Below are 57,671 nucleotides of genomic sequence, written 5' to 3' on the forward strand. Positions count from 1 at the left end.
GGTGTTTGAACAACAAACCCTGTTTCAGCCGTATGCAGAAACCAGCATGACCCGGCAACACCATGGCAGTGTGGAGCAGGTGGTATCAAAACGGCTACTCTCGACCAGCTTTATTGCAGCCATGCCGGCATCCCGGCAAGCACAGCTCAAACAACAGTTTGAACAGATTATCTGGGACTATACAGCCAAAGGTATAGAGGAAATGATTTATTTTCCTTATATTACCCATATATACGTATTTAAAAAAACTAATTAAAAACAGGAGTCAATCATGCATAAAATATCAGGAATGACACGCACTGCCCTGTTTGCAGCAGTCATGCTGCTCATGGCATGTGACCAGAAAACATCGGAAAGTACCGAACCGGCTGCAGACAGTACGGCTTCAGATCAGGTGATGCAGGAACTGAAAACCGAGCCGCTGAAAGACTTTCCCAAAACCACTGATGATCCACATGATATTGCAGTACTGACCGATTATGAGCAACGTTTTCAGGAAATGAGTGCGGAGCTGGAAAAAGAATTAAACAGCATGCGTGATGAAGATAGCTTGAGTCCGGAGTTTATTCAGCAACGCCAGCGCGATCATGTACAGTCAGCCCTGAATATGCTGAAGGATTTAGAACTGAAAACCGAACAGGGCCGTTATATTCAGGGCATGATGTATCAATATTGGCAACATCAGGACAAATTGGTAAATAGTCCTGAGACTCAAACCAAAACAGTGAATGAGGCCAGTGAAAGTGTCAAAGGTTTAGGGAAATATCTGCATGCGCAAGAGCAACTAGAACGCTGGCGTTCGCAATATCCGGATCTGAATGCCAACACAGCACCTGCCCGCCCAGCCAGTTAATTCCATGGAGCTCATTGCTTGCACCCAGCTTGACTAAAATACACAGCGAATATCTAAGCTCAATGGGTGCATACAGGCACCTTGAATAAGCATGATACTGTCCAGGCTTGGTCTGCATTTCAGAATAAGGGCTTTTTCTCCCTCAGCATAAAATGACTTAGCTGGCCTTTAGGAACTGATGCACCCCTTGACCTGCCGCCCGGCCTGTAGCAAAACAGGCTGTCAGCAGATAACCTCCAGTCGGTGCATCCCAGTCCAGCATTTCCCCACAAAGAAATACATACGGATTGGATTTAAGTTGGAGCTGTTCCGACAGCACTTCACGCTTGACCCCACCTGCACAGCTAATCGCTTCTTCAATCGGACGAAAGCCTGTAAGTGGAATGGTCAAATGTTTTATCTGCTTGGCTAATTCAGCAGCATCTTGCCACCAAGTCTTGGCCACCAGTTCACGCACCAAAGCCGCTTTGGCACCATCCAATCCGGCTTTACGCCAAACATTGCTTAAAGACTGCTTCTTAGTCGGCTGTAATTTTTTCGCCAATTGCCCCACACTTTGGTCAGGAAATAAATCCAGACTCAGTTGCATTTGCTGACCTTGTTTTAGCTGTTCGCGTAAACCTCTTCCCTGCTTATAAATCAAACCACTTTCAAGCCCATAATGACTGATCACAATGTCACCCGTGGTTTTTTCACCTTGCCCGACCCAGGCTTCTACACGTTTTAAAGGCTGACCAAAGACTGGCTGCATGAACTTGGACCATGGATATTCCACCCCGGCATTACTGGCCTGAAAAGCCTCAATCTCATCGGGTTTTAACCAGGCTTGCCATGCGCCGTCACTGCCCAGTTCTGACCAGGATATTGCGCCACAGGCCAAAATAATTGCATCAAATTTTTCAGTGCGAAGTTCATTATTTTTTAGATCGTGCAGCTCAAGCTGTTGCTGATGCAGGCGGCTGACTTTATGCCGGTAATGAAACTGGATGCCATGACTGGCCAAGCGCTTGAGCCAGGCACGCAGCAAGGGAGCAGCTTTCATCTCTGTGGGAAATACCCGACCGGATGAACCAATATAAGGCTCAATGCCTAGTTCCTGCATCCAGTTTTGAATCCAGACAGCATCCCACTGTTTGACCCATGGCGACAACCAGTCCACCTGATCATAACGCTGCACAAATTGCTCAACCGGTTCCGCATGAGAGATATTCAGGCCGGTTTTGCCTGCCATCAAAAATTTACGTGCAGCAGACGGTTTTTGCTCATAGACGTGCAGCTCATAATCAAACTGACTAAGGACTTCTGCGGCCATTAACCCGGCAGGGCCAGCGCCAACAATGGCAATACGTTTGCTCATCTGATTATTCCGCGATGCTAGCATTCTGCCCTTGCAAAGGCTGGAAATCATCAAACCGTGTCACATAAGCTTCAGGTTTAGTAATAATAAGTTGCTGACACAATTCCCCACGTTCCAGATATTTAATTTCAAAATGAGTGCGTGCTGAATCCTGGGCAATGACTTCTTTAATAAAAGGTAATTTCCACAGTTGTTCCGCCTGCTGTTCTGCTTCTTCGATATAAGCAGGAATATTACTGGCCAGTGTAATGGTTCCACCCGTCTTTAAACGGGAAAGTAAAAACTCAAAAAATGGCATATTGACCCAGCGCTGCGCCGGATTATGCGGTTCCGGATTTGGATACAAAATAAAGAATTGTTCTACCTGCTCTGGATACAATGCATGCACGATCCACGGCAAAGCATCGGCATGAACGGTCTGTAAATTGGCCTGACCTTCAATCCCGTGCTGTTTTTGCATGGCCAGGAATTTTTCGCGGGTACGTTCAATCGCAATCAGTTGAGTATCGGGGTGGGTCTTGGTAAATAACAAAGCATGTTTGCCTTTACCCGCCCCGACTTCGATGCAGACCGCTTCAGGACTGATGCTTTGAAAATCACGGGGTGCATGCATACGCTGTGCTTGAAATTGACGAATCGGCATAATCAGATCAAACTAATAAAAACCGCATAAGTCTACCAAGTGCGGCTATATTTGCCTAATCGAAGCTTTATTTTTTCTTTGGAGTTGCCTTATGCCCACTACTTTAAACTGTCCGCGCTGTGGCAAACTGACCACCTGGGAAGAAAATGATTTCCGTCCTTTCTGCTCAGAACGCTGCAAGATGATTGATTTAGGGGCATGGGCCAATGAAGAATATAGCTTGCCCACTCAAGATGCACCACAGGCGGACACTTCTGAGGATTAGAATATCTTCAGGTTAAATATTGCTTCTTCTAAAACTGGAATTATGTAAAAAGTTAGCTAAAAATTCACATGAAGTCCATAAAATTACCAAGAAAAGGCAACATGAAGTAACACCATTGTGCATGCCTGAGTATTATTGTTCTACTCTAAATTTTCACATTATTTTTAGAGCAATAATATGGGTTATATTATTTTAAAAGTCATATTAGTTGGAGTGGGTCTGCTGGCTCTTCTGTCTCTAGGGGTCGGTATTTTCCAACAAGATAGCTTATTTATCGTATTGAGTGTGCTTCTTGCCTTTATGGCCTGGCTGATTCACATGCAAACCCGTCAATTTGGCAGTGATCCATTTTCAAAATAAAAGACCAGGACTGCCTGGCCTTTTATTTCCTTGCATATTTAACCAGCTTTACCTGCAACAAAGGGATTATGCTGCTTTTCAAAACCAATCGTGCTAATTGGCCCATGTCCTGAAATGAATTGGGTTTCATCCGGCAGGCTGAAACATTCACGCTGAATCGAATCCAAGAGCTGCTGATGATCGCCACGCGGGAAATCCGTACGGCCAATCGAGCCTTTAAACAGCACATCGCCCGTCCATAACAGGGCATGATTGCTATTATAAAACATCACATGGCCCGGGGTATGCCCTGGCGCGAAACGCACCTCAAATTCTTCATTACCGAGCTTCAGTATTTCCCCCCCTTCCAGCCATTGTGTCACTTCAACTTTTTCTGGAATAGGAAAACCATAACGCGCTGAAACCTCCTGAATCATGTCCAGCCAGAAAGCATCTTCCTTATGTGGACCAATAACCGGTACATTCCAGGCCTGTTTCAAGGCCCCTACCGCACCGGCATGATCCAGATGGCCATGCGTCAACCATAAAGCTTTCACGGTTAAGCCCAAAGCCTCAACCTCTGCTTTGAGTTTCTCAGCTTCGCCGCCCGCATCAATCAAAATGGCTTCTTTGGTGTCCGCATCCCAAACGATCGAACAGTTTTGCTGAAATGCAGTAACCGGAACAATTTTGACTTGTAACATAGGGCAAAACACCTTAGTGAAAAATTAATGAGCAAGCGTTTGTGTCAATGCATCCAGATTAGCCTGTAGCAGACTGTTGAGCAATTGCAAATGGTCATCGCGGCTATTTAAAGCCGGTATATAACTGTAACTGCCGCCCCCCAGGGATTTAAAAGTCTCGGCATTTTCTATGGCAAGTTCCTCAAGCGTTTCCAGACAGTCAGCCGAGAATGCCGGGCTCATCACCTGCACGGATTTCACCCCCTGTTTGGCCCAGTCTTCCAGCAAAACATCGGTATAGGGCTTAATCCATTCCTGTTTGCCAAAGCGTGACTGAAAGCTAATCGCATATTGCTCTGCACTCAGCCCTAACGCCTGTGCAACCAGTTGTCCGGTAATACGACAACGATCGGCATAAGGATCGCCTTTGTCGGCATAAGGCTGCGGAATACCATGAAAAGACATTAACAGTTTTTCCGGCTGACCATGCACTGCCTGATAGTCACGCACGCTTTGCGCCAGAGCCTGAATAAATAAAGGATGTTGATAATAATCCCGAATGATGCTCAAACCAGGCAAATTGCGTTGCTTCACCACCCATTTTGCCAGGGCATCATAGAGAGGTGCAGTCGAAGTAGCAGAATATTGGGGAAATAGTGGAAATAAGATCACATGGTCCTGCGGCTGTTCAGACACTCTGGCCAAAACCTGCTGAATATTCGGATTGCCATAAGTCATTGCTGGCACCACATTCAACTCAAACTGCGGATAGAGCTGGGTCAAATGGGTTTTGACTGTATTGACCTGCTGCAACAGGATTTCACGCATCGGTGAATCCTCTCCCCAGACCTGTGCATAGGCCTGTGAAACCCGCTTAGGCCGAAATGGCAAAATGAATAAACGCAGGATTATTTGCCAAATGGGTTTCGGAATTTCAATCACCCGCTGATCAGACAAAAACTGCTTCAGGAAACGGCGTACTGCTGGAATCGTGGGCGCATCTGGCGTACCCAAGTTGGCCAATATAATCGTCACTTTAGCTTTAGCAGGAGAAGACATTCAGTTTATCCGTCATGGTATCAACCCCTGTACTTTAACAGTTTTTGATTGATTCTCTATATGGATTAATACACTGACTTAGATTGAAAAGTACGATCTAAATCCAGCAAACTGCTGTCCAGTAATTTTTGAGCTTTCGGCGTAATCTGCCAGAGCATGCGCTGGCGGTCATCCCGACCTGATGGCACAATCCAGTCATTCTGGCGCATCTGAATTTTCAGACTATGCAAGGCACGAATATTCATCTGGGCACGAGCCACGGCATGTGCACGTGGCATTTCTGCCCGTGCATCTTCCAGACCGTTTTCATTTAAATATTCATTCATCCGCTTGGAGAAAAACTCTTCCGGTGTCGGATTGACAAAGGTAGAACCCAGCAGGGCCAATAATTGCGCCCAAGTGAGTTTTTTCTGAACTTTAATTTCCTTAAAGTTTCCATCCTGATAAGCCTGCATCCGGTATTCAAAAGAAAAAACTTCATGCATGGATACTTTAGGCAGGCTCAGGAACGGATCTATTTTCGCCGTTCCACCATCACGCTCCAGTTGGCTCACTTTAGCCTTGAGCTGATCAATCTCGTCATGCAACGCCTGGGTATTTTGCGGACGCACCCATCCGGTCACCGGATAACGCTCCAGCATTTGCGGCATATTAAAACGTACTGCCATTTCCAGATCGCGCAAGCTGCGATAAGTAAAGACCTGGTCTACTTCCTGCTGCAATAATTGACGGAATTCCTTAAACTTTTCCCGTAATTCCGGCTTGGTATCATGTAATGAGCTTTCACGTGATGCCGGATCGTCATGCATAAACACAATAATCGGTTTTTGCTTGGTCACTGCATAGATGTATTCGAGGTGCATATAACCGACACCCGAGACAGACTGTTCCCCATACTGACTGCCTAGCAAAATCACTACATAGTCACAATCATCAATCTGGCGGCGTGAAAAAGCAGTATTCAGCGGCGTACGCTGTTCCAGTCCCCAAGAGAAGAACCCCATACCCACTAATGTTTGAGACAAAATGATACGTTCCGGCTGCATTTCTGCCCCAGAGGTTGAGATGAACACTTGGTATCGTTTATCCAGCATGGGCTATCCTCTTCTCCTGTACATTTGCATAAAAAATGCATGAATTCATGCATTTTGACACAATATGACCACCCCAAAATGAAAAAATATCGTTCTTTTAAAATTATAAAAATGAGTTTTAAACTGCACTCATATTACTGATCTGCCATTTTAAACCGGCAGGAATCAGGTGCTGCAAAACCGGCCGGAGCTGTTCAGCATTCTGCCCACTCACCACCAATTCAATTTTCATGCTTTCTTTACACTCATGCTCAAATAATAACTCATTTTTAATTAAAATTCGGGCCGTTTGTCTCGCAACTGCGAATCCTGAGTCAATTAATGTCAGCTTTTGACCAAAAATATACTGAATTGACGCTTTTAGGAAGGGGTAATGCGTACATCCCAGCACTAAATAATCAGCGCCTTGATCCACAACCGGTTGTAAAATCTCTATTAATGTCTGTAAACAGGCTTCACTCATCTGCTCTCCAGCCTCAACAAAAGGTACCAGTTCCAGACTGGTCACAGGCAGGACTTTAACCTGAGCCGGTTCGGCAAAACGGGAGATCACATCTTTAATCAGCTGCCCGCGAAAAGTGGCCGGTGTTGCCAAGACCGCAACTGTTTTCGACCGGGTATTCAAGACTGCAGGTTTAAGTGCTGGCACCAAACCGATAATTGGAAAGTTCTCGCCATAATAGTCACGCAAATAATCCAGACTAAAGGCAGAAGCCGTATTACAAGCCACGACTGCCACTTTACAGCCCTGACGATACAGCCATTCAATCGCCTGAGCAGTCAGGCTACGGATTTCCTGATCATCTCTCGGGCCATAAGGCACATGTGCAGTATCGGCATAATAGACAAAGCGTTCATTCGGCAGATGGCGGGCAATTTCCAGAGCCACCGATAAGCCGCCTACGCCCGAGTCAAAAATACCAATCGGCGCATCTGCTGTTGCGTTGGGCATCGGGTCTAATAGCGGGGAAATGGGTTGAATGGCGCTCATAACGGTCTGAATTGCGGTGTCAAAAACTCTAGCGACCAAGCTTAAACCTCAGGTGCTCAAATGCAAGTCTAAATCGCCACTTTTCAAACTTAAAACGGCTTCACCTGCCGGATTTTCATCAAGCTCTCCCATCTCGACCAGATGCAAAAATGCGGCACGCTGGATCAGGGCATTGATTCCAAAACGTACATGCACATAAGGTCGCAACTCATCTTTATATTCACGCATAAAGATCGGATGTTCAGCATCCACAATAATCAGGTCTTGGGTTGTGGTGCCCAGTTGTAAATAACTCAGTCCATTAATCTCGACCTGATCGACCTGATTGACCAATAAAGGTTCATCTTCCACTTCAATTTCAATCATTTCTACCGGTGTTTTTAGGTAGAATTTTCCCTGCTCTTTCCAAAGGACGGTTGCAAACAGGTCAATCATGGCTTGGCGTTTGATCAATTGACCTTCGTGCCACCATTCTCCATTGGCCAAAACCTTCAGATCCATTGTGCCACAATGCTTTGGCTGCCATTGCTCCAAAGGGGGAATTGACCTTTTGTGACCGCCCTGTGCATCTTTTAAGTATTGCGCGATATCCATTAAATTTTTATCATCAGGAGAAGTTACTTTTTTCGTCAGATGTTTGCTGGGTACTGGCTTATCCATAAAAGAAGACCTTAATGACGGAAAAATAATATGTTTCAGCCAATTGGCTAAAACTCGGTTTAAAACTATACTAGCCCAGATTATCAAAGACACCAGTATTTTTGTGTCTAGGAACCAAGAACACTTATGGCAGCACCCAATCATCCGATTATGGTTGCCACCGAATAGTAATATGAGGAGTCCTACATGGAACACATCGAACGTGAATCGATGGAGTTTGACGTCGTCATCGTCGGCGCAGGCCCTGCGGGTCTATCTGCTGCGATCAAAATCCGTCAACTTGCAATTGAAAACAACTTAAATGATTTGTCCGTTTGTGTCGTAGAAAAAGGCTCCGAAGTTGGCGCACATATTCTGTCTGGTGCTGTGCTAGAACCGCGTGCCATCAATGAATTGTTCCCGGACTGGAAAGAACAAGGTGCGCCGCTCAATGTGCCGGTGACTGAAGATAAAACCTTCTTCCTGCTTTCAGATGAAAAATCACAAGAAGCACCACACTGGATGGTGCCAAAAACCATGCACAATGATGGCAACTACGTCATCTCGCTCGGCAATGTGGTGCGCTGGTTAGGCCAAAAAGCAGAAGAACTGGAAGTTTCAATCTTCCCGGGCTTTGCCGCCTCAGACATTCTGTATCATGCAGATGGTACGGTAAAAGGCATCCAGACCGGTGACATGGGCATTGGTAAAGATGGCGAACCGACGCATAACTTTACTCCGGGTTATGAACTGCATGCCAAATATACGATTTTTGCTGAAGGCTGTCGTGGTCACCTCGGTAAACGTCTGATTGAACAGTTCAATCTGGCCAAAGATGCAGATCCACAGCATTACGGGATCGGCATTAAAGAACTCTGGGAGATTGATCCTGCCAAGCACAAACCAGGTCTGGTGATGCACGGCGCCGGCTGGCCATTGAATGAAACCGGTTCTTCAGGCGGCTGGTGGCTGTATCACGCTGAAAACAATCAGGTGACTTTGGGCATGATCGTGGATCTGTCCTACACCAACCCGCATATGTATCCATTCATGGAAATGCAGCGCTGGAAAACCCATCCTTTAATCAAGCAGTATTTAGAAGGCGGCAAGCGTATTTCTTATGGCGCCCGTGCCGTGACCAAAGGTGGCTTTAACTCGTTACCGAAGTTCACTTTCCCGGGTGGCTCACTCATTGGTGATGATGCCGGCTTCCTGAACTTTGCCAAAATCAAAGGCTCACATACCGCAATGAAATCCGGCATGCTCTGCGGTGAAGCGGTATTTGAAGCGATTGCGGCTGGTGTGGAAAAAGGCGGTGATCTGGCGATTGCACGTGTGGTTGAGGGTGACGATTTCTTTGTTAAGGAACTCACCGCTTATACCGACAAGTTCAACAACAGCTGGCTCAAAGAAGAGTTATACAATTCACGTAACTTTGGCCCGGCGATGCACAAGTTCGGTCAATGGATGGGTGGTGCATTTAACTTTATCGACCAGAACGTGTTCAAAGTACCATTTACCCTGCATGATCTGGTGCAAGACCATGCTGCACTGAAAACCCAAGCCGCTGAAAGCTTCAAGCCAAACTATCCAAAACCGGATGGCAAGCTGACTTTTGACCGTTTATCTTCTGTATTTGTATCGAATACCGTGCATGAAGAAAACCAGCCTGCGCATTTAAAGCTGACCGATGCCTCTATTCCGGTTGAAGTAAACCTGCCTAAATGGGATGAACCGGCGCAGCGTTACTGCCCGGCGGGTGTCTATGAAATCATGGAAAATAATGACGGTTCAAAACGTTTCCAGATCAATGCAGCCAACTGTGTACACTGCAAGACCTGTGACATTAAAGATCCGTCTCAGAACATCACCTGGGTAACACCGGAAGGTGGCGGTGGTCCTAATTACCCTAACATGTAATTCGGATAGTCCTTGCGCGAGCTCATACCCTAACATGTAATGTTAGGGTAATCTTGCGAATGAGGAATATATTCCGCAAGTTCTCATATCCGAATATTTAAGCTCTCATGAGAACAAAATAAACCCGCTCGAAAGCGGGTTTATTTTCTGGAGAATGGCGATAATATTATTTTTAAGATCGAATAGGAACTCTTATCAGATCATAAATTTCAAAAAAAATTCGGCCAATTTAGCCGCCCTTTTTCACCAGATAATGAAATTCTTTATTGCCGTTTTCATCCAGACACTCTTCCTGCAACAGCAATTCATGTCCCAAGTGCATGCAAAATTTTGGAATATCCCAAGAGGTTGAATTATCGGTAGCAAACACCTCAACCACATCACCGGCTTTAGATTTACGAATGGCCTGATGCAACATCATGACTGGCTCAGGACAACGTAAACCTCGGGTATTTAATTGCAGGCTTGGGATAATTTCAGTTGGGGACATCGATAGACTCAAGAGTGGAAGACTGAAAATATTTTAGCATAATCCCGCTCGGGCATTGCGGCTTTGCCAAAGTACACACGACTAAACGCAGCCCTGACTGATACGATCATGCCTGCACATCATATTTACAATAGACAAGCGTATTTTCTGCGGTATGATAAAACCACGTTTTTTTAGATATTAAGAGTCTTCAGGAAAAATCATGCACGAGGAATCAGGCCCGTCGTGGGGTATGCGCGGCTTACGTAAATGGCTGGGAACTGCACCCGAAACTCGCGACGAACTGCTAAAATTAGTACAAGATTCACGTCGATTTTTAGAACCCGATACTGTTGCCATGCTTGAAGGTGTACTTGACCTTCCGGCAACCAAAATTCGCGAAGTCATGACGCCTCGCACGTCGATGATCAGCTTACAGGAAGATGACCAACTGCTGGATATCCTGCATGTGTTGGTCGAATCTGCGCATTCGCGTTTTCCGGTCTTTTCCTCCGATCAAACCGATAATGTGGTCGGCATTCTATTGGCCAAGGATTTATTGCCTTTTCTGACCGAACCAACCTCCAAAGTCGATATTCGCGCACTGATGCGTCAACCCTTATTTGTGCCAGAGAGCGCCCGTTCCGATCAGGTGCTGCGGATGCTGAAAAACACCCAGACCCATATTGCCGTGGTGATTGATGAATACGGCACCACCTCGGGTCTGGTCACGCTGGAAGATATTCTGGAAGAAATTGTTGGTGAAATTGAAGATGAACATGACAATGCCGATGAAGAGGCACAGTTCATTGTTCCGGATAACGATCCAAACACCGCCAATACCTGGATAGTACAAGCTCTGACCCCGATTGAGCATTTCAATAATATGCTGGATGCGAATTTTTCTGACGATGAAGTGGAAACCATGGGCGGCTTGTTATTACAGGAAATTGGTCTGGTGAACGATCTTGAAGGTCAGACCATTGAACTGGAAAACTGGCAATTTACCATTCTTGAAGCAGATTCACGCTCTATTCACCTAATTCGAGCCGTGCGCCAATGAGAGCGTATTTCGACAAGCTGTTGAGTTCTGATCAACAGCAAAAACCGTTGCCGCTGATCTATCCTGTTTTAATTGCCTTATTTGCAGGTGCTATCTTCAGTTTGGCATTGGCTCCCTATCATTACTGGTGGCTGGCCATCCTGTCTCCGGCACTGCTCTATGCCTGCCTGCGTGGACGTAGTGCCAAACAGGCCTTTGGAATTGGCTGGGCCTATGGAATTGGCCTATGGTTTGTGGGCGCATTCTGGCTGTATACCTCCATTCATGTCTATGGCGATACCAGTGCATTTCTCAGTGTTGTAATGATCTTGATCATGGCACTGGTGATGGGCCTGTTTAGCGCCGTTCAAACCTTTGTCTATCGCCGCTTTTTCCCGGAAACCCCTTTGACCTTTGCCCCGCTTTGGGTTCTGTTTGAATGGTCTAAAACCTGGGTCTTTACCGGTTTCCCGTGGTTGTTTGCCGGCTATGCCTTTACCGAACGCTACCTAGATGCCTATGCACCTCTGTTTGGGGTGTTTGGGGTATCTTTTGTCGTGATTATTCTGGCCTGTACACTGGTCGAAATTCTGAACCGACGTCTGTTCTGGGCGGTTCCTGCTGCAATTTTACTATTCGGTGCCTGGGGCGCGGCTCAATTGAGTTTTGTGCAACCAAAGAATGAAAAGCCGCTTACGGTTTCTCTGATTCAGGGCAATATTCCGCAAGATCTGAAATGGCTGACTGAATATCAGGTAAAAACTTTATTGATTTATGCCAATCTGAGCAAGACCGAATGGGGCCGTGACCTGATTGTCTGGCCAGAGTCCTCAATTCCGATGTTCCAGACCGATATTGAAGCTTTTCTCGAAGCGATGAAAGTACAGGCTGAAAAATCGGGTACGGCTTGGGTGACCGGCATTCCGTATTGGGACTTACCAGAATCACAGGCTGCGGGTTATCCGAAATATTACAACAGCATTATGGCCACGGGTGATGAGTCGGAGGGTTTGTATAAAAAGCAGCGCCTGGTGCCCTTTGGTGAATATATTCCGCTGTCAGGCTGGTTAAGCTGGGTATTGCCAGGTTTACAGAATGATCCCTCTATGAGCGGCTTTACCCGTGGTGCGGACAATCAAAAACCATTGAATGTGAAAAACCATCCTTTAGGTTCCGCAATTTGTTATGAGGTTGCTTATCCAAACCTGACACGCCGCAATGCCAGTCAAAGTGACTTTTTAGTTACGGTCTCGAACGATGCCTGGTTTACCGGCACGGCAGGACCTTTGCAGCATCTACAAATGGTACAAATGCGCGCCAAGGAAAATGGCCGCTGGTTTATCCGTGCCACCAATACCGGCGTGACCGCCTTTATTGACCACAATGGCCATATTGTGAAAAAAGCCCCGATGGATCAGGAAGCGGTACTGCGGGGTGAACTTCCAGCCATGCAAGGCGAAACACCTTATATGAAACTGAGTGATTGGCCGGTGATGATCTTCTCGATTCTGCTCTTGCTGGTGGGCTGGCGCTTCCGTCCCCGTAAAGTGGATGTCAGCTTTAAGTCGAGAAGATAATTTCTTCAAGTCCCTCTTTTACAAAAGGGGATTTAGGGGGATTACTAGATATAACATCTTATCAATCTCTCCTAAGCTCCCTTTACGAAAGGGACGGACACTCAAGGCAATAAAAAACCGAGGTCAATGCCTCGGTTTTTTATATTTCAAATTTTAGAACTGAACTGCTAGATAAGAAATCATACTGGCGAGGGATAACATTGGAAGATAGCGGTAAGTTTGCACCATCATATTTTCGAATACAGACATCTGCCGTTGTTTTAATTGCAATACCGAGGCTTTCAATGCCGACCAGAAGCACAATGCAAATAATGAACTCATCAAACTGATGGCAAAAAAACCTACCATAATCTGGCTGCTACCCTCGGTAGTCTGCCATAAATGCAGAATGCCCTGACTAATCGGTAACATGCTTAAAACCAAAAGAACAGATTTCAGCATCGACCAATGAAATTGGTTTATTTCATCCCCTAAGATTAATGCTTTCATATTCTTCTCCGTTGGCTCGTCAAGTGCCGTTCAGATCATTATGAGCCTTTTTGGGTAAATAGAAAGTCTATATTTATTCATATTTTACGATAATTGTAATAGATAAATATGGGAATAATTCTTATTATAACTCGCATATACAAACTATTAATTAATTACAATAAATATCAAAAACTTAGATTATAATTTATAATTAAGAGTTATTATCACTTCACTTAGTATTGAAAACGTCTATTAAGTGAAGTGATATATTCCATCTATTGAGAGTTTATATTGATTCTCAATCAAGGCTGATAATAAATATCAGCATCGGTGCCTTCACCACCCGACTGACCATCTGCACCGAATGAATACAGATCAAAAGTACGACCATTGGTGCCCGGCATCACATATTGCAGATCATTATCCCAACTGTCTTTAGGATAGCCGCCCTTGACATAGCCGCCCGGCAACCAGTTTTTCGCAGTCGCTGGCTGATTCACCAGTGCATCCAGACCACCTTCCTGCATGCTTGGATATTTGCCATTGTCCAGCTTATATTGGTCCAGTGAACCAGCAATACTCTGTAACTTGATCACAGTGGTATCCACTTTGGCCTTTTCACCGCGTCCCATCACGTTCGGTACAATCAGTGCAGCAAGCACACCGAGAATCACAATCACCACCATCACTTCGATTAAGGTAAAGCCCGTCTGTTTATTTAATTGATTCCTTTTCATTCAATCTCTCTCATTCATTTGCATCATTCACAACATTCAATTTAATTTTAATACCACGAGAATTTTAACTTGATTCTGTTTAAATCATATTATTCATATTGACGATTGGCAGCATCACCGCAATCACAATGACCAAAACGATACTGGCCATTAGCACCAGCATTAAAGGTTCCAATAAGGCCAGTAAAGTCGAAATCAGCGTGGTGACTTCCCGATCCTGCATCTGTGATGCACGCTCCAGCATGCGATCCAGTTCGCCCGAGGCTTCGCCACTTTTAATCATTTGTACCATCATCGGTGGAAAATAACCACTGCGCTCCAGCTGGGTTGCCAGGTTGCCGCCTTCGGTGACTTTTTCCGCTGCCAGATTGACCGCATCACGAATCACCCAGTTATTACTGACTGCAGCGCCAATCCGTAGGGCATCGACCAGAGGCACGCCTGACTGGGTCAAAATGGATAAGGTACTGGCAAAACGTGCGGCATTAATCCCGCGTGATAATTTTCCAAATAAAGGCAGTTTCAGGGTTAAACGGTCGAAGGCATAATGCCCGGCTGTGGTTCTTAAGAATCGTATCAGCAGGGAGATGCCCAAGAAACCGCCAACCAAGAGAAATGGCCACGCAATACGAATAAAATCACTGGCTTTCATCAAGGCGACCGTAATCCACGGTAAGGCATCTTTGCTTTGATCAAAAGTCTTGACGATATCTGGCACCACATAAGTCATCAGCCCCATCACGATGGCAAAAGACATCAGCATCAAAATAATTGGATAGACCATCGCGCCTTGAATTTTTTTCTGCATGGCAAAACGGTTTTCGGTATAGTCAGCCAATTGATCCAGAATCAGATCCAGATGCCCGGAACGTTCACCGGCCGCAATGGTGGCAATATACAATTCTGGAAACCGCCCGGACTGTTGCAGACCCTGCGCCAGACTATGCCCCTCCAGAACCTTGGAACGCACCGACATCAGCAGATTTTGTACATGTACTTTTTCGCTTTGCTTGCCGACGGCGCGGATGGCTTCTTCCAGCGGAATCGCGGCGGCGACCAGGACAGATAATTGCCGGGTCATTAAGGCCAGATCATAAGCGGTAATGCTTTTTTCAAACCATTTCCGCCGATCATGTTTGTCTTTTTTCTCGACAGGATCAACAGAGACCGGAATAAGTGCTTTATCCCTTAACTGTTGCCGGATCTGACGTGCAGAATCCCCCTCCAGCACGCCTTTTTGCTGCTTTCCTGAAGCATCAAGCGCAATAAACTGATATGCAGGCATTGTAATGCTCTAATTTTCCAAAATTTTGCTTAACGCTGTTGCGTCAGACCACCGAAATCATTCATATTCTTTGATATAAATTATCTGCTCACTCTACCATAATCGAACTTTAAGCACGACGAAATTTCTTCAGGATATCCAGCACCAGACATGCAAAATTCTCATACCGATTCTAGTCCACTTTGTCGCGTACGCGTTGCTGTACCTGTGCATGTATTCGATTGTTTTGATTACAGTATGAATGCAGAACAATTTGAGCAGGCCCAGGTCGGCGCACGCGTATTGGTATCTTTTGGACGACAGAATCTGGTTGGGGTGATTATCGAAAAGCTCTCCGCAGATACTCCGGTCGACCCACGTTTTAAACTCAAGCCCGTCACTGAATTGCTGGATGAACGTGCCATCATAGACCCTAAAGTTTTAAGTTTGTTGACATGGTCGGCACAGTATTATCAGTTTCCGATGGGTGAAGTGGTGCACAGTGCCCTGCCAACGCTGTTACGCCAAGGTAAGCCTTATAACCTGCTGGCCCGCACCTGGAAACTTCTGAACCCTGATGCTGAAGCTAAAATACGCCGTTCGGAAAAGCAGCAGGAAGCCTACCGGATTTTAAAACTGCATCCGGTTGGCACCACTGAAAATGTATTGAATTTGGCCGGAATTGAAACTGCGACCTTAAAAGCACTGGAGAAAAAAGAGATTTGTACCTGTGTGCTGGAGCCACAAGATTTCAGTCCACAGCCGATGCAATTGGCGCAAATGCCGCTAACCGCTAATCCTGAACAGAAACATGCCATTGATCAGGTATTAAAGTATCGCAATCAATATCAGGCTTTTTTACTGGATGGTCTGACCGGCAGCGGCAAAACCGAAGTCTATCTACAAATCATGCAACAGGTGCTGAAACAGGGCAAGCAGGTTTTGGTGCTGGTGCCGGAAATTGGTCTGACCCCGCAAACCATCAGCCGTTTCCAGTCGCGTTTTCAGTGTCATATCGCGCTATTGCATTCAGGCCTAAACGATACAAAACGTCTGCAAGCCTGGCAGGCAGCAGAGACTGGCAAAGCTTCAATCATCCTCGGCACACGTTCCGCCATCTATACCCCCATACCGAATTTGGGTCTGATCATTCTGGATGAAGAACATGATTTGTCTTTTAAGCAGCAGGAAGGTTTCCGCTATCATGCCCGCGATGTGGCGCTGTACCGCGGCCATTTACAGCAATGTCCAGTGCTGCTGGGATCAGCGACACCAAGTATCGACAGTTATGCGCTGGTTGAACATGGCAAAATGCAGGTGCTGGAGCTGAATCAACGTGCCGGCACAGCCTTAATGCCGAAAATCCATATTCTGGATTTAAAGGTGGCACAGAAAAAGCATGGCATCAGTCTGCAACTGATTCAGGACATCAAAAAGCGTCTGGAGAAAAAAGAACAGGTACTGATCTTTTTAAACCGCCGTGGCTATGCCCCCGTCCTGCTTTGTGGCAGTTGTGGCTGGCAGGCACAATGTCCGCACTGCGATGCCAATTTTACTGTGCATCGCCAGCCTTATCAGCATCTGCATTGCCATCACTGTGGCACCATTCACCGAATGCCGGAGCACTGTCCGCAGTGTCAGCATCAGGAACTGGTCACACTGGGTATGGGCACTGGCAAGGTCGAAGAACATCTGAATGAACTTTTTCCAGATCATGAAGTGATTCGGGTCGATCGCGATTCCACCAGCCGGGTGGGTAGCTGGCAAAAAATCTATGACAAGATTCAAAAAAGTGAACCCGCGATTCTGCTCGGCACCCAGATGCTGGCCAAAGGGCATCATTTTCCTTATGTGACGCTGGTGGCGATTCTGGATATTGATTCCGGTCTGCTCAGTGTGGATTTCCGTGCCACCGAACGTACCGCACAACTGATCGTTCAGGTCGCAGGCCGGGCTGGACGTGGTGAACACAAAGGCGATGTCTATTTGCAGACGCTCAGACCGGATCATGCCCTGCTGAATACCTTGGTCAATGAAAATTATCGTGTGTTTGCCCAGCAGACCTTAAAGGAACGGCAAATTGCCCAGATGCCGCCTTATCGTTATGCCATCCTGATTCGCTGCGAATCCAAGGATCAGGCACAAAATACCGAATTCTTACAGAAACATGCGGCATTCCTCAGGCAATATCCTGATCTGGTGCTGGACATCTGGGGACCAATTCCTGCGCCGATGGAACGTAAGGCTGGGCGCTATCAGTCGCATATGGTGCTCTTGTCAGCAGATCGTCCACGTTTGCATTACTATGTGCGCAGCTGGTGGCAGAATATGCTGCAGGACAAACCTTCAAGCATGAAGCTGACACTGGACATTGACCCCCAAGAACTCAGCTAAGAGAAATTGCATCTGAGTCCATGTCCGGGACATACGCATCAACGTCTGGATCAAGCATAAAATTTAGGACAGGAAAATGTCGATACTGTTACAAATAACACTGGTTTTGGTGGTCGCACTGTTAATAGTGCCACTGAGTAAAAGGCTCAGACTACCAAGCGTACTGGGCTATCTGTTAACAGGACTGATCTTAAGTCCGGGTGTTTTGCATCTGATTCAGACTCCAGACCTGATGAACAGTTTCATGAACGTCAGCCTGCTGGCACTGCTGTTCTGGATCGGGCTGCAACTCAGACCACAACGCATCGCCCAGATCAGTCAATCACTGTGGATGACGGCTGCTTTGCAGGTACTAATGAGTGCCTTGATTTTTAGCCTGCTGGCCTGGATTTTTCTACAACAAAGCCTGCTTGCCAGTATTGTGATTGGACTTGCTGGCAGTCTGTCAGCCATGACCTTGGTGATTCAACAACTCCACAATCAGGAACAGTTTGCCACCAGCTATGGTCAACAGACCTATTCAATCCTGCTGCTGCATGCCCTGCTGGCCATTCCTGTGATTGCCGCCATTCCTTTATTTAGCGGAATTCCCTCGACCGAACACGGAGTGGCTTATTTTGCCGCAATGATCACCACTTTTACCGGCTTGTTCCTGTGTAATCGCTATCTGATGCAGCCACTATATCGCTGGATTGCAAAAAGTGGCAGTCACGAACTGCATGCCATTGTGGCGATTGCGGTAACTTTGGCACTGCTGCTCTTGATGAATACGCTTGGGCTGAATCTGTTTCTTGGCGCTTTATTTGCCGGGATTTTACTGGCAGATTCAGATTTCCGGCCCGCGGTAGAAAGCACCATTCGGCCTTTTCAGGGCTTATTGATGGGCCTAGCCTTTATCAGTCTGGGCATGTCATTACAGCTATCTGATCTGTTGAATTTCCTCTGGATCATTCTCGGTGGCACTTTCACTTTGATCTTGGTCAAGTTTGCAATCAGTTTGGTATTGGCGCGTTATCATCAAAATAGCTGGCGCAACAGTAGCTTGCTGGCAGCCAGCCTGGCACAAGGTGGCGAGTTTGCCTTGCTGGCGCTGGTGATTGCGGTATCCGACCAGATCATCGCAGCCAATCTGCTGTCTCCCTTGCTCTGGATGGTGAGTTTCTCATTATTACTTAGCCCGGCATTTTACTGGTTATTACACAGTCAGGTTTTACCGCGTCTGGATCAAAACAATCATCTGGCTGCGACCTTTGAAACCGATTCCAGTCCTCAAGCCAGCCCCCCTATTTTGCTGATTGGATTTGGCCGCTTTGGACAAATTATTGCCCGGATTTTACTGCAACAACAGCATGTATTTAGTGTCATGGACAGCAATGTGCCAGCCACTGAACTGCTTGCGCAGTATCAAATTCCTTTCTATCAGGCCGATGCGACAGAGCCAGAAACTTTGGCACATGCAGGAATTGCGATGGCCCAGCAAGTGATTATTGCCATTGATGATATTGAAGATTCGATGCTGATCGTGCGGTATATCCGGCTGAATTATCCTGAAACTTGTTTATGGGTACGCGCACGTGATCGTCATCATGTGCATCTGTTACAGGATTTAGGTGTAGAGAAAATCTGGCGTGAAAACTACTTTTCAGCACTGGAAATGAGTGAGGCTTTGTTAAGCCAGTTGAATACTGCTCCGGAAGAAAGTCAGCAACAGATTGAATACTTCCGCGCACATGATGAAAAATTACTCAACAGTCAATACCATCTGGATTCGGATCAACACGCAAGTTATGAACATCACCGCAGTAGCTTGGCAGAACTCGAACATCTGTTTGCGCAGGATCAACGCAACAAAGTTCAAAAAACAGATACACAGCCGCAACAGGATACAAACGGCGCAGGAATTGATGCGTTAAGAGATGATCTGTCATAACTTGTGTTTTACAATAATGACACCATTAAAGCAGGGTTATGGAGAATTTTATGTCTGATTTACGCCAACGCTTTTTTATTGAAGATAGCCCTGTTCGTGGTGAAGTGGTGCATCTTGAAGAAGCTTTACAAACCATTTTAGCGCAACGTGACTATGCACCTGCGGTCAAGATTCTGTTGGGTGAAATGCTCACTGCGACTGCACTGCTTGCCAGCACCTTGAAGATTAAAGGGCGTATCAGCCTGCAAATTCAGGCATCGGGCACATTTAAATGGGCAATGGCTGAATGCAACCACCTGGGTGAAGTTCGCGCTTTGGCGGACTATGAAGAAGATCCGCACTTTCTGGTGGGTGAAGACAGCAGCACCATCTTAAAGTCACTGGTTTCTCCAGTGCTGTTTATCAATATCGAACCAGAATTTGGTGAGCGTTATCAAGGTATTGTGCCGCTGGACAAAGAAAATCTGGCTGGCTGCCTCATGCAGTATTATGACCTGTCTGCACAGATTCCAACGCGCATTGTACTGGCAAGCGACCATCAGCGCGCCGGTGGTTTACTGATTCAGCTATTGCCACGGAATAGTGAAGAAGAACAGCGCCGTGTTGATGAAGATTTATGGCCGCGTCTGACCATGCTCACTGAAACCTTGAAAACTGAAGAACTAATCGGCCTGCAAGCCACTGACATTCTTTACCGTTTATATAATGAGGAAGAGGTGCGCTTACCAGAAACTGAAGCCTTGAAATTTGGCTGTACCTGCTCTAAAGAGCGCTGTGCAGTGGCCTTACAACAGATTGGCGTAGAATCAATACGTGAAACACTGGAATTCCAGAATCCGATCAAAATGGATTGTCAGTTCTGTAATAGCCAATATACCTTTACAGCCGAAGAGGCCTTAGGTCTATGTGGTGAACATCTAAGCTAAACGGTGCTAAGCATGAGTTTAAAAAAGCATTCCTCAGGAGTGCTTTTTTATGTTTTAAAATTTACATGACGAAGCTCAACAGAGCATATTTACCTCCAGTAGAAAACCTGCCTATTCACTGAATCAGATCCTCAGATAAACCCCACCTCAAAATCCCATTTAAATTATAAGACTATTCACATTAACAAAGACCAAATAATCATCGTTTTAAAAAAATTATGAGAATACAATCACATTTTATAGTATTGATTTAATTATGCTTTTAAAATAAATTAGAGTAATAATTCTAAAATGAATACAGTATCAAATTTAACAGGTATGTTATGAAAAAATTATTGAACACTCTAGTGATGGGGATAAGTTTGGCTGCGGTTTCTAGCTTGGCCTTTGCCTATGAAGATCCGTTAGTGGGTAAATGGAAAACCATTGATGATCAATCAGGCTATTCTCGTGCGGATGTAGAAGTTCGTAAGAAAGCGGATGGTAGCTATGAAGGAATAATTGTCGCAACACGTAGCTTGCCTGGCGCAGAGAAAATGGGCATCTGTCATAAATGTCCAGGTCAGCTCAAAGACAAACCGTTTATAGGCCTGCCGTTTATCTGGGATTTTAAAGCAGATCCGAAAAAGCCACGTGAATACCATGACGGCAAAGTGCTTGATCCGATCAGTGGCAAAATTTACAAAGGCAAAGCACGCCTAAGCGCCAATGGCAAACGTCTAACCTTGCGTGGTTATGTCGGTGTCTCAGTAATTGGCCGCAGTGTAACCTGGATAAAACATTAATTTCAGAAAGATTTTCAAAGCCTCTGTATCAGGGGCTTTTTCTTTGTCATGATTTGAAACAATAAGGTACAAATAAAAACTGTTTTGGCGCGGCTAAAGTCATAATAATGGATCGAAGACGGTTATTTTTTATCCATTTATGATGATCAATCTTCAGCCTTGTTCAATTCTGTCATCAGGTCTGCTTTGCCGTCCTCATAGGGCAGCGTATATTCAACACAGGAAAGTGTTTGAACACACTCGGTCAATAAAACATAAAACTATAAAAACAGCGTTCACTTTCACCTTCTCTTATTCGCGCGTTCCTGAGGCATTGAATACCGGAACATATCGATTTTTTTCTCGTGATCATTTGAGTCATCACTCTGAGTCTGCATATCCGAAGAATAGAAAGCGTTTTACTTCAGCACCTTTTCATTCTCTCAATTTTGCACACTTGGCTGTTTAAGGAGTAGAGCCATGACTACAATTCAGTACCAAGAAAGCTTTTCACAGGACTATACCCCGTCAGAAATTATGGACGATCACTCATTTGACCTCATCCACTTCGCAGAAGCATGCGGACAAAGCCCGGAATGGGTCATGCAATTGATTGAACATGGAATTCTGCCCGATCGTTCTCCTATCACGCCAGCCAGCACTTTCCTCGGTGAGGATATTTCACGTGCACAACGCGCCTATCGCCTGCAACGCGATTTTGATGCGTCATTTACCGCAGTCGCGATGATGCTGGACCTCATCGATGAAGTGCAGGAGTTACGCCGCGAGGTCAAACATTTGCATTTTAAGTAAGTCCTTTGATGCTCTGTCTATCTGTATCTTTCGCTGCAGATCAGGGCATATTTATTTTTAATTTGATGATTAGAGTATAAAAAGCGCTATGAAAACCAAAGATTGTAATAAAAAAATGAAATACATGTTTCCCGAATACCGCGACTTGATTGTGCAACTTCGCGAGGAAAATCCATACTTTGCCAAATTATTTGAGGAACATAATGAGCTGGACAGGAAAATTAGTCAGCTTGAACTCGACCCGGTCAATCATATCAACAATGATATTGAAGCGATCAAGCGTAAAAAGCTAAAATTGAAAGATGAAATTTATCGTCTGTTAAAAAGTTCTGAAGCCGATCCCCTGACCTAAGATCAACTGCTTAATACAGACTCAGATCGTTCAATACCATCGTGCGACAATCGTTGACAGCCTGTGGGCCGATTCAAACATTTTGGCCAGATGTGCGGAGATTTTCCGAAGCATAAAAAAAGCCCTGAACAGCCAAAGTAAGCACTTTGATCAAGCTCAGGGCTTTTGATATTTCATTCCCATGAGCTAACTCATGGGAATATTCAGTAGATTAAACTTGTTCGATGTCTTTCATGGTCAATTTGATACGGCCACGGTTGTCAACGTCTGCAACCTGTACCTTCACTTCTTGACCTTCTTTCAATACATCTGCAACGTTCGCAATGCGTTCGTTCGAGATTTGAGAGATATGAAGTAAACCATCAGTACCCGGAAGAATATTCACGAACGCACCGAATTCAACGATACGAATCACTTTACCCACGTAAATTGTACCTGGTTCGATCTCAGCAGTTAATGCTTGAATCTTCGCAACTGCAGCAGCTGCTGCCGCTTTAGTTTCACCGAATACGCGAACTGTACCGTTATCTTCGATATCGATTGCAGCTTTCGTTTCTTCAGTAATCGCACGAATCGTCGCGCCGCCTTTACCGATTACATCACGGATTTTGTCCGGGTTGATGTTGATCACTTGGAATGTTGGTGCATGCATCGAAATTTCAGGACGAGCGCGTGAAATTACTTGGTTCATCTCATTAAGAATGTGCATACGACCGGCATAAGCCTGGTTCAATGCAGACTCCATGATCTCTTCAGTAATCCCTTCGATCTTGATGTCCATTTGCAGTGCAGTAATACCGTTTGCAGAACCTGCGACTTTAAAGTCCATGTCGCCAAGATGATCTTCATCACCCAGGATGTCAGAAAGAACTGCGAAACGCTCGCCTTCTTTTACTAGACCCATTGCAATACCCGCAACTGGTGCTTTAAGTGGAACACCTGCATCCATAAGTGATAGAGAAGCACCACATACAGAAGCCATTGAAGATGAACCGTTCGATTCTGTGATGTCAGATACGATACGGATCACGTACGGGAAGCGGTCAGCTGCAGGAAGAACTGCTTGAACACCACGACGTGCTAGACGACCGTGACCGATTTCACGACGCTTAGGACCAGATTCACGACCCGTTTCGCCTACAGAGTATGCAGGGAAGTTGTAGTGAAGCATGAAGTTGTCAGTTTTAGTACCTGCAAGGGTATCAACCATCAACGCATCACGCGTGTTACCCAAAGTTGTTGTGACCAATGCCTGAGTTTCACCACGTGTGAACAATGCAGAACCGTGTGCACGACCTAATACGCCCACTTGTACATCGATTGCACGAACAGTTTTAGTATCACGACCATCAATACGTGGCTTACCAGACAAGATGTTGTCACGAACCGTGCGGTATTTAAGATCTTCGAAGAGTTCGTTTACTTCGTCAGCAATACCTGTTTCATCTTCTTCAGGAACGAACTGAGCAACCGCTTCTGCGTGAAGTGCATCAAGCGCCGCATAACGGTCTTGTTTCACAGCAATTGTGTAGGCTTCAGAGATTTTCGCTTCGAATGCATCTTTTAATTGACCAAGAAGCGCTTCATTTTTGCTTGGAGCAACCCAAGTTGACTCAACTGCGCCAGCTGCTGCAGCAAATTCTTTGATCGCTTGAATCGCGATTTGCATTTCGTCATGACCGAACAATACAGCGCCCAGCATTTGGTCTTCTGAAAGTTCTTTCGCTTCAGATTCAACCATCAATACTGCAGCTTCAGTACCTGCTACAACCAGATCAAGATCAGACTCTTTTAACTGTTCGTGGTTCGGGTTCAGGATGTATTCACCGTTGATCAAACCAACGCGCGCGCCGCCGATTGGACCACGGAAAGGCGTACCTGCAATCGACAATGCAGCAGAAGTACCCAGCATTGCAGCAATGTCAGCATCCATGGTTTTGTCAGATGAAATTACTGTTGCAGTCACTTGAATTTCGTTGAAGTAACCTTCTGGGAACAATGGACGAATTGGACGGTCGATCAGACGTGAAATTAAAGTTTCAGCTTCAGACTGACGGCCTTCACGCTTACCATAACCACCCGGGATACGGCCTGCAGCATATTGCTTTTCTTGGTAGTTAACAGTCAATGGGAAGAAGTCTTGACCGGCTTTTGCTTTAGGTTGCGCTACAACAGCAACAAGAACCTGTACGCCGCCCATGGTGATCACAACAGTGTTTGCTTGACGTGCAACGCGACCTGTTTCAAGAATCACGTTGTGTTGACCGAATTGGAATTCTTTACGAATAATATTAAACATCGACATGTTTTATTTTTTCCTAGTTCTTGTGAACAATTATTCTAGTGGAGACCCCTAAGGTTTGGCATTCACGACCATACTAGACGAACAAATGACAAAGCTTAGAAGCCGACCTCACCAGATTAAATACTATTTTTAAACACAAAGAAGGAGCGAAACATTCGCCCCTTCCACTGGCCTAGCCAAAAGCTAAACCGACTTTAGTTTTCAGCAATAAAGCACAAAGCATGCAATAACCCGAAAATAAAGTTTAAATCGAATTAACGACGTAAACCTAAAGCACCGATCAATGCTACATAACGACCGTGGTCTTTACCATTTAGGTAGTCAAGCAGCTTACGACGTTGGTTAACCATACGGATTAGACCGCGACGGCTATGGTGGTCGTGTTTGTGCTCTTTGAAGTGACCTTGTAAGTCATTGATTTGAGCAGTCAAAAGAGCTACTTGAACTTCTGGTGAACCAGTGTCGTTTTCAGCGCGTGCGAATTTAGCAATGATCTCTGCGCGATCTGCGTTAGTTAAAGCCATTCGATTTCTCCGAGATGCTTATATATTTTGATAAAAATCAATGTAATGAGAATTCAAAACTTTGACTGCCGTGCATCACTACAGCAAGTTGTATATTTTAAGGGAAAATGCGCCAAATTGCAAAAATAGATCAGCACTTTTAAATGTTTTCAATCGGTGATTTATTTAAAGCGAAGCTGTTGTCCATTGATCCTGAGTTATTCAAGATCTGTACTGTTTTAAGCGAGATCGTCTAGACCACTTAAATAGAGAAATCGACCTAAGCAATTAGAACGCTTTTTCTATTGTTTTAATGTACCGTCGTCTGTCTGAATAAAAAATAGATAAAAAAAAGCCCGAGTTTAGTCGGGCTTTTTGGCGCTGTAGTTCTTTCTCTTATCATTATTATTTATTGTGTTTTTTATAGCGTTTTACGCTTGTTATTATTTTCAAACATCCTGTTGAAAAATCACCTTCCTTGTGTGGTAGATTTTGCCATATTCTACAAAGACAAGTAGAGGCATTTAGCGTATCTTGCTGTAAGCTATTTCGTACAATAACTAGCCTAAAAGTTGCATAATATTACATTAATACCACTTTATTTAACCTAATTCGCTTAAATCCAGCCATTCCACAACAATATCCAACTTTAGAATTAAGGTAAATATCTAGTATTTTGAAATATAAATTAATTAAATATAAAAAAGCCTTGTAGTCTCTCCCAAAACTACAAGGCTTAGCGGCTGTAAGTTTCCTCTTTTTACTTACCTCACTGTAAGTTCGCTGTCTACTGACATTCTTTTTATAATTATACGATTATGCTCAACTTTCCGTGTTGAGTTATTTTGTATGACCAATCTTCTCAAAAACTGATTAAAAGCTCTATGCGGCAATTTCTTGAATCCGTGTAAGCTTTTACCTACAAGATCTGATTATTTTTTGCCAATAAACTAGTAGATTGTTCAAGTATTTTTTGACTTAAACCACTTTTACGTGTGGTTCGTACGCATAAGGCTTGTGTAAAAGCGTCACAATCTACCAATAAACTGACCACTTTTTTAGCACGGGTAATTGCAGTATAAATCAACTCTTTACTTAATAGATTTTGCGCATATTGATCCAGCACCACTGCGGTATGTGCAAATTCTGAACCTTGAGATTTGTGAATGGTCAGTGCAAAAGCGGTTTCTATACTCTTTGGCAAACGGGTGGCTAAGACCCATTTTTCCAGACTCGGAAAATAGACTTCAAACTGGCACTGACCAGACTGCTCACGTAAAAAACAGATGCCAATATCACCATTGGATAAACCCAGTTGATAATCGTTATAGGTCATCATGACCGGCCGCCCGACATACCAGTCACCCTGCTTCAGTTGACCTTGAGCTGCTAAAAAGCGTTGTTCAATCTGTAGATTGATTTTGAATAAGCCCAGATCACCAGAACGAATCGCAGTTAAAATACGGTAATCATCAAATGATCTCACCACCTGTTGTACATATTGCTCGAAATTATCTAAGCCTTGCTTATTTTTGACAACCTGTGTATAGGCCTGATAACCATACATCAACTGGTCATAATATTGATTCAATGTAGTGGCCGTCTGTTCAGCACCAGGCGCTAAATATTGCAACTGGAGCTGGTCAATCTCAACCTGATCCAAGGCGAGGGCTTGTAATTCACTGGCAGTGACAATCTGCTGCTCAAATTTTTGCAGGACACTGGCAGCTTCATGCTGCTGCTGAATAAAATCAGCCATTGCCCCAATCTTGGCCCCTGCTTTAAAACGTCGTGTGGTGATTAAGTTGACCCGATTATCCTGCAAAGTCGCAACCTGTTGCAGATCTGCCAGAACGGTACCGACATCCACAGAAGCCAACTGGTCTGCATCGCCAAGTAAAATCAGACGTGCCTGAGATGGTACAGCAGCCAGCAACATCTGTGACAGACTTAAATCCAGCATCGAGGCTTCATCGACCACAATTACGTCATAGGGCAAAGGCTGTTTGGCATGAAAACGTGGCTGTCCGCGCGTGCCCAATCCCAATAAACGATGCAGGGTCACGGGTTGTAACTGTTGTAGTGCAGCTATTTCAAACTGCTGCAAAACTTCAGTCTGTAAGGCTTTTTGCAGCGCTTCTTTCATCCGCTGTGCAGCCTTTCCGGTCGGCGCGGCCATGGCAATCCGGATATTCGGCAGCGCATCATATAAAACTGCAATAATATGCGCCAGCGTATAAGTTTTACCGGTTCCCGGCCCGCCAGTAATAATACTGAAGGCTTGCTCTGCCACCATTTGCAGGGCTTTTTGCTGCTGTGGATCTGAGAGCAGACTGCGGTCACGTGCTGTTAACTCCAGGGCTGCAATAGACTGGGTCTTGATTCGTGCTATATGCGTTGCCACTGCCTGTTCCAGCTGCCAGTAGCGGTACAGATATAAATGCTGATCTTCAAACACCAAGGGGGCAATACCCGTGCCTTGCTGAGCATGATCACGCACCAGATTATGCAATAATGCCATTTGTTGAGGGAGCGCTTCAATGCAGCTATCGCCGGCCTGCATCGCCTCAAGCAATTGCTGAATCAGTAATTTTGCTGCCGGATCAAATGTAGCCGAGCTAAATGGAGGCTGACATAAATAGTCAATCCAGGCCATCAAACTGGCGTTTTGTTGCGACACGTGATTCTGCTCATTTTCCACACAGTTATCCTCAAAGTTATCCACAGGATAATTTTCTGTTTAATCTCTATATATTTTATCAGGCAGCAAAATTATGCTGTTTTTTTCTGCTCAAAATAGCCCAAAATCTGATCCAGTTTTTCAACGAATTCGATGTCTGGTTGCCAGTGATATACACCTTGTTCCATCTGCCCGTGCATACCGCGTAAATATAAATAGCTTGCGCCGCCCAGATGCTGCTGCATTGAATACGCCTGCATATTTGCGTTCAGATAACGATGCAGGGCCACCAGATACAAGGCTGCCTGCAACCAGTAACTGGACTGGCTCATATTCTGCTGAATCGCCTCAGCGGTATAATGCTGTTGATCTGGGCCGAGAAAGTTACTTTTATAATCGGCAATATGGTAACGCTGGCCATCAAAATACACCAGATCGATGGAACCGGTCAGATAACGTGCCGATTTGGCTTCATTAAAATCGCTCATGACCATGTCATGTTCAACAAAGAGCTGATGAATTTGTCGGATCTGCAAAGGCGCATCGGTCAGTGACAGATAGAACGGGAATTCTGACAGATACTGTTGATCACCCAGTTGTGCCAAAACAAAATCTGCCTGAATCGGAGTGACCAGAATGTCATGCACCCAGTCATGCATCAGATTGAGTAAAATATCTTCCCTAATTTCATCAAGCAATCCATCTAAAGCAGTCTGGAATATGCTTTCGACATTGAGCTGTTCAGGACTTGCAAGGTGTGCAATCTGGGCCATTTCCTGTTCAAAAAACAGGATAAAGCTGTCATCATCCAGCTCGGTGAAATAACGCTCAAACTGGCTTAAAAAAACCACCAAGGCTGATCGGTCTTGCTGTGCCGATTGAAATAACTGTCGCCATTGTTGACGATAAGCTTCGCTCTGATCATGCAGGCGAATGCCGCTCAGCAATTTATAGTTCAGGCTGGACAAAACGCGTTGCATACTCTGTTGCAACTCATCTGCTTTGAAATTTGCCTGCGCTGCGGCTTGAAAAAGGCTACGCAGATTCACCGCTGCGGCCTGATAATGCGGCGCAAAGGTCTGCTCCAGCACAGTACGCAGTTGAAAGGCCTGTTCGAATTTTTCTTTTAGCTCCTGCCAGATTTGCGGTGCAGTATTTTTAAAACGACGGCGAATTTCCAGATTCCAGTAACTGCTGTCCTGAAAATTGATATGTTCAAAAATACTGTGCAAGAAAGTTCCGGCCACCGTACCTTTGGGGAAATTCAGCTTGATCCAGTCCAGCGGTGTGACAGCCGGCTGATCTGCTAAAGCATCCAGATTGATTTCATCCGCTGCACTATCCGGGTGTTCCTGGGCATTGACCAGATCATCCTGCAAAACTGGCGCATGTGACTGATGTTGCGACAATGCGGTAAAACTGGTTTTGGTGCGTGGATAGAACTGTCGCTCTGGCAAAGGTTGCGCCAGCATGTCGATCTTATGATGGTGTGACTGCTCGACCAGACGTGCCGGTTCCTGAGACAGCGGCTGCTCGACCAGAGTTAAAGCATGTTCGAAGATGGCATCGCCCTGCCCACGCCAGAACGCCAAGCCCGAATCGGATTGTGAAGCGTGGTCTTGCAACATGGCATATATCCGATGACTGGCACGGGTCAGCGCCACATACCAAAGCCGGTGATTTTCCGCTGCATTACGCGCTGCATTCTGTAAAATCGCCTGCTCGTGCAAATTCTTATGATTGACCGCAATCACCCGGGATTGTTCTAAAATACTTTCAGACAGTGTGCCACTTAATGAAAAGTTCAAATTGCCTTTATTCACATCAAAAGCAGCATCTGCGCCCAGTAAAAATACCACTTTAAATTCCAGCCCTTTAGAGGCATGGATGGTCATCAGCTGTACCCCATGATCACCAGACAGCTTGCGTTCTTTTTCACTGTCTTTGCCTGAAGGGGACTGTAACTGACGCAAATACCAGTGATAGAATTTTTGGGCACCCTGATAATATTCACTTTGCTGGCTCAGAATTTCGGTCAGATGACGCAGATTCACCACCACCCGTTCATTGTCCAGACTTTGACTGGCCACCAGATGAGTCCAGACCTGAAACAGGTTTAAGGCATAATTCCATGCCGTGAGAAAACCTTTTTCGAACCACATTTCCCGAATTGCATCCAGATCGGCAATATAGCGACTGAGTCCTTCACTCTGCGCCTGTAACTCAATCAGTTTTTTCAGGTTGAAACCCAGCAGGCGGGTCAGTAAGGCACGTTTAACCTTGGCTTCATTAAAAGGATCCATGATCGCAGTCAAGACGGCCGCGACATCCTGCGCAATGGCACTGGCAAAAACACTTTGTTTGGATTCTTTATAACAAGGAATACCCATACGCTGTAGGCGCTGCTTGACCTGTTCCAGGGCAAAATGTCCAAACCCCAGCACTGCAATATCATCGGCTTTCAGGCTTTGAATACTGTTCTGCTGCTGAAAATACAACTGCTGTTGAGCAGACTGATTGAGGAGTGTACGGATTTTCCAGGCCACCTGATCGGCTTCTACATCCGACTCACCCAACTGAATCCAGCGTAAGGGCTGCGGATTGCAGACAGCGCTATCGATGAGATCCGGATGCGGCCGACTCCCGGCCTGAATCAGGGTGTACTGCACCTGTTCACCAAAATCCATCTGGCGTTGAAATAAAGCATCGACCACTTCGACCAGCGCTTTGACCGAACGATGGTTCTGCATCAGGGTATATTCGCGGCCCTGCTTCTGCCGCACGTCAGCATGTGCCTTGTTATAGGTCAGCATGTCGCCACCACGGAAACCATAAATCGCCTGTTTCGGATCGCCGACCATAATCATGCAGCCGGATTGAACCCGGCTAGCATCCCGCCAGATCTTGGCCAGCAGGTCATCCTGATCCTGATTGGTGTCCTGAAATTCATCCACCAGAATCAGCGGATAACGTGCCTGTACAAACTGGGCAAAGCGCTGACCCTGCTGTCCTTGCAGTGCTTCCGCCAGTGTGCGGATTTGCTGGGAAAAAGTCGTTTCACCCTGCTGTTGCAGGGTTTGTGGCAAACGAGTCTGCACACTTTGAATAATATGAAATTCCAAATAGGTCGTGAGCTGCTTCAACTGCTCATCCAGATCCTGTTTGACCTCACACAGTACATCAATTGCCACGATCAGGCTGTGTTGCAAAATCAGCTGCTGCTCCGCTTCCGGACAGCTCTTGTTAAAAACCTGAGTGGTCGGCTGGAAATCAGTTTTTTTACGGCGTAAATGGCACAGATTCAGTAAAATCGGTTGCAATTCTGCATCAAAGAAACTCATGCCACCCTGAGTTTGCAGGGCTGCGCTCCAGGTCATAAAGTTTTCACAAACGTCGGTTAACTTGGTCAAAAAACTCTTGTGAAAATACTTCGGACTTTCCTGACAATAGCGCCGCATGACTTCGAGATCATGCTCATGAATATTCAATAATTGGGTAATACAGGCTTCTAATTTACCTAAATCACATTCAGCCGGCTCGACCTTCTGGAATTGCTGCTTGCTAAAATTCAGGGCATCCCGAACCAGCCCGGTATAATGCTCGACCGGTTTCAGCAGATTCTGCACATACAAATGATTGACCATATATTGGGGCTGCTGCTGAATCCAGTCACGCAGCACATCATGAATCAGTTGCTGGATATATAAATCCTGATCTTCGGTCAGTTCAGCACGTTCAATCTTGCCACTTTCAAAGGCAAATTCACGTAAAAGTTTCTGGCTAAAGCTGTCCAGCGTCCCGACAAACAGTTCATCCAGCTGGGTCAGTACCAGACGCAAACGGCGACGGGCATAGTCCATCCGTGTACCATAATCTTTCAACACCTGCTGAAATAAAGGATCAGTTTCGCTCTGAATCTTCGCTGCAATTTCCACAGAATTGAGCTGCTGATGACGCTGGATATAGGCCAAAGTTTCTTCGACCCGCAGCCGTACCCGGTTTTTCAGTTCGGCCGTTGCCTTGCGGGTGAAGGTGGTTGCAATCACCTGATGCGGATAATACTGATCCAGAAAAATCCGCACCATCAAACTGGATAAAGTATAGGTCTTGCCGGTACCTGCCGAGGCCTCAATCCAGTGTAAGCCCCGGAACGTCATGTCCTGAATCGGATTGGTAGAAATGGCTTTTTGCATCTGCTGCTTTAACACGGTCATATTGCTATTTCACCCATTCCAGATGTTGGTGAATCGGCGCATACAGAGCATGGGCGAAATCATGACAGCAGCGCTGCAAGGCCAGATCCGGGTCCTGATCCTGCAAAATAAACTGCCAGTCCTGATGCAACAGGCTGGATTCATCCGAAGCCAAAGGCTTGGCACTTTCATAGCTATTGTTCCAGGCTTTTAGCAGTTCCGGCATTTCCACAATGGTCATTTTGCCCTGTTCATTTTCGGCCCACTGCCACTCTTTTTTCATCAACAATTCTGCCGGCAACACCAGTGGCTGCTTTTGACCAATTTCCCAGGCTTTGAACCAGAACTGTAAATATTCTCGCGCTTTACTCGAACTCAATCCGGAAAACTTCAGGGTTTTATTACTGAAAATCACAATACGTTCCAGTTCCGGCGAGCGTGCATCATCATTCAGATAAGCCAGCCATAACAGATATTCCAGCCAGATCTGGGCACGGCGTTTTTCCGAGGCCGAAGAGGATTGCAGACTTAACCAGTAACTGCTGTATGAAACCTGAGGCACGTTAATATGAATGATCAGTTCAGGACTAAATTGCAGGGATTGCTGGGTCACCGGCGTCAGTTCTTTGCCGAGCTGTAGCAAACGTTCTTGCAACAACTGCTGTTCCTGCTGACTGCTGAGCCAGGTGGCTTGCTGGGTTTTGCCTACTGGCAAACGGTCTAGCATCAAGCTCGGCTCAATCTGCTGATCTTGTTGTAATAGAAAATCCCGCACCTGATATTGTTCCAGCTTGTTTAATAACAAGGGCTCACGGGAACTCGGCAAATCTGCATAGCGAATTGTGGAAATTCCGACACTTTTCAGAAATAAACGTGCCGGGAAAATCATGTCCCGAATCCACTCATCGCCTTTCAGCACCCGCAGTTCTTTTTGTTCAACTGCCGGATAATGCGCATTGATCCAGCTGCTGCGCTTGCCTTCGGCACTTCGGATATATTCTGCCACCGCAAACCACTGATCCCGATAACGCGGTGTTTGCGCATCTGCAAATCCGGCTGGATCAAAAGGCTGCAAGGGATGTACATGATAAAGCTGCTGGATATGCTGGGCGACTGACAGACCATTGATTTCCACCACAGGATCGACTTCGGCATCCGGCTGTTCCGACTGACAGATGAATGCGATATGCTGAATCAGTTCCTGCAAGGCAGTGGATGGATCTCGGGCCTCGCCATCGTCCAGATCAAAGCCATTATAAAACAGCCATAAATTATCCTGCGCCAATAGTAAGGCATCCAGAAAAGCACCCTGCTCATCATCCAGACGCGAACGATCGCCGAGTTGCGGCTTCAGGCTGCGCATCAGATCAAACGGCACCTGCTGATTCCGGCTCGGAAACTTACCGCTATCCAGATTCAGCATCACCACCAGCTGATAAGGGAGTGGCCGGATCTGGCCAATCTGGCTAAAAGTGATCTGTCCGGTTGGTTCGGCCTGATCCAGCTGCATTTCTAGCGTATTCTGAATTTCTTCCAGCACATAAGGCAAAGGCAAACTCAGTGCCACCAGCTCCTGACTGGCATGTGAATCATCCTGCTCATGATAATCAGCCAGGGTCAGCATCCGCATCTGCTTGTCGATAATCTCGGCAACAGTTTTGAGCGATTCCACCCCGGCATCACGAAATTCATTCAGGTCAGCCCGCAAATATTCCAGCCAGGTTTTCACCGGTGTGCGCTGTCCGGTCTCATGCAAAGTCAGCCAGTCACGGCGCTGCACCAGATCCTGATAAATCTGGATCAGGGTTGAAATCAACGGGAAATCACTGGTCAGAACCTTGGCATAACTCAAGGTATCCTCAAACATTGTATGTTCAGGAATGGCCAGGCCCAAAGCCAGACGGTCTAGCGCGAATTTAAAACTAAAACGGTAATCATCATCGCCTGCGCTCAGGCTTTGCTGTAAATGCTGCTGGTCCAGACCGCGCTTGAAGCCAGCCTCCGTCAGCAACTGCAACATCCGTTCTACCTGACTATAGTCCAGAGCATAACGTTGCTGGGTGGCATTCAGGCTGAGCCAGTCGGCAAAGTCCTCAATACTGAAACGGCGACGTACCCACTGGATCCGGCCCAGTACCGCGCGCCAGGCATTGCTAACATCCAGACGCGACACCCCGGCAATCTGGATCGGTAAATACAGGTTATCTTTTTGCAACCGTTGGCTGCCGATCTCACGTTCACGTGGTGGCAGGGCAAAGACACTGCGAATCGCCGGTTCCAGTTCTTTCAGATTCGGACTCAGCACCAGAATGTCGCTCGGTTGCCGTGGCTGCTGTTCCGTGCCTTGTGCCAGCCAGTGAATCAGCTGTTCTTTGAGTACTTCCAGCTGACGCAACGAGGAATGACAGACATGAATCTGCACCGAATCATCGGCCGGATTTAAAGCATATTGATGCTGTTCAGGTTCGAGTAAATATAAAATATCTGACTGGATTTTTGCCAGCAGCTTGTCCTGATAGTCATCGACAAAAACATCGGCCCAGAGACCTTCTTCTCCAGAAGACAGTTTGGAGAGTAAAGAGAAATGATCCCGCGCCTGCTTGCCAAATCGGGTCAACAGCGGATGCCGCGATTCACGATCTTCGGCATTAAAGTTAAGCTGCTTGATTCGAAATTCTTTCAGTTCAGCATCATTCGGTTTACGTTGGCGAGTTTTTTCAAAGCGCTGAATAAAGCGCTCTTCCCGTTGCAGATCAAATCTGGCTTTCCAGTCCGGATCGACACTGTCGGCCCAGTATTCCTGCGAGGGGTTAAAATGAAAGATATAAATGTCTATGTACTGACCCAGACGGCGTAAAAAGTCCAGCTGGCTGGGCGGAAGTTCCAGTAGGCTAAACACCACTATCTGTGCCGGCAAGCGTTTCAGGGCTTCGCTTCGGGTTTCCGGATTCTCCAGCCGTTCCCAATACAGGCGTTCAATCTCCAGAATTTTGGCATAATCCTCCTGAAATACATGCTGCCACAACCAGCGTTGCCAGGCTTCCAGCTCACGCGCCTGAATTTTGACGAAATCGGCCACCTGCATTTCGTGACCATTTTCATCTTTGGGACTATAAATCATCTGCTCGATATCCAGCGCACTATTCTGTCCCCAGGCCTCTAGCCAGTTGGTCGGGCAGCTGCAGCTTTGCGGTGGACAGTTACGTGCACAATAGCCGCGATAATCCATATAATGGCTGAACAAGCGCGATACCTGTTCGGCCACCCAGTACAGCATGCTCTGTTTTTTCAGCTGTTTTTCTGTGCCCTGTTCCAGCCGGTCGGCACTGTCGTAAATCCGCTTTACAATTGAATACAGCGGATGATCGACGTCTAAGGGAATCTGTTCTGGCAGAATACATTTGCGCAGTGCCTGAAACACGCGCCATTTGATGATAATACGCGGAATATTGGCTTCTCGAACCTGTTCGACTTCTTTAGGCGCATTCAGCACCCACTGATAAGACGTCCACTGAAACGCACGAATTCGGTGATGGAACTGGCTATTGGCACTGATGCCTTTCTTCTCGGCAATTTTTTGAGTCAACCAGCTTTCTACGGCCGGAGACGGCACAATAAAATGCCGGGGCTGTAACACTTCAAACGGATGCCGGGCAGTTTGATTGACAATACGCAGCATACTATCCAAAAGCACATCAATGCGTTGACTCTGAATAACATGGATTGCCATCGTTTCCCCTGAACTGCTGAACTAGTTTTACTACAAAATGATAAAGATTAGTTACTATACATCTCGAGCGCTGTATGACACTTTAAAACCACACTTCAGTCGAAAAATTTCTTTGAAAAAAGCATCTTAATGATGCTTGCATAGAAAAAAACAACATAGAGCTTAGGTAGTGCCCATGAAATTAGATAAAATTCCTGAACGTATCGATCCAAGCTTAGATTTGGAACAAATTCGTGCCGAGTGCCTAGAACTCACCAAAAAACGTGCCTACTATTCTGCGGGTGCCGCCATTATTCCAGTGCCGTTTATGGATGTCGTCATTGACATCGGCATCTTGTCGCAATTGATTCCCGAGATCAATGCCCGCTTCGGACTGGCGCCTGATCAGATCAGTGTCTACGATCCGAAAACCCGTCAGGTGCACTGGAATGAGCTGCGTAAACGCGGCGTAGAATTTTCTGGTCTGGTGGTCGCGCGAACTGCTGTCAAAAAATCTTTGAACAATGTTGCAGCGAAAGTGATCACAAAGCAAGTGACAAAATTCATTCCCCTGGGTGGTCAATTGATTGCCGCCAGTCTGGGCTATTTTGTCATGAAAAAAATTGCCGAAGCTCATGTCGAGGAATGCTACCGTGCGGCTAAAAATATCCAGCAAAAACAGATCGCTCAAGGTTAAGCACATTTGAGCTCAATATTTTAAACAGCTGAGCCCGTGCTACTTCAGGCAGATTATTCTGCCTGAAGCTGTTTTAAAATGGCCTTTAACACCTCGACCCGTGCGGTATTTTTATCATCGGTCGCAATGATATGCCAAGGTGCATAATCGGTCGAGCTACGTTCAAACATGTCGGCTGCTGCTTTCAGATAATCATCCCAACGTTCCCGGTTACGCCAGTCATCCTCAGTAATTTTAAAACGCTTATGCGGTGTATCTTCGCGTGCCTTGAAACGTGCAGCCTGTTCATCTTTGGAAATGGCCAGCCACAGCTTGATCACCACGGTTTGATGCTTGACCAGACTTTGCTCAAAACGGTTAATTTCCGCATACGCACGTTGCCATTCTGCGGCACTGGCAAAACCTTCTATCCGCTCTACCAGCACCCGCCCATACCAGGAACGGTCAAAAATACAGATATCATCATCGCTTTGCAGTTTGGTCCAGAAGCGCCATAAATAGGGACGGCTCAGCTCATATTTTTCTGGTGCGGCAATGGTATGAATTTCATATTCACGCGGATCCAGTTTTTTCACAATGCGCTTGATCGCGCCGCCCTTTCCAGCCGCATCCATGCCCTCAAACAGAATCACCACATTCCGCGGATCGGACCGCATCGCCTTGGCTACCTTAGCCGTTAATTTTTTCAGCTCCGGCTTGTAATCCTCTGCCTTGGCTCGAGTTTCGGCAGGATGTTTTAACAGTTCGGGAATCTTGGCCTGTTTCCATCGTCCACTGGCTCTGGCCGGATGATTGGGGCAATGCTTGAGAGCACCCAGAATATGCTGGGCAAATTGCTGGTCACGCTGCTGCTCATCCTCACCCTCAATAATGAACCAGTCTTCGGTAAAATGCTGACGCAAGCGCTGCAAGGTGTCGTACTGTTTTCTGTTGCGCCAGTCCAGACCATGCAGCTGATGCCAGTGCGCTTCACTCGGATCCATGGCATCCAGCCGTTTTTGCAGGGCTTTCCAGGACAGGTCAAACCAGACCTTGACCACATCGACATGATTATTTTTCAGGTCCTGTTCAAAGGCTTGCATCTCTTGCAGATAATGATTGAACTGTGCATTAGTGATCGGATCTGAAACTTGCATAGCGCTGCTCAGTAGGTCGCTGTACCAGTTGCCAAACAAGACCATGATCTGTCCTTCGGCCGGAATAAACCGCGCATAAGGCTGCCACAAAGTCTGTTTAGGCCCGGCCACTTGTGGTGCATCCGCTTTCACGCGCAAATAGCGCGGATCGACCCATTCACGCAGCTGCTTGACCGCTTCACCCTTACCGGCCAGCTCAATCCCGTTGACCAGAATCAACAGGCTTTTGGCATTTTTCTGGCCGCGTGTTTTTTTTAAATCATATTGAGCATCAATCAGCTCGACCGATAACTGATCTTCATCCATTAACTGAAATTGTGGTTGTTCCATGCGTATCTTCAACCCTGATGTTTTATTCTGTTTGCAGTATAACGATGAGTTTTGGCGCAAAAATAGCTCTGGCAACGTTTTTCACACGATTAAATTGGCTATTTAAACAACACATTGACAGACAAATGTCCGATCTGTGTTCAATTTGTCATAGCAGGATTGTCCGGCAGCCTCTAAGATTCTTGCATTCTCAAACTATAATTGAAATCTCATGTCCAAACTTGCCGTACTCGATGATCTGTTAGCGCATTATTATCAACTGGCTTATCACACCCGGCCTGACATTTTAAGCCGTTTACAGGATGTGCAGGCCTGGCAGAAAGTCCGCATGCAGCGCACTCATCGCGCCCATTTTGCTGAAAAACAAAACCTGTTGATGTCCGAATATTTCCTGAACCGTCTCTACGGCGGTGCTGAATTTGATGCGCTGGCAGAACAGATTGCCCGGCTGATGAAATATGCGCATAAAGCAGAAAAAGTTATTCCGGAAAATGCCATTAAAACCGGCACCTCAGGGGTAGAGCTGGCTATTCTGGCGGTACAACTGGATGAACAGGTCGCGATTCAGTTATTACAGGATTATCATCCACATGAACCGCTGACCGATGAGATGATGCGCCTGACCTATCTCAAACTGGATCAGGGTCAGGCACGGTTAAAACAACTGGCCTTGCTGGATCAGCTCGGTATGAGTCTGGATAAATACATGCGCTCCTTTGTGGTCTATGCGGCCTTCAAGATGTGTAAAGGCGCGGCCAATAAATATAACTTTCAGGTGATGTATGCGTTTATGCAGGATGGTTTCCTGGCCATGAAGCCGCTGAAATCGGCAGAAAAATTTGTCCGTGAATTTACCGCAACCGAACGCCAGATTATTGATAAAGTGCACTCTGGCGATGCGTTGCCATTTCAATAAATAGTAGTGCAGTATTTCTGCCAAGCGCACATTTTTCTGTATATTATTCATAACAATTGCATCATGATTGCTGAATAAGCCTTTAGAATCTGTCATGATGCAGACAATGCAAGATTAACCCGATTGATATGTTAGGAGTGACTCCAATGTCGAATGAAAATACAACGCCTACCCCTACCCCTGAGTCGGCACAACAGACAGACAAAGTGAGCCCATTCTTAACTGAACCTCTTCCACAAGGTACGCCGCAAGGTCAGCAACAATCCCTCGAACAACGCCTGACTGATACGCCAGTCACAGGCTCGGTGCCGAAATATAACCTGCCACGCGGTGCCAATACCGGCAACGTGGGTTCAACCACACATTTTGGTTATCAAACCGTAAACAGCGAAGAAAAAGCCCAGAAAGTGGCTGAAGTGTTCCATTCGGTGGCGAGCAAATACGACATCATGAATGACCTGATGTCTTTCGGGATTCACCGTCTGTGGAAACGTTTTGCAATCAATATGTCCGGTGTACGCCGTGGCCAGCAGGTGCTGGATATCGCCGGCGGTACCGGTGACCTGGCCAAAGTGTTTAGCCGCGAAGTGGGCCCGACCGGTCATGTGGTGCTGTCTGATATTAACGAATCGATGCTGAATGTCGGTCGTGACCGTCTGATCGATGCCGGCTGTACCAATGTCGATTTCGTTTTGGCTAATGCTGAAACCTTAGAACCATTTGCAGACAACAGTTTTGATCTTTTGACGATTTCATTCGGTCTGCGTAACGTGACCGATAAAGATGCCGCACTTGCATCGATGTATCGTGTACTCAAGCCAGGTGGTCGTTTACTGGTGCTGGAATTCTCTAAACCGGTGTTTGAGCCATTCTCTAAGCTTTACGATCTGTACTCATTCACAGCCTTGCCAATCATGGGTAAAATCATTGCCAATGATTCTGAAAGCTATAAATATCTGGCTGAATCGATTCGTATGCATCCAGACCAGCGCACCTTAAAAGGCATGATGGAAAATGCCGGCTTCCAGAATTGTGACTATCACAACCTGACTGGCGGGATTGTTGCAGTTCACCGCGGTTTTAAACTTTAAGGTTCACTCCCTATGTGGTCAATTCTGGCACTCGGTGCTGTTGAACGCGTGATTCACCATGTGATTGATCTGGATGCGATTACCCGCATCCAGCTAAATGCTTTGTCTGGTAAAATGCTGCGGGTGGTGATTGCTTCGCCGCAGCTTTCGGTCGATGTGTTTTTTGATAAAGACAAGCTTCGTCTGGAGCCGACCGCGACTGGTCATAGTGAAGCATCTTCAATCTTTGAACAGCGTCCATTTGATGCTGGCTCATCTACAGTCACCGAAGCGACTGCAACCTTGCAGGTCAGCAATGTGGTGGAATTACTCAAGCTGCTGCTGTCCGATGAAGTCGGCAATATTCCACTGCAAGGTGACTACAAGTTATTGCAGGAAATCCAGCGCATCATGCAACAGGCAGAGCTGGATCTGGCGGCGCACTTAAGTCCCTGGATTGGCCCGGCACTGGCACATGAAATTGGTAAATTTCAGCTATTACCCAAACAGCTGAAACGTACCCTGCAAAGTCAGCTATTCTTTGCCGAAGATGCCTTAAAAGAAGACAGTGGTCTGTTTGCCCCACGCTGGCAAATGGATGACCTGAATCAGGACACCCGTATCCTGAATCAAAATTTAGATCGGGTTGAAGCGAAAATCCAGCAGCTTCAGGCCCAGATCGATACCTCAAACAATTCTACTCAAGACTAGGTACGCTGCTTTATGATTCCGCATGTTTCACGTTTACTCGAACTTTGGCGCATCGCCGCGCACTATCGACTCGACACGTTGTTTCCTGCGGAAGAATTACCAGAAAAGGCCCGGCATATTCTGTCTTTGATCCGTATGCATCCGGCCGCCTGGTCCAGTCGTGAACGTAAAAACCCGCTCAAGCTAAAACTGGCTTTAGAGGAAATGGGTCCGCTGGCCATTAAAATGGGTCAGTTACTCTCTACACGTCGCGACCTGATTGCACCTGAACTTTTACAGCAACTGGTCTTGCTCCAAGATCAGGTCAAGCCCTTTGACAATGACGTGGCCAAGATGCGCATCCAGGAATCACTGAAAGCCGATGTGAATACCCTGTTTGCCCGTTTTGACACCCAGCCTCTGGCTGCTGCCTCGATTGCACAGGTTCATACCGCTGCCCTGCATGATGGCCGTGAAGTGGTGGTCAAGGTGACCCGTCCGAATATTCGCCAGCAGATTTTGCAGGATTTTGAAATTCTGCAATGGCTGGGGGACTTTCTGGAAAAACGTCTCGAAGCAGCGCGTGCCTTACATTTATCTGAAATCATTCAGGATTACCGCCAGATCATTTTAAATGAGCTGGACCTGACCCTGGAAGCGGACAATACCCGCCGCATGCGCCACCACTTTACCGGCTCGAGCATGATGTACGTGCCGGAAGTGTATATGGACAGCAAAGATGTGCTGGTGGCTGAGCGCATTACCGGAGTACCGATTTCAGATATCGCGACCTTTGACCGACTCGGCATGGATCGTGCCGATCTGGCGCGTAAAGGCCTGACCATCTTCTTTACCCAGGTGTTCCGCGATAACTTCTTCCATGCCGACATGCATCCGGGCAATGTCTTTGTCGAAACCATCAATCCGGGCAATCCGCGCTTTATCGCACTGGACTGCGCGATTATGGGCGAGCTGTCCAAACATGACCAGATGACGGTAGCACGCATGCTGCTGGCGGTCATGAACAGCGACTTTATGCAGCTGATTCAGGTGGTACATCAGGCCGGCTGGATTCCACCAGGCACCGATCAGGATGCCTTGGCACGGGAAATGCGCCGTAGTGTCGGGCCAATGGTCTCTAAACCAATGCATGAGCTGGATTTTGCCGGTATTTTGATTGAAGTGATGGACATTGCCCGTCGTTTCCATCTGGAAATTCCACCGCAACTGATGCTGCTACTCAAAACACTAGTGCATGTCGAAGGCTTGGGAACCGACCTGTATCCGGAACTGGATATCTGGAGTCTGGCCAAACCGATCCTGACCGACTGGATCAAGGCACAAATGAATCCGCAGAAAAACCTGAAAGAACTGGGACAAAAAATTCCGGATCTGCTATTAGGGGCACAGGATCTACCAACCTTGATAATTGATAGCCTGAACGGTCTGAAAAACCAGTCAGCCTGGCATGCCAAACAGCTCAATGAACTGCAAAGCATGCGCCTGCAAATGGAACTTCAGCAAAAACGTAGCTGGATGTTTGGCAGTATCATGGCCATTCTGCTGTCGATTGCGATTATTTCACCATGGTTTGTGTCGGTGCTTCTGATTGTGCTGGTGAGCGTTCTGGCAGTCTGGCGAATTTCGAAATAATTTTTTAAATAGCCTGATTCGTCAGGCTTTTTTATGCTTAAATTATTGAAAAAATAAAACAAGAATATCCAAATGAAATATAGTTTTTTATGCGCACTGTATCGCCAGAATAGACAAAAAACCTTTCTCACTGCACTACTTTACAGCTTCCCAACATGGATAGATATTTTTTTCTATATCAACCAAACAGCCCATTGGCTTGCATGGTCCCCTGCTGCCAATACCACATTCTACCGCCTGATTCATAGTGACTATTTCTGGCTCATTGTCAGCTTTAACCTGCTTCCGTTGTTATTTCTATTCTGTCTACGACAAACACAGCTAATACTAGCTTTAAAAATATGGATAGGTATTGCAGGTAGTTTCTTTCTAATTCATGCTTTTTACTGGCCAAGCTATCCTATAACCACGCTTTTGATTATTTCATTTAATCTACCTTTTTTAAATTTACGCAATAAAGAACTCATGCACACTTACATCAACCCGATGCCATGACTCTCAAGTCACCTTAGGACATATCTTGCCATTGGGTCTAAAGACGCATCGATTAAAATAAGCACACACTTGGCTGGTATGGGTTGAATCATGGTACAGATTTTACAAAAACGGGCGCCTGCGCTGACGATTCGTGCTGGCCATCTGGCACGTGAGCTGATTCTGCAACAAGGATTACAACCTGAACAGGTCGATATTATCCCCGGTGCTGCGGGTGGCCCAAAAGGAATCGGGATTCAGGGTCTGGATCAGGCGATTTTTGGCGAGTTTTTCCCACGTGCCCCACAACGGCGTACTCTCGTTGGTTCCTCGATTGGTAGCTGGCGTTTTGCCAGTATGGCTGCACATGGGGCTCAACAGGGAACCGAGCGTTTAGCTGAGCTGTATACCAACCTTTATTTCCATAAAAAAATGACCCGCCAGGAGGTCAGCGAAGTTTGCCGCGGCATGCTACTCGACCTGGTACAAGGCAAGGAAAATGATCTGGTCAATCATCCGGATTATCATCTCGCAGTCATTTCAATTAAAGCCCAGCACATTTTCCAGAGTGACAAAGTGCTGCCTTTGCTGGCCTCTGTAGCCGGAATTGTCGGAACGACTGCTGTTGCACGTAAACACAGCCGTCATTTTATGCAACGTGTGATTAGCCAGCCGAATATGGGGGAACAATTTCAAATCGCGGAAGATGGATTTACTACACATTATCATGCCCTGACCGAGCAGAGTGTATTGTCCTGGCTGATGGCCTCGGCGTCGATTCCCGGGGTAATGGCAGCGGTGAACAATATTCCAGATGCACCGCAGGGTTATTACCGCGATGGTGGTCTGATTGACTATCACATTGACCTGCCCTTTCAGAGCAAAGGCATTGTGCTCTATCCACATTTTACTGACAGCATTACTCCCGGCTGGTTTGACAAGTTATTTAAACGCACCTCAAATCCGGAAAATCAGGCACGCACCTTGCTGCTTTCTCCATCGCAGGAATATCTGCAAAGTTTGCCTTTAGGCCGCTTACCGGATCGTAAGGATTTTACCCTGAAGGGCCTAGATCAGGCAGAACGGATCAAATTATGGAAAGCCTGTATTGCTGAAAGTCAGCGTTTAGGTGATGAGTTTCTGGAGCTGGTCGAGAAGCAAAATTTTGCTGAGGTCATGAAAAGCTTGTAATTGACCGAGAATGCCCGATTATTTGTATAATTGCTTTCATTTTGTGAACTGTTGAGATTTATGCAGAAGTTTTTAGTGGTCCTGCAATACCTGTGTCTGGCCTTTGCCGTCTATCTGACTTATAGCGTGAGCATCTCGCTGTATAACCAAGATTTTATCCTGATGGAGCTGGTTGCTGATATTGGTACGATTCTGATCTGTATTGACTTGGGCGTGTTTTTATTTAGCAGTAAAACCAAAGCAGGCATTACCATGGAAGAATATGCCAAACGATTGGAACAACCACCATCGAAACTGGTCTATGTGACACGAAAAATGGGGCATCTGGGTATTTTGCTGATTATTACCAGCTGGATTGTACCGATGATCAATTCATAAAAATCAGATATAAAAAAACCTCCCGATGGGAGGTTTTCTTTTAGCAATTAAAGATTACTTTGAACCTTTAATCCCTGCTTGTAATAACAATGCGCCTAAACCACCAATTTTTTGCTCTTGTGGTTTAGCCACTTGAGGTTTCTTGCCCTGAGGACGCTCACCTTGCGGACGCGCTTGCTGTGGACGTTTGCCTTGAGGCTTACGCTCACCGCGCTGTTCATTGTTTTCACGACGTGGCTGACGTGGTGCTTTTGCCGGCGCTTCAGAACCTTCAGGACGCATCGATAAGTTCACACGATTACGTTCAGCATCCACATTCAAGACCCGCACTTGCACGATTTGACCCGGTTTCACCACTTTATGCGGATCCGCGACAAATTCATTGGCAAGTTCAGAAATATGTACCAAACCGTCTTGATGCACACCGACATCGACAAATGCACCGAAGTTAGTGACATTGGTCACCACACCTTCAAGCTGCATGCCTTCAGACAATTGCGCAACTTCAGTAATGTCATCACGGAACTTCGCCGTACGGAATTCTGGACGCGGGTCACGACCCGGTTTTTCCAGTTCGCTTAAAACATCTTTGATAGTTGGCAGACCGAACTTCTCATCTGCAAATTCTTCAGCATTGACCTGACGAATGATTTCAGTATTGCCAATGATATCTTTCACTGTCGTCGCTTTCGCTTCAACAATTTTAGATACAAGTGCATAAGATTCTGGATGCACTGCAGATGCATCGAGTGGCTCAGAACCATCTTGAATACGCAAGAAGCCTGCTGCCTGCTCAAAAGTACGCTCGCCTAAACGTGGCACTTTCTTCAAGGACTGGCGATTATCAAAACGGCCATTTTCCTTACGGAATTCCACAATTTGCTGTGCAATCGATTTATTCAGACCTGCGATATAACCCAAAATCGCCGCAGATGCCGTGTTGACATCGACACCCACCGAGTTCACACAGTCCTCTACCACTGCTTCAAGGGTTTTCGCCAGACCAGTCTGGTTCACATCATGTTGATACTGACCCACACCAATCGATTTCGGATCGATTTTTACCAGTTCAGCCAATGGATCCTGTAAACGGCGTGCAATTGACACTGCACCACGAATCGACACATCCAGCTCTGGCAGTTCTTGTGATGCCAGTTCTGATGCTGAATATACCGAGGCACCTGCTTCAGACACAGATACACGGGTCAGTTTAAGATCGCTATTCGCCGCCATCATTTCAGCCACTAAAGCTTCAGTTTCACGGCTTGCCGTCCCATTACCCACTGCAATCAGGTCAACATTGAACTCGCGGCATAAACGTGCCAGTTCAGCCAATGAACCTGCTTTATCATCTTTGGGTGCAAATGGATAAATCGTGCTGTGTGCCAGCACATCACCCGATGCATTCACCACAGCCAGTTTCACACCGGTACGGATACCCGGGTCAACGCCCAGAGTGGTGCGCGCGCCTGCAGGAGCAGAAAGCAGTAAATGACGCAAGTTTTCAGCGAATACGTTCATGGCTTCTGTTTCAGCAGCCAGACGTTTTTCAGTCAGCAATGAATGTTCAATGCTTGGACGCACTTTGCCAAGCCAGAACAGTTTTGCAGTTTGCTTCAAGAAGTCCTGACGTGCTTGCGGCTGAATCGTTTCTAAATTGTATTCAGTCTCAATGCGTGCCAATGGTGCAGCATCTTCGCCATCCACTTTCAGGCCCAGGACGTTTTCTTGACGGCCACGCAGCATCGCCAATAAACGATGTGAAGGCACTTTGTTCAGGTTTTCAGAGAAATCGAAATAATCACGGAATTTTTTACCGACTTCTTTCTTTTCTTCAGAAGCAACCAAACTTTTCAGCACTGCAGTTTTGGCAAAAGTGGCTTTCAGTTCAGTGGTCAGCGCGATATTTTGTGCCCAGTCATCAATCAGGATATGCTGGATCGCATCAAGCTGGCTTTCAGTATCTGGATAATCGTCATGGCTAAAACCGGCCAATGCGTCGCTTGGATCTACCGCTTCAGCAAAAATTTTCTCGGCGATTGGGCCTAAACCGGCTTCCTTGGCCTTAAATGATTTACTGGTACGTTTTGGACGGTACGGTGCGTAAATTTCTTCTAATGCATTTTTGGTTTCAGCTGCATTCACACGCGCCAACAAATCATCAGACAATTTATCTTGTTCTTTGAGTGATTCAATCACCTTGTCACGGCGCTCATACAAATCACGCAAGTATGATAGACGCGTATCGAGTTGACGTAGTTGCGTATCGTCTAAGCCTTGCGTTACTTCTTTACGGTAACGTGCAATAAAAGGAACACTGGCACCTTCATCAATAAGCTTGATGGCAGCTTCAACTTGGTTTGGACGTACGGCAAGTTCTTTTGCCAACTGCTGAACTAAGTCAGTCATCGTGTTTGATCCCACAAGGATAAGTACTAAATGGCATGATTATAAAGACCGGGCCTATAAAATCCACCATTGTTTTTATTAATTTGTCTCAACTTTATATTATGAAGTGCGACAGTTTTCAGCTTTTCTGAATATAGTTTGCATGAACTTTGCTTTTTATGTTGCTCCAAATCATATTTTTTGTCCATTTAGATGTATATATTTGGTATCTATGTCTTGATTTTAACTGCAATATTTGGTGCTTTAGAGCATAGTCAATTAATATCAATGAATCGTATACTCAAAGCATATTTCATTTTTTGTTTATGACGACAATAAAGAATAAAGGAGCATCTCATGAGTTTAGTTGTACCTGCTGAAAAAGCCGATGCCGTACATACCGAAACAGACCGAGTCGAACGCATCTTGGTTGTTGATGATGATGTTCGTCTGCGTACCCTATTGCAACGTTTCCTCGAAGATAAAGGCTTTGTGGTGAAAACTGCACACGATGCCACGCAGATGGATCGACTTTTACAGCGGGAACTGTTTTCTCTGATCGTGCTCGACTTTATGCTTCCGGTTGAAGATGGTTTAAGTATCTGTCGTCGTTTACGCCAATCCAATATCGATACGCCCATTATTATGCTGACCGCGCGCGGCAGCGATTCTGACCGTATTGCAGGGCTTGAAGCCGGTGCGGACGATTACCTGCCTAAACCGTTTAATCCGAATGAATTGCTGGCGCGTATTCGTGCGGTATTGCGTCGTCAAGTGCGTGAAGTACCGGGCGCACCGAGCCAGCAAATGGAAGTGGTCTCATTTGGCCCCTGGTCACTGGATTTATCAACCCGTACATTGACCCGTGAAGGTCAAGTCGTGACTTTAACCACAGGTGAGTTTGCGGTATTGAAAGCTCTGGTTCAGCATCCACGCGAACCGCTCACCCGTGACAAGCTGATGAATCTGGCACGTGGTCGTGAATGGGGTGCCATGGAACGTTCGATTGATGTTCAGGTGTCACGTTTACGCCGTCTGGTTGAAGAAAATCCGGCGCGTGCGCGTTATATCCAGACCGTTTGGGGTGTGGGTTATGTGTTTGTTCCAGATGGTGCGGAGTAAATTAATACCTTGATTCATGACGGAGTCTGATGGTTTAAGCTCATTTATAGGGTTTAACCTGCGGTTCGCCTTACTTTTGTTTCGACAAAAGTAAGCAAAACCATTGTCATCCGCAAAACTCGACAACCTCCGTCATTCAAGCAATTCTCTCGCAGAAACATCATTGATCATCTTAAGTCTTGCCTCAAACAGTTGCGGATGACCTTAACGTGTATCCAACTACGGGGGAAGCCTCCCCTTTTGAGCAAAAGGACGCAGTGTGAAACTCGACCCCATCGACCCACAAAAATTTACCGATTTTGTTACCTACTCAGAAAAAAAACGCACCCGTGGGGAACGCTTTCTTGATAAGATCAAACCACGTTCTGCCGCCATGCGTACCACAGTTCTGGTGGTCTTTGTGGTCTGTTTCAGCCTGTTCATGTCTTTGTGGTTCTTCTGGCGTACCTTATTTTTACCTGAAATCCAGCAACATGCGCGCTATCTGGCCATGGAACTGGAAATTCTCAATAATCCCGATCTACGCCTGTATCATAAACAGCAGGAAGTCGATATTGATACCTGGTTAAAAAACCGCGTTGGTATTGAATATGTGACCAATCCGGCAGAGTATCCCACTGTTCGGGAAAAAGTGATTGCAGAATTTTTTACCCGGCAGATCGAAACCAAGCTGGCCAAAGAACTACGTATTGAAGAAGCCACAGTCTATTTCCAGTTTAAACCAAGCCCGCGCATCTGGATTCAGACCCCTGAAATGAATGGTCACTGGGTGCAAGAGCCTTTAAAGACCTATGCCAATTACAGTAATGAGCTGATTCTGGGCTGGTTACTGGGCACGCCGATTATTGTCGGTATTATTATCCTGACCCTGGTGCGTCAGCTGAACCGTCCTTTACGCCGCTTGCAGAATGCCGCCAACAGTTATAGCCGCATCGGTTCAGCACCCTATCTGGACACCAATCATGGCCCACTGGAAATCCGTCAGGTCAATCATGCCTTTAACCAGATGATTTATACCTTGGACCAGACCGAGCGGGAACGCCGCATCATGCTGGCCGGCATTTCACATGACTTGCGCACGCCTTTAACGCGGATTCGTCTCAGTGCCGAAATGATGCCCGATGAAGACTTTCTCAAAGAAGGTCTGATTTATGATGTGGAAGATATGGACGCGATTCTGGATCAGTTCATTTCCTATATGCGTGATGGTTCCGATGAAGAACCACAGGACACCAATGTCAATGTATTGCTTCAGGAACTGGTCAAGCAGTTTAAACCGCTCGACATCCGTTTCAGTCCGCAAGAAATACCGTTGATTCAGGCGCGCAGCATGTCGCTAAAAAGACTGATTGGCAACCTGATCAATAACTCGAAACGCTATGGTTCAGAACCGATTGAAATCTCTGCACATGTCGAGGAAAACCAGCTGTTAATTTGTGTTGCAGATCATGGCGAAGGCATTCCGGAAGACCAGATTGAAGCGCTGATGCAGCCTTTTGTACGGGGAAATTCAGCACGAACCGTCCAAGGCAGTGGCTTGGGACTGGCCATTGTGAAACGGATTGTCGATATTCACCAAGGTCAATTACGCATTCATAATCGCCCTGAAGGCGGACTTGAAGCCATCATCTCACTCCCCTTGAATCAGCTTAACCCAGAGATGCCTCCCCCAGCCACCACACTTGATAAAATCCGCCAAACACTGACTGATCGCTTTTAAGAAACGATCAGTCAGTGAGCAAATGATTTTGTAGTTTTTCTATACAATTCATTTTATATTTCATTAATTCAATCACTTAAAAATCATCATTTTTTATTATACCTACATTTAGCTAAAAAATTAGACCTTAGCCTAACACCTATGCACAATACATTTTTTGAGCGGTACAATCCGTCTCATAGTTTAAGAATTAATGAGAGTTAAAATGTCTTTAGATCGTATCCGTTTAGCCTCCCTACACAACAAAGTCATCAGTCCAGAACAAGCGGCTGAATTCATCAAAGATGGCATGACTGTGGGTATGAGTGGCTTTACTCGCGCGGGTGAAGCGAAGGCGGTTCCTTTAGCTTTAGTTCAACAAGCAAAAGCAAATCCATTAAAGATCACGTTAATTACTGGTGCATCACTAGGAAACGATCTAGACAAACAACTGACTGAAGCTGGCGTACTGGCACGTCGTTTACCGTTCCAGGTCGACAATACTTTACGTAAGGCGATCAACAACGGCGAAGTGATGTTCATCGACCAGCATTTGTCTGAAACTGTTGAACAAATGCGTAACCAACAGCTGAAAAAACCAGATGTTGCGATCATTGAAGCGGTTGCAATCACTGAAGATGGCGGCATCATTCCAACCACATCTGTAGGTAACTCTGCAAGCTTTGCAATCTTTGCTGAAAAAGTAATTGTAGAAATCAATACCAACTTAAGCCCGGCATTTGAAGGCTTACACGATATCTATATCCCGTCATACCGTCCAACGCGTCAAGCGATTCCTTTGACTCAAGTGGATGAGCGTATCGGGACACATGCGATCAATATTGATCCATCTAAAATTGTCGGTATCGTATTCAACAATGACTTGCACGACTCACCATCTACAGTGACTGCACCAGATGATGAGACGCAAAGCATCGCCAATCATTTGATCGCTTTCTTTGAAAAAGAAGTGGCTGAAGAGCGTCTACCGAAAAACTTAGGTCCATTACAGGCGGGGATTGGCTCAATTGCCAACGCAGTATTGACCGGTCTGAAAGATTCGAACTTCGAAGACTTGATCATGTACTCAGAAGTACTACAAGACTGTACCTTTGAATTGATTGATGCAGGCAAAATGAAGTTTGCTTCAGGTTCTTCGATTACCCTGTCTGCTAAATATGGCGAGAAAGTATTTAACAACCTGGAACAATACAAAGACAAACTGGTATTACGTCCACAGGAAATTTCGAACCATCCTGAACTGGTACGTCGTTTAGGTATTATCGGTATCAACACGGCACTTGAGTTTGATATTTACGGTAACGTGAACTCGACTCACGTCTGCGGTACCAAAATGATGAACGGTATTGGTGGTTCAGGTGACTTCGCACGTAATGCGCACCTGGCGATCTTCGTGACCAAATCTATTGCGAAAGGTGGCGACATCTCTTCTGTAGTGCCTTTTGCTTCACATATCGACCATGCGGAACACGATGTAGATATTCTGGTAACTGAACAAGGTTTGGCAGATCTTCGTGGTTTAGCGCCACGTGAGCGTGCCCGTGCAGTGATTGATCACTGTGCACACCCAATGTATCGTGATGCCCTGAATGATTACTTTGACCGTGCTTCTGTAAAAGGCGGCCATACGCCTCATCTGCTTCGTGAAGCGCTGTCTTGGCATTCAAACTTCGAAGAAAATGGTCACATGCTGGCTGTTGAAGCTGCAGTAAAAACTGCATAATTGACTGCATTCGAAAAACGCCCTACGGGGCGTTTTTTTATGGGATTTTTATCTTTCTTGAATAGCCATAAGCAGACTCTCTGGACAAAATCATCAGGCTATCATTCATATTCTCGTCCAATCTTCATGCTGCCAATATGCTGTAGAAATCCCCTTCTGATGCTCAAGGACTTTAAATTCTGATTCTTCACCCTCATACTTAAACACAAGAGTAAATTAGAGACATGACATGCGCGTAGATATCTGGTCAGATGTGGTTTGCCCCTTCTGCTATATTGGTAAAAAACGTTTAGAAGCAGCTGCACAAGAAGCAGGCATTGAACTTGAAGTGCATTGGCACAGTTACCAGCTCGACCCTGAAGCACCAGTGCGCCAGGAAGTGTCCAATTCTGAGCGTCTGGCACAAAAATATGGTCGTAGCGTAGCTGAAGTCGAAGAAATGCAGCGTAATATTGCCGAGATGGCCAAAGCTGAAGGCATTGAATTTAACTGGGAAGGTGCCAACTCAGGCAATACTTTCAATGCGCATCGTATTATTCATCTGGCGCAAAGCAAAGGTTTGGGTACTGATGCACAGGAAGCTTTCTTCTATAGCTATATGACGCAAGGCTTGGCCATTGGAGAGCGTGAAACACTGGAAGATGTCGCAGCACGTATTGGCCTGAATCCGGTCGAGGTCGATGACTTACTGGACTCTGATGAATTTTCTGATTTTGTCAAATTTGATCAGGAAGTGGCACAGGATCAGCTCAAAGTGACTGGTGTACCTTTCTTTGTTTTTGATCAACGTGTGGCCTTGGCAGGCGCGCAGCCTAAAGACGTGTTCTTGCAGGTTTTTGAGAAAGCGCTGGAGACTGCAGCAGAAAATCCGGCTGAATAATACTCAACAGAGAGTTGCAATACGCCTAGGCAATCGAACTCAGAAAATTTATAAAAACATCCCCATTTCAGATGGGGATGTTTTTTGCATGTCATTTACACTCATTGACTTAGTCGACCAGAAAACTAATTTTTAAATTTACACGATATTCCGTGATTTTATTTTCTTTGATGACCACCTTCTGTTCATTGATCCAGGCACCTTGTACATTTTTGATGGTTTCTGTGACTTTTTGAATACCGGTTTGAATCGCATCTTCAAAGCTTTTCGTACTGCTTGAATTAACTTCCACCACTTTTGCAATTGCCATAATGAAACTCTCATTGTAAACATGAATGAAAATCCATCTTAGTTCATTCCCACAGGATTGCAGCAGCGCGTAAACAAGCGACAGCAAAAACTTACATGGATTGAACAAAGCTTTCATCTGAGCAGATGAAAATCTGTTGACCTTATTTTGGCAGTTCATGGTATTCAAATTTCCATTGTGACTAACAACCATAAAAGCCCCATAAACAGCTGAACCCCAGACTAGAGCAAATACACTAATATATTGTTTTGTAGAATAATTTTTCTAATTTTTTAGGTGCTGCTTTTGCCGAATCTATCATTTTCTATTCAGCCTTATTTGCTATGATTTCACCCGAATCAAGTTTAAATACTCTCCCCTCTGTTCAAGTTGTTGAACACCCTGATATTAAAGGTCGTCCCATGAATGCTCTTAAATTTGCTTTCGCAGCAACTGTTATAGCTTTTTCTGTTCAAGCATCAGCGCAAATGGCACAAGTGGTTTATCTGTCAGACTTTCCGGCAAGCAAAGCACCTGCTGAAACTGTAAATACAGAAACTGCAACGCCGGCAACTGAAAAAACTGCTTAATACCCAAAAAGTTTTTATGCAAACAGGCTGATTGATTCAGCCTGTTTTTTTATATCGATTTAATTTAGCTGCTCTCTGAAGAAAATCTGTATTTTAAAAATTATCGATCATTTCATATTTTGTTATTTTCCATTGATATTGATCGCTTTTTTGTCATTAAATTTACTAGTTTATAAATATAAAACAGTTAAAATAAATCACTATTTCATGTGATCTACGCATATAATTGTAGCAATATAAAAATACTGATAATACAAAAGCATTGTTATGAACAGACTTCAGGCATTGGTGCAGGGCAAAATTTCACCTCAGTCCATTTCTATTGATTTTCTGATTGAAATGGCAGAACGCCATACAGATCCTCATTCTGCTGAATACAAATTAATCGAGTTGGCGCTGAATATGGTGCTGGCCCAAACTTTGGATAAAGCGCTAAAACATATCTAGAGATATAAAATGAACGCTTTAAAAAAAGCACACTTAGTCAAGGAATTACATGAATTGATCCAGCAACTGGAGCATCAGGCTCTACCTCTGTACGACGTGGCCCGTTTCAAAAAAAGAATTCGTGATATCTTTAATCTTTGTGATGAACCTATTTTTAAAAATCAGATTTTAGCGTTTAAAGCCCAGACCCAGCCTGAACTTGCTGCCTATCAATTTTCCGCCAGTACCCCCTATCATCTAAGTTTTTGTGGTTATTTCACTGAAATTCCAGCTCTGGAAAAGGCACTGTATACCCAGCCAGATATAGGCTGGGCAATTCTACATCATCCTGAGCGTGGCTGGCAGGTCTGGCTAATTCCGGCACCGAAGCATCCTGCACTAAACAGTGAATGGAATGAGTTACAACAATGTTCTATCTGGCTGTCACAGCAACAATTGACAACCGGTCTGCAAGCGGCTCCTCCATTGACTGTACCGGCCTTATCCCTGAATGAAGCAGAAGCTAGCTTAAAAGCGGCGGCAACGACTCGATATCATCGTGGCCGACAAAAAGCAAAAATCAACTCATTAAGCTTAAATCATTCAGATGAACCACACATTCAGATACAGGCCACGTCTGAGTATCTAGATCATCCATTACCCACTGAAACTGCGATTGTGCAGGAAAAAATTATTGTCCCAGAAGTGATCGATTTTCCCACCGAAATTCAACTGGGAGACGTGATTGCGCAGGTTCAGCCTTTGACTCCGGAAGATACCAATCTCCAGCGGCTTTGTGCTTTAGAATTGGAACCTGATGTCGGGCATCCAGCCTATCTGGATATTGTGCTGTATTATGCCGCAGAAGATCACTGGCAGGCACGCCAAGTTTATTTGGTGGAGCAGCTGAATCTGCAAGGCCAGTTTATTAAATATCTGATGCTTTTGGGTGCATCAAGTCAATTACAGGCGCACTATTGTATTGAGCATTGGTTGAGTCAGCATCAGTATCAGGCTGCTGCGATTAAATCGCTGTCGTGGCCTCAATTAAGTACAGGTTTCACGCAATTGCATCTGTTGTCAAAAGCCTATTTGCAACAAGCAGAAATAGTCTGGACACAACCCGATTATTATCCTTATATTCCGGCAGATTCGATTCAGAAACAAAAATTTATCTCATTTGAGGAAGCCCTTGCGGATTTCTCTACACCGATACTCTTATTGCAAGAACATCAGCGAATACGCGTGATTCATGGTGAAAAACGCCTGTCTCTCGCAGAGGATGAACTGGCCTATCCATCTATCTTGCTGCAACGTGATCAACAGCTAAACTGGCAAAAAATTCACACGATTATTTTAATGATGTCGCAACCCATTCAGGTCATGGAGCTTTATCAGGCAATTCAGACTCAAATCATTGAATAATTGCTGTTATTTTGTAGCTTTAACTTGCTTTTTATCGCTATATTTAAGAAAACTACAGCTGAATAAAAGAATACAAGAGTAATAAATATCTCATGCAAATAAATCGAATTACTCAGATCTTCCTGCTCTCTCTTGGCATGGGAATCAGCAGTAGCATGTCTTGGGCAAATTCAGTAAAAGATGCTTCTTCAGACCAGGAAAAAAACTCGGAGAGTGTTGAGCCGGCACGTTCAGGACTTCTGGATCAAATTCCGCGTTTGATTGATGCAACACCAACCATTCTTCCAGAGCAGTCGAATACCGCCATCGTCCCGCCAACGCTAGAAACGGAAAATCATTCATGGGCCGATCAGAAACAGAAAAGCATCCGAGAATGGGCAGATCGTACTGCGCATAAAATTGATAACTGGTTTGGTGAAACTGATCCGGATCAGCCGGCTGCCGCCACACTGCGTGTCATTTTGGATAATCGCTGGGATGAATATGAGGGCTATGAGATTAAGCCCCGTATCCGTGGCAGAATCAAACTTCCCACCTTAGAACAAAAGCTGAGTCTGGTCTTCGGTGATGACAGTCTGGACAATGAATTAGACAGTAATGTCGCGATTACCAATGAAAATCCGGCAACATCTGGAGATAAGCGTCTCGATACCAAGCGCGCACGTCAGGATAACAGCTCATTCGCGTTACGCTGGTCGGAATGGTCAGACCGGATTCCTTTTGAAACCGATCTGGATCTGGGTTTACGCTCCGGAGATGATATTTACCTGCGCGTTAAAGCCAGTAAAGATTGGACACTGGAAAATGACTACTTTTTTCATGCCGAACAGATTTATCGCTACGGGATTCAAAGTGAAAACTATTTGCGTACCAATCTGGAACTGATCCATGCCCGTCCCAATCAGGCATTTTTTTCCAATCAGCTCAGTCTGACCTATGCAGATGATCAAGATGATGATCTGACCTGGGACAACTATACCTTTAGGCAACATCAGTTTTTTCAGGACAACCGTTTTAGCTATGGTATTTATACCGGCGGTTATCTAAATGACAAAGATCTACGTCTGAATCGCTGGGGACCATATGTGTCTTGGAGACAGCCTTTTTTACGTGAATGGTTTTTTGTCCAGACCGACCTCAACTATCTGAATGATCATCGCGAAGATCGTGATCACTATGTTGGTGCTTTGGTGCGTTTAGAGGCATTGTTTTAAACTCAAGCGCGGTGCAAAGCTAAAAAATCCCTCCGTAGAGGTAATGCTGACCAGTTAAAGAGTTTAGAAATAGACTCTTTAATTTTTTAGTCATTCACGGCGGAGTATTAATGTCATAAATCAAATTCTTGTAAATTATTTGTTACTTTGGTTTCGCCCAAATGAGAAGCGAAGCTTCGCAAGGAAGGCATCTTGCGGAGCAACACTCCTCACCGCAAAACTCGTCAGCCACCATCGATTAGTAAATTTGTCGCAGAAACAATCATTTTTAAATCTTGCGGTGCAATACACCTCATGCCTCAAACAGTTGCGGATGACTTTTCTATCTATCAGATATAATCATGAATTTGAAAAAGAAAATGCCAGTCAATTCCTTAACTGACTGGCATTACTCCGTAGAGGGATTTTTTAGCTTAGAGCATCATGTATTAAGCAAGCAACAAGCTATTGATACGCTTCACATACTCAGCAGGATTTTCTGGTAATCCACCTTCTGCAATCACCGCCTGATCAAAGATCACATTGGCCAGATCGTCAAACTGCGCTGAGTCATCCAGTTTTTTCACCAAAGGATGTTCCGGATTGATTTCCAGAATCGGCTTCATATCCGGTACAGGCTGACCTGCATCTTTCAGCATACGGATTAATTGTGGAGATAGTTCCCCTTCTCCAGTCACCAGACAGGCCGGTGAATCGACCAGACGCGTAGTCACGCGCACTTCTTTGGTCTTGTCTTTGAGTGAATCAGTCAGCTTCTCGACCACCGGTTTAAACTGGGCTGCGGCTTCTTCAAGTGCTTTTTTCTCTTCAGCATCCTGAAGATCGCCCAAATCAACTGCACCCTTAGACACGTTTTGCAACGGCGTGCCATCGAACTCATTCACAAAGTTCATCGCCCATTCATCTACGCGTTCGGTCATGAGCAGAACTTCAATGCCTTTTTTCTTGAACAGTTCTAACTGCGGTGAATTCTTTGCAGCATTCAGGCTGTCTGCAGTCACATAATAGATGGCTTTCTGACCGTCTTTCATGCGTGCTTTATAGTCTGCCAATGAAGTGCTGACTTCATCATTGTTCGAGGTTGCATAACGCAGCAGTTTCAAAATACGTTCACGGTTGGCAAAATCTTCGCCTAGGCCTTCTTTCAAGACTGAAGCAAATTCCTGATGGAAAGTCTTGAATTTTTCCTGATCTTTTTCATCTTCAGATTTGGCCAGATGATCCAGAATCGTCAGGATACGGCGGGCATTCCCGTCACGAATGGTTTTCACATCGCGGCTTTCTTGCAGTAACTCACGGCTGACGTTCAGTGGTAAATCGGCACTGTCTACCACGCCTTGTACAAAGCGCAGGTAATTCGGAATCAGATTATCCGCATCATCCATAA

General features: G+C 45.7%; 49 protein-coding genes (2 of these 49 cut by a window edge). 29 read left to right on the top strand and 20 right to left on the bottom strand.

What is annotated here, in order from left to right:
- Positions 1-256, top strand: the 3' end of a protein-coding gene (locus LOZ91_RS09800) for a class I SAM-dependent methyltransferase (protein WP_180185883.1). The gene continues 521 nt to the left of window position 1, outside the view; the window shows 256 of its 777 coding nt (coding positions 522-777); the start codon falls outside the window, past its left edge; it ends in the stop codon at positions 254-256.
- A 15-nt stretch (positions 257-271) separates the two neighbouring features.
- Positions 272-853, top strand: a complete 582-nt coding sequence (locus LOZ91_RS09805; protein ID WP_180185884.1) for a hypothetical protein — start codon at positions 272-274, stop codon at positions 851-853.
- 157 nt (positions 854-1,010) lie between these two features.
- On the opposite strand, the gene LOZ91_RS09810 is transcribed toward LOZ91_RS09805, so the two are convergent.
- Entirely contained in the window at positions 1,011-2,210 is a 1,200-nt protein-coding gene (locus tag LOZ91_RS09810) for a TIGR03862 family flavoprotein (protein ID WP_100534763.1), read from the bottom strand.
- 4 nt (positions 2,211-2,214) lie between these two features.
- A complete protein-coding gene (locus LOZ91_RS09815) occupies positions 2,215-2,859 on the bottom strand; it encodes an SAM-dependent methyltransferase (protein WP_171063366.1) in 645 nt (214 codons plus the stop codon).
- 85 nt (positions 2,860-2,944) lie between these two features.
- Between LOZ91_RS09815 and LOZ91_RS09820 the strand changes: the two genes are divergently transcribed.
- Positions 2,945-3,118, top strand: coding sequence for a DNA gyrase inhibitor YacG (locus tag LOZ91_RS09820; protein WP_005095374.1), 174 nt, complete (start codon positions 2,945-2,947; stop codon positions 3,116-3,118).
- A gap of 177 nt (positions 3,119-3,295) precedes the next feature.
- On the top strand, positions 3,296-3,478 hold the full coding sequence (locus LOZ91_RS09825) for a hypothetical protein (protein ID WP_244783109.1): 183 nt from the start codon (positions 3,296-3,298) through the stop codon (positions 3,476-3,478).
- A 38-nt stretch (positions 3,479-3,516) separates the two neighbouring features.
- On the opposite strand, the gene LOZ91_RS09830 is transcribed toward LOZ91_RS09825, so the two are convergent.
- From LOZ91_RS09830 to LOZ91_RS09850, 5 genes are all read right to left on the bottom strand, one after another.
- Complete coding sequence (locus LOZ91_RS09830) at positions 3,517-4,161, bottom strand: MBL fold metallo-hydrolase (RefSeq protein WP_244783110.1); 645 nt, start codon at positions 4,159-4,161, stop codon at positions 3,517-3,519.
- Between the two features lie 24 nt (positions 4,162-4,185).
- Positions 4,186-5,199, bottom strand: coding sequence for a ferrochelatase (hemH, locus tag LOZ91_RS09835; protein WP_244783111.1), 1,014 nt, complete (start codon positions 5,197-5,199; stop codon positions 4,186-4,188).
- Between the two features lie 65 nt (positions 5,200-5,264).
- Positions 5,265-6,293 (bottom strand): DUF4062 domain-containing protein, encoded by a 1,029-nt coding sequence (locus LOZ91_RS09840; protein ID WP_225553243.1) that lies wholly within the window; start codon positions 6,291-6,293, stop codon positions 5,265-5,267.
- A 118-nt stretch (positions 6,294-6,411) separates the two neighbouring features.
- Positions 6,412-7,284: a glutamate racemase gene (gene murI, locus LOZ91_RS09845; protein ID WP_034608802.1), complete on the bottom strand. Its 873-nt coding sequence runs from the start codon at positions 7,282-7,284 to the stop codon at positions 6,412-6,414.
- A gap of 48 nt (positions 7,285-7,332) precedes the next feature.
- Entirely contained in the window at positions 7,333-7,944 is a 612-nt protein-coding gene (locus LOZ91_RS09850) for a DUF1285 domain-containing protein (RefSeq protein WP_005095365.1), read from the bottom strand.
- 186 nt (positions 7,945-8,130) lie between these two features.
- On the opposite strand from LOZ91_RS09850, the gene LOZ91_RS09855 reads away from it, so the two are divergent.
- Entirely contained in the window at positions 8,131-9,843 is a 1,713-nt protein-coding gene (locus LOZ91_RS09855; protein WP_005095364.1) for an electron transfer flavoprotein-ubiquinone oxidoreductase, read from the top strand.
- Between the two features lie 229 nt (positions 9,844-10,072).
- On the opposite strand, the gene tusA is transcribed toward LOZ91_RS09855, so the two are convergent.
- A complete protein-coding gene (tusA, locus tag LOZ91_RS09860; protein WP_005172942.1) occupies positions 10,073-10,333 on the bottom strand; it encodes a sulfurtransferase TusA in 261 nt (86 codons plus the stop codon).
- Positions 10,334-10,535: 202 nt separating this feature from the next.
- Between tusA and LOZ91_RS09865 the strand changes: the two genes are divergently transcribed.
- On the top strand, positions 10,536-11,375 hold the full coding sequence (locus LOZ91_RS09865) for a CBS domain-containing protein (protein WP_005095361.1): 840 nt from the start codon (positions 10,536-10,538) through the stop codon (positions 11,373-11,375).
- Positions 11,372-12,931 (top strand): apolipoprotein N-acyltransferase, encoded by a 1,560-nt coding sequence (lnt, locus tag LOZ91_RS09870; protein WP_244783112.1) that lies wholly within the window; start codon positions 11,372-11,374, stop codon positions 12,929-12,931. Before LOZ91_RS09865 ends, lnt begins: the two co-directional genes overlap by 4 nt.
- A gap of 153 nt (positions 12,932-13,084) precedes the next feature.
- Here lnt and LOZ91_RS09875 read toward each other — a convergent pair whose 3' ends face one another.
- The 3 genes from LOZ91_RS09875 to gspF form a co-directional block, all read right to left on the bottom strand.
- Positions 13,085-13,420 carry a hypothetical protein gene (locus LOZ91_RS09875; RefSeq protein ID WP_005095358.1) on the bottom strand — a complete coding sequence of 112 codons (336 nt, stop codon included), beginning with the start codon at positions 13,418-13,420 and terminating at the stop codon, positions 13,085-13,087.
- 284 nt (positions 13,421-13,704) lie between these two features.
- Positions 13,705-14,139, bottom strand: coding sequence for a type II secretion system major pseudopilin GspG (gspG, locus tag LOZ91_RS09880; RefSeq protein WP_005095357.1), 435 nt, complete (start codon positions 14,137-14,139; stop codon positions 13,705-13,707).
- 79 nt (positions 14,140-14,218) lie between these two features.
- Entirely contained in the window at positions 14,219-15,424 is a 1,206-nt protein-coding gene (gene gspF / locus LOZ91_RS09885; RefSeq protein WP_074383949.1) for a type II secretion system inner membrane protein GspF, read from the bottom strand.
- A gap of 150 nt (positions 15,425-15,574) precedes the next feature.
- On the opposite strand from gspF, the gene LOZ91_RS09890 reads away from it, so the two are divergent.
- The 6 genes from LOZ91_RS09890 to LOZ91_RS09915 all read left to right on the top strand — a co-directional run bounded on the left by LOZ91_RS09890 (position 15,575) and on the right by LOZ91_RS09915 (position 22,582).
- Positions 15,575-17,797 (top strand): primosomal protein N', encoded by a 2,223-nt coding sequence (locus LOZ91_RS09890; RefSeq protein WP_180185887.1) that lies wholly within the window; start codon positions 15,575-15,577, stop codon positions 17,795-17,797.
- Between the two features lie 76 nt (positions 17,798-17,873).
- Entirely contained in the window at positions 17,874-19,727 is a 1,854-nt protein-coding gene (locus tag LOZ91_RS09895; protein ID WP_244783113.1) for a cation:proton antiporter, read from the top strand.
- Between the two features lie 50 nt (positions 19,728-19,777).
- Positions 19,778-20,653 (top strand): Hsp33 family molecular chaperone HslO, encoded by an 876-nt coding sequence (locus tag LOZ91_RS09900; protein ID WP_005095347.1) that lies wholly within the window; start codon positions 19,778-19,780, stop codon positions 20,651-20,653.
- A 323-nt stretch (positions 20,654-20,976) separates the two neighbouring features.
- Positions 20,977-21,438, top strand: coding sequence for a DUF2147 domain-containing protein (locus tag LOZ91_RS09905; protein ID WP_005095344.1), 462 nt, complete (start codon positions 20,977-20,979; stop codon positions 21,436-21,438).
- A gap of 459 nt (positions 21,439-21,897) precedes the next feature.
- Entirely contained in the window at positions 21,898-22,230 is a 333-nt protein-coding gene (locus LOZ91_RS09910) for a chaperone modulator CbpM (RefSeq protein WP_074383946.1), read from the top strand.
- An 88-nt stretch (positions 22,231-22,318) separates the two neighbouring features.
- Positions 22,319-22,582 carry a YdcH family protein gene (locus tag LOZ91_RS09915; protein ID WP_005095339.1) on the top strand — a complete coding sequence of 88 codons (264 nt, stop codon included), beginning with the start codon at positions 22,319-22,321 and terminating at the stop codon, positions 22,580-22,582.
- Positions 22,583-22,793: 211 nt separating this feature from the next.
- Here LOZ91_RS09915 and pnp read toward each other — a convergent pair whose 3' ends face one another.
- The 5 genes from pnp to LOZ91_RS09940 all read right to left on the bottom strand — a co-directional run bounded on the left by pnp (position 22,794) and on the right by LOZ91_RS09940 (position 35,993).
- Complete coding sequence (gene pnp / locus LOZ91_RS09920) at positions 22,794-24,881, bottom strand: polyribonucleotide nucleotidyltransferase (RefSeq protein WP_171063368.1); 2,088 nt, start codon at positions 24,879-24,881, stop codon at positions 22,794-22,796.
- Positions 24,882-25,141: 260 nt separating this feature from the next.
- Complete coding sequence (rpsO, locus tag LOZ91_RS09925) at positions 25,142-25,411, bottom strand: 30S ribosomal protein S15 (RefSeq protein WP_004637724.1); 270 nt, start codon at positions 25,409-25,411, stop codon at positions 25,142-25,144.
- Between the two features lie 898 nt (positions 25,412-26,309).
- Positions 26,310-28,091: an exodeoxyribonuclease V subunit alpha gene (gene recD, locus LOZ91_RS09930; RefSeq protein WP_244783114.1), complete on the bottom strand. Its 1,782-nt coding sequence runs from the start codon at positions 28,089-28,091 to the stop codon at positions 26,310-26,312.
- A 71-nt stretch (positions 28,092-28,162) separates the two neighbouring features.
- Complete coding sequence (locus tag LOZ91_RS09935) at positions 28,163-32,284, bottom strand: UvrD-helicase domain-containing protein (RefSeq protein WP_244783115.1); 4,122 nt, start codon at positions 32,282-32,284, stop codon at positions 28,163-28,165.
- Positions 32,285-32,288: 4 nt separating this feature from the next.
- On the bottom strand, positions 32,289-35,993 hold the full coding sequence (locus LOZ91_RS09940; protein ID WP_244783116.1) for an exodeoxyribonuclease V subunit gamma: 3,705 nt from the start codon (positions 35,991-35,993) through the stop codon (positions 32,289-32,291).
- 175 nt (positions 35,994-36,168) lie between these two features.
- Between LOZ91_RS09940 and LOZ91_RS09945 the strand changes: the two genes are divergently transcribed.
- A complete protein-coding gene (locus tag LOZ91_RS09945; RefSeq protein ID WP_180049790.1) occupies positions 36,169-36,669 on the top strand; it encodes a hypothetical protein in 501 nt (166 codons plus the stop codon).
- Positions 36,670-36,722: 53 nt separating this feature from the next.
- On the opposite strand, the gene LOZ91_RS09950 is transcribed toward LOZ91_RS09945, so the two are convergent.
- The gene (locus LOZ91_RS09950; RefSeq protein ID WP_244783127.1) at positions 36,723-38,141 is read right to left on the bottom strand and encodes a phosphate--AMP phosphotransferase; all 1,419 of its coding nucleotides are present in this window, start codon (positions 38,139-38,141) and stop codon (positions 36,723-36,725) included.
- Positions 38,142-38,346: 205 nt separating this feature from the next.
- On the opposite strand from LOZ91_RS09950, the gene LOZ91_RS09955 reads away from it, so the two are divergent.
- The 7 genes from LOZ91_RS09955 (at position 38,347) to LOZ91_RS09985 (ending at position 44,507) form a co-directional block, all read left to right on the top strand.
- Entirely contained in the window at positions 38,347-39,051 is a 705-nt protein-coding gene (locus LOZ91_RS09955; RefSeq protein WP_244783117.1) for a hypothetical protein, read from the top strand.
- Positions 39,052-39,197: 146 nt separating this feature from the next.
- Positions 39,198-40,142 carry a bifunctional demethylmenaquinone methyltransferase/2-methoxy-6-polyprenyl-1,4-benzoquinol methylase UbiE gene (gene ubiE, locus LOZ91_RS09960; protein WP_005095322.1) on the top strand — a complete coding sequence of 315 codons (945 nt, stop codon included), beginning with the start codon at positions 39,198-39,200 and terminating at the stop codon, positions 40,140-40,142.
- Positions 40,143-40,154: 12 nt separating this feature from the next.
- Positions 40,155-40,832, top strand: a complete 678-nt coding sequence (locus LOZ91_RS09965) for a hypothetical protein (RefSeq protein ID WP_005095321.1) — start codon at positions 40,155-40,157, stop codon at positions 40,830-40,832.
- Between the two features lie 12 nt (positions 40,833-40,844).
- Entirely contained in the window at positions 40,845-42,464 is a 1,620-nt protein-coding gene (locus LOZ91_RS09970; RefSeq protein WP_244783118.1) for an AarF/UbiB family protein, read from the top strand.
- Between the two features lie 72 nt (positions 42,465-42,536).
- The gene (locus LOZ91_RS09975; protein ID WP_100357912.1) at positions 42,537-42,959 is read left to right on the top strand and encodes a hypothetical protein; all 423 of its coding nucleotides are present in this window, start codon (positions 42,537-42,539) and stop codon (positions 42,957-42,959) included.
- Positions 42,960-43,049: 90 nt separating this feature from the next.
- On the top strand, positions 43,050-44,129 hold the full coding sequence (locus tag LOZ91_RS09980; RefSeq protein ID WP_244783119.1) for a patatin-like phospholipase family protein: 1,080 nt from the start codon (positions 43,050-43,052) through the stop codon (positions 44,127-44,129).
- 60 nt (positions 44,130-44,189) lie between these two features.
- On the top strand, positions 44,190-44,507 hold the full coding sequence (locus LOZ91_RS09985; protein ID WP_005172988.1) for a hypothetical protein: 318 nt from the start codon (positions 44,190-44,192) through the stop codon (positions 44,505-44,507).
- Positions 44,508-44,561: 54 nt separating this feature from the next.
- Here LOZ91_RS09985 and LOZ91_RS09990 read toward each other — a convergent pair whose 3' ends face one another.
- Positions 44,562-46,916 (bottom strand): Tex family protein, encoded by a 2,355-nt coding sequence (locus tag LOZ91_RS09990; protein WP_005172989.1) that lies wholly within the window; start codon positions 46,914-46,916, stop codon positions 44,562-44,564.
- Between the two features lie 336 nt (positions 46,917-47,252).
- Here LOZ91_RS09990 and ompR point away from each other — a divergent pair, with 336 nt between their 5' ends.
- The 4 genes from ompR (at position 47,253) to LOZ91_RS10010 (ending at position 52,340) form a co-directional block, all read left to right on the top strand.
- Positions 47,253-48,017, top strand: a complete 765-nt coding sequence (gene ompR, locus LOZ91_RS09995) for a two-component system response regulator OmpR (protein WP_004278590.1) — start codon at positions 47,253-47,255, stop codon at positions 48,015-48,017.
- A 259-nt stretch (positions 48,018-48,276) separates the two neighbouring features.
- A complete protein-coding gene (locus LOZ91_RS10000; RefSeq protein ID WP_180190850.1) occupies positions 48,277-49,737 on the top strand; it encodes an ATP-binding protein in 1,461 nt (486 codons plus the stop codon).
- 205 nt (positions 49,738-49,942) lie between these two features.
- Positions 49,943-51,460 carry an acetyl-CoA hydrolase/transferase family protein gene (locus LOZ91_RS10005; protein WP_244783120.1) on the top strand — a complete coding sequence of 506 codons (1,518 nt, stop codon included), beginning with the start codon at positions 49,943-49,945 and terminating at the stop codon, positions 51,458-51,460.
- A gap of 229 nt (positions 51,461-51,689) precedes the next feature.
- A complete protein-coding gene (locus tag LOZ91_RS10010) occupies positions 51,690-52,340 on the top strand; it encodes a DsbA family oxidoreductase (protein WP_005095305.1) in 651 nt (216 codons plus the stop codon).
- Between the two features lie 109 nt (positions 52,341-52,449).
- Here the strand turns inward: LOZ91_RS10010 and LOZ91_RS10015 are convergent, their stop codons facing one another.
- The gene (locus tag LOZ91_RS10015) at positions 52,450-52,650 is read right to left on the bottom strand and encodes a dodecin family protein (RefSeq protein ID WP_005095303.1); all 201 of its coding nucleotides are present in this window, start codon (positions 52,648-52,650) and stop codon (positions 52,450-52,452) included.
- Between the two features lie 401 nt (positions 52,651-53,051).
- Here LOZ91_RS10015 and LOZ91_RS10020 point away from each other — a divergent pair, with 401 nt between their 5' ends.
- The 4 genes from LOZ91_RS10020 (at position 53,052) to LOZ91_RS10035 (ending at position 56,284) form a co-directional block, all read left to right on the top strand.
- Positions 53,052-53,219 (top strand): hypothetical protein, encoded by a 168-nt coding sequence (locus LOZ91_RS10020; RefSeq protein WP_244783121.1) that lies wholly within the window; start codon positions 53,052-53,054, stop codon positions 53,217-53,219.
- Positions 53,220-53,486: 267 nt separating this feature from the next.
- On the top strand, positions 53,487-53,666 hold the full coding sequence (locus LOZ91_RS10025) for a hypothetical protein (RefSeq protein WP_005095300.1): 180 nt from the start codon (positions 53,487-53,489) through the stop codon (positions 53,664-53,666).
- A 9-nt stretch (positions 53,667-53,675) separates the two neighbouring features.
- Entirely contained in the window at positions 53,676-55,070 is a 1,395-nt protein-coding gene (locus LOZ91_RS10030) for a hypothetical protein (protein ID WP_005095298.1), read from the top strand.
- Positions 55,071-55,162: 92 nt separating this feature from the next.
- Positions 55,163-56,284: a hypothetical protein gene (locus tag LOZ91_RS10035; protein WP_005095296.1), complete on the top strand. Its 1,122-nt coding sequence runs from the start codon at positions 55,163-55,165 to the stop codon at positions 56,282-56,284.
- 428 nt (positions 56,285-56,712) lie between these two features.
- On the opposite strand, the gene htpG is transcribed toward LOZ91_RS10035, so the two are convergent.
- Positions 56,713-57,671, bottom strand: partial view of a molecular chaperone HtpG gene (htpG, locus tag LOZ91_RS10040; RefSeq protein ID WP_244783122.1) — the end only. Its footprint extends 961 nt past the window's final position; 959 of the gene's 1,920 nt are visible here — the last part of the coding sequence; its start codon lies beyond the right edge, outside the window; it ends in the stop codon at positions 56,713-56,715.

The sequence above is a fragment of the Acinetobacter sp. F-1 genome (assembly GCF_022869025.1).
Classification (GTDB): Bacteria; Pseudomonadota; Gammaproteobacteria; order Pseudomonadales; family Moraxellaceae; genus Acinetobacter; species Acinetobacter pseudolwoffii.

Bases quoted from the DNA above. Each gene is read 5' to 3' on its own strand.
- LOZ91_RS09935 (WP_244783115.1), bottom strand. From the start codon at position 32,284: ATGACCGTGTTAAAGCAGCAGATGCAAAAAGCCATTTCTACCAATCCG.
- LOZ91_RS09830 (WP_244783110.1), bottom strand. From the start codon at position 4,161: ATGTTACAAGTCAAAATTGTTCCGGTTACTGCATTTCAGCAAAACTGT.
- LOZ91_RS09965 (WP_005095321.1), top strand. From the start codon at position 40,155: ATGTGGTCAATTCTGGCACTCGGTGCTGTTGAACGCGTGATTCACCAT.
- LOZ91_RS10030 (WP_005095298.1), top strand. From the start codon at position 53,676: ATGAACGCTTTAAAAAAAGCACACTTAGTCAAGGAATTACATGAATTG.
- LOZ91_RS09855 (WP_005095364.1), top strand. From the start codon at position 8,131: ATGGAACACATCGAACGTGAATCGATGGAGTTTGACGTCGTCATCGTC.
- ubiE (WP_005095322.1), top strand. From the start codon at position 39,198: ATGTCGAATGAAAATACAACGCCTACCCCTACCCCTGAGTCGGCACAA.
- LOZ91_RS10015 (WP_005095303.1), bottom strand. From the start codon at position 52,650: ATGGCAATTGCAAAAGTGGTGGAAGTTAATTCAAGCAGTACGAAAAGC.
- LOZ91_RS09910 (WP_074383946.1), top strand. From the start codon at position 21,898: ATGACTACAATTCAGTACCAAGAAAGCTTTTCACAGGACTATACCCCG.
- LOZ91_RS09810 (WP_100534763.1), bottom strand. From the start codon at position 2,210: ATGAGCAAACGTATTGCCATTGTTGGCGCTGGCCCTGCCGGGTTAATG.
- murI (WP_034608802.1), bottom strand. From the start codon at position 7,284: ATGAGCGCCATTCAACCCATTTCCCCGCTATTAGACCCGATGCCCAAC.
- hemH (WP_244783111.1), bottom strand. From the start codon at position 5,199: ATGTCTTCTCCTGCTAAAGCTAAAGTGACGATTATATTGGCCAACTTG.
- LOZ91_RS09875 (WP_005095358.1), bottom strand. From the start codon at position 13,420: ATGAAAGCATTAATCTTAGGGGATGAAATAAACCAATTTCATTGGTCG.
- LOZ91_RS09850 (WP_005095365.1), bottom strand. From the start codon at position 7,944: ATGGATAAGCCAGTACCCAGCAAACATCTGACGAAAAAAGTAACTTCT.
- LOZ91_RS09890 (WP_180185887.1), top strand. From the start codon at position 15,575: ATGCAAAATTCTCATACCGATTCTAGTCCACTTTGTCGCGTACGCGTT.
- gspG (WP_005095357.1), bottom strand. From the start codon at position 14,139: ATGAAAAGGAATCAATTAAATAAACAGACGGGCTTTACCTTAATCGAA.
- LOZ91_RS10010 (WP_005095305.1), top strand. From the start codon at position 51,690: ATGCGCGTAGATATCTGGTCAGATGTGGTTTGCCCCTTCTGCTATATT.
- gspF (WP_074383949.1), bottom strand. From the start codon at position 15,424: ATGCCTGCATATCAGTTTATTGCGCTTGATGCTTCAGGAAAGCAGCAA.
- LOZ91_RS09895 (WP_244783113.1), top strand. From the start codon at position 17,874: ATGTCGATACTGTTACAAATAACACTGGTTTTGGTGGTCGCACTGTTA.
- LOZ91_RS09985 (WP_005172988.1), top strand. From the start codon at position 44,190: ATGCAGAAGTTTTTAGTGGTCCTGCAATACCTGTGTCTGGCCTTTGCC.
- LOZ91_RS09940 (WP_244783116.1), bottom strand. From the start codon at position 35,993: ATGGCAATCCATGTTATTCAGAGTCAACGCATTGATGTGCTTTTGGAT.
- LOZ91_RS09820 (WP_005095374.1), top strand. From the start codon at position 2,945: ATGCCCACTACTTTAAACTGTCCGCGCTGTGGCAAACTGACCACCTGG.
- ompR (WP_004278590.1), top strand. From the start codon at position 47,253: ATGAGTTTAGTTGTACCTGCTGAAAAAGCCGATGCCGTACATACCGAA.
- LOZ91_RS09945 (WP_180049790.1), top strand. From the start codon at position 36,169: ATGAAATTAGATAAAATTCCTGAACGTATCGATCCAAGCTTAGATTTG.
- LOZ91_RS09915 (WP_005095339.1), top strand. From the start codon at position 22,319: ATGAAAACCAAAGATTGTAATAAAAAAATGAAATACATGTTTCCCGAA.
- LOZ91_RS10025 (WP_005095300.1), top strand. From the start codon at position 53,487: ATGAACAGACTTCAGGCATTGGTGCAGGGCAAAATTTCACCTCAGTCC.
- tusA (WP_005172942.1), bottom strand. From the start codon at position 10,333: ATGTCCCCAACTGAAATTATCCCAAGCCTGCAATTAAATACCCGAGGT.
- LOZ91_RS10035 (WP_005095296.1), top strand. From the start codon at position 55,163: ATGCAAATAAATCGAATTACTCAGATCTTCCTGCTCTCTCTTGGCATG.
- LOZ91_RS09900 (WP_005095347.1), top strand. From the start codon at position 19,778: ATGTCTGATTTACGCCAACGCTTTTTTATTGAAGATAGCCCTGTTCGT.
- LOZ91_RS10005 (WP_244783120.1), top strand. From the start codon at position 49,943: ATGTCTTTAGATCGTATCCGTTTAGCCTCCCTACACAACAAAGTCATC.
- lnt (WP_244783112.1), top strand. From the start codon at position 11,372: ATGAGAGCGTATTTCGACAAGCTGTTGAGTTCTGATCAACAGCAAAAA.
- rpsO (WP_004637724.1), bottom strand. From the start codon at position 25,411: ATGGCTTTAACTAACGCAGATCGCGCAGAGATCATTGCTAAATTCGCA.
- LOZ91_RS09975 (WP_100357912.1), top strand. From the start codon at position 42,537: ATGAAATATAGTTTTTTATGCGCACTGTATCGCCAGAATAGACAAAAA.
- LOZ91_RS09990 (WP_005172989.1), bottom strand. From the start codon at position 46,916: ATGACTGACTTAGTTCAGCAGTTGGCAAAAGAACTTGCCGTACGTCCA.
- LOZ91_RS09805 (WP_180185884.1), top strand. From the start codon at position 272: ATGCATAAAATATCAGGAATGACACGCACTGCCCTGTTTGCAGCAGTC.
- LOZ91_RS09970 (WP_244783118.1), top strand. From the start codon at position 40,845: ATGATTCCGCATGTTTCACGTTTACTCGAACTTTGGCGCATCGCCGCG.
- LOZ91_RS09905 (WP_005095344.1), top strand. From the start codon at position 20,977: ATGAAAAAATTATTGAACACTCTAGTGATGGGGATAAGTTTGGCTGCG.
- pnp (WP_171063368.1), bottom strand. From the start codon at position 24,881: ATGTTTAATATTATTCGTAAAGAATTCCAATTCGGTCAACACAACGTG.
- LOZ91_RS09980 (WP_244783119.1), top strand. From the start codon at position 43,050: ATGGTACAGATTTTACAAAAACGGGCGCCTGCGCTGACGATTCGTGCT.
- LOZ91_RS09840 (WP_225553243.1), bottom strand. From the start codon at position 6,293: ATGCTGGATAAACGATACCAAGTGTTCATCTCAACCTCTGGGGCAGAA.
- LOZ91_RS09825 (WP_244783109.1), top strand. From the start codon at position 3,296: ATGGGTTATATTATTTTAAAAGTCATATTAGTTGGAGTGGGTCTGCTG.
- LOZ91_RS09955 (WP_244783117.1), top strand. From the start codon at position 38,347: ATGTCCAAACTTGCCGTACTCGATGATCTGTTAGCGCATTATTATCAA.
- LOZ91_RS09865 (WP_005095361.1), top strand. From the start codon at position 10,536: ATGCACGAGGAATCAGGCCCGTCGTGGGGTATGCGCGGCTTACGTAAA.
- LOZ91_RS10020 (WP_244783121.1), top strand. From the start codon at position 53,052: ATGAATGCTCTTAAATTTGCTTTCGCAGCAACTGTTATAGCTTTTTCT.